Origin of the sequence: Rothia sp. P6271 (assembly GCF_048512995.1) — a bacterium.
Classification (GTDB): Bacteria; Actinomycetota; Actinomycetes; order Actinomycetales; family Micrococcaceae; genus Rothia.
Genome location: NZ_JBLXXV010000006.1, coordinates 57672 through 115342, shown reverse-complemented (window position 1 = coordinate 115342; position 57671 = coordinate 57672). Strand labels below are relative to the sequence as shown.

At 47.4% G+C, this 57671-nt stretch carries 44 protein-coding genes, 1 tRNA gene and 1 other RNA gene; 25 read left to right on the top strand and 21 right to left on the bottom strand.

The genetic code is table 11. The annotated features are described in order from the left end of the window. Nucleotides 1–140: 140 nt before the first annotated feature. Nucleotides 141–228, bottom strand: a tRNA-Ser gene (locus ACN08X_RS06085). A gap of 174 nt (nucleotides 229–402) precedes the next feature. Here ACN08X_RS06085 and ffs point away from each other — a divergent pair. The 3 genes from ffs (at nucleotide 403) to recR (ending at nucleotide 4110) form a co-directional block, all read left to right on the top strand. Next, nucleotides 403–499, top strand: an RNA gene (ffs, locus tag ACN08X_RS06080) — signal recognition particle sRNA small type. 121 nt (nucleotides 500–620) lie between these two features. After that, the gene (locus ACN08X_RS06075) at nucleotides 621–3089 is read left to right on the top strand and encodes a DNA polymerase III subunit gamma and tau (protein ID WP_419108219.1); all 2469 of its coding nucleotides are present in this window, start codon (nucleotides 621–623) and stop codon (nucleotides 3087–3089) included. A 49-nt stretch (nucleotides 3090–3138) separates the two neighbouring features. Next, on the top strand, nucleotides 3139–4110 hold the full coding sequence (gene recR / locus ACN08X_RS06070) for a recombination mediator RecR (RefSeq protein WP_419108218.1): 972 nt from the start codon (nucleotides 3139–3141) through the stop codon (nucleotides 4108–4110). 26 nt (nucleotides 4111–4136) lie between these two features. Here the strand turns inward: recR and ACN08X_RS06065 are convergent, their stop codons facing one another. Beyond that, the gene (locus ACN08X_RS06065) at nucleotides 4137–4643 is read right to left on the bottom strand and encodes a DUF2087 domain-containing protein (RefSeq protein WP_419108217.1); all 507 of its coding nucleotides are present in this window, start codon (nucleotides 4641–4643) and stop codon (nucleotides 4137–4139) included. Between the two features lie 412 nt (nucleotides 4644–5055). Here ACN08X_RS06065 and ACN08X_RS06060 point away from each other — a divergent pair, with 412 nt between their 5' ends. Together ACN08X_RS06060 and ACN08X_RS06055 are read left to right on the top strand one after the other, a co-directional pair. Next, the gene (locus ACN08X_RS06060; RefSeq protein ID WP_419106237.1) at nucleotides 5056–6351 is read left to right on the top strand and encodes an aspartate kinase; all 1296 of its coding nucleotides are present in this window, start codon (nucleotides 5056–5058) and stop codon (nucleotides 6349–6351) included. A gap of 45 nt (nucleotides 6352–6396) precedes the next feature. Then, nucleotides 6397–7383: a 3-methyladenine DNA glycosylase gene (locus ACN08X_RS06055; protein WP_419108216.1), complete on the top strand. Its 987-nt coding sequence runs from the start codon at nucleotides 6397–6399 to the stop codon at nucleotides 7381–7383. Nucleotides 7384–7539: 156 nt separating this feature from the next. Here ACN08X_RS06055 and ACN08X_RS06050 read toward each other — a convergent pair whose 3' ends face one another. Together ACN08X_RS06050 and ACN08X_RS06045 are read right to left on the bottom strand one after the other, a co-directional pair. Beyond that, complete coding sequence (locus ACN08X_RS06050; protein ID WP_419108215.1) at nucleotides 7540–10434, bottom strand: exo-alpha-sialidase; 2895 nt, start codon at nucleotides 10432–10434, stop codon at nucleotides 7540–7542. 117 nt (nucleotides 10435–10551) lie between these two features. Further along, nucleotides 10552–11346: a FadR/GntR family transcriptional regulator gene (locus ACN08X_RS06045; protein ID WP_419108214.1), complete on the bottom strand. Its 795-nt coding sequence runs from the start codon at nucleotides 11344–11346 to the stop codon at nucleotides 10552–10554. Between the two features lie 178 nt (nucleotides 11347–11524). Between ACN08X_RS06045 and ACN08X_RS06040 the strand changes: the two genes are divergently transcribed. From ACN08X_RS06040 to ACN08X_RS06010, 7 genes are all read left to right on the top strand, one after another. Beyond that, nucleotides 11525–13144 (top strand): ABC transporter substrate-binding protein, encoded by a 1620-nt coding sequence (locus tag ACN08X_RS06040; protein ID WP_419102343.1) that lies wholly within the window; start codon nucleotides 11525–11527, stop codon nucleotides 13142–13144. Between the two features lie 161 nt (nucleotides 13145–13305). Beyond that, nucleotides 13306–14259: an ABC transporter permease gene (locus ACN08X_RS06035; protein WP_419102342.1), complete on the top strand. Its 954-nt coding sequence runs from the start codon at nucleotides 13306–13308 to the stop codon at nucleotides 14257–14259. A gap of 2 nt (nucleotides 14260–14261) precedes the next feature. After that, complete coding sequence (locus ACN08X_RS06030) at nucleotides 14262–16283, top strand: dipeptide/oligopeptide/nickel ABC transporter permease/ATP-binding protein (protein ID WP_419108213.1); 2022 nt, start codon at nucleotides 14262–14264, stop codon at nucleotides 16281–16283. Next, the gene (locus ACN08X_RS06025) at nucleotides 16280–17152 is read left to right on the top strand and encodes an ABC transporter ATP-binding protein (RefSeq protein WP_419102340.1); all 873 of its coding nucleotides are present in this window, start codon (nucleotides 16280–16282) and stop codon (nucleotides 17150–17152) included. The genes ACN08X_RS06030 and ACN08X_RS06025 overlap by 4 nt, the downstream gene beginning before the upstream one ends. Before the next feature lie 46 nt (nucleotides 17153–17198). Then, nucleotides 17199–18110, top strand: a complete 912-nt coding sequence (locus tag ACN08X_RS06020; protein WP_419102339.1) for a dihydrodipicolinate synthase family protein — start codon at nucleotides 17199–17201, stop codon at nucleotides 18108–18110. A 59-nt stretch (nucleotides 18111–18169) separates the two neighbouring features. After that, entirely contained in the window at nucleotides 18170–19105 is a 936-nt protein-coding gene (locus ACN08X_RS06015) for an ROK family protein (RefSeq protein ID WP_419108212.1), read from the top strand. Nucleotides 19106–19134: 29 nt separating this feature from the next. Continuing rightward, a complete protein-coding gene (locus tag ACN08X_RS06010) occupies nucleotides 19135–19821 on the top strand; it encodes an N-acetylmannosamine-6-phosphate 2-epimerase (protein WP_419102337.1) in 687 nt (228 codons plus the stop codon). A 111-nt stretch (nucleotides 19822–19932) separates the two neighbouring features. Here the strand turns inward: ACN08X_RS06010 and ACN08X_RS06005 are convergent, their stop codons facing one another. Continuing rightward, nucleotides 19933–21156: a PTS transporter subunit EIIC gene (locus ACN08X_RS06005; RefSeq protein WP_419102336.1), complete on the bottom strand. Its 1224-nt coding sequence runs from the start codon at nucleotides 21154–21156 to the stop codon at nucleotides 19933–19935. Nucleotides 21157–21329: 173 nt separating this feature from the next. On the opposite strand from ACN08X_RS06005, the gene ACN08X_RS06000 reads away from it, so the two are divergent. The 7 genes from ACN08X_RS06000 to purL all read left to right on the top strand — a co-directional run bounded on the left by ACN08X_RS06000 (nucleotide 21330) and on the right by purL (nucleotide 27496). Continuing rightward, complete coding sequence (locus ACN08X_RS06000) at nucleotides 21330–21560, top strand: glucose PTS transporter subunit EIIB (protein WP_419102335.1); 231 nt, start codon at nucleotides 21330–21332, stop codon at nucleotides 21558–21560. Nucleotides 21561–21599: 39 nt separating this feature from the next. Further along, nucleotides 21600–22064: a PTS sugar transporter subunit IIA gene (locus ACN08X_RS05995; protein WP_419107081.1), complete on the top strand. Its 465-nt coding sequence runs from the start codon at nucleotides 21600–21602 to the stop codon at nucleotides 22062–22064. A gap of 23 nt (nucleotides 22065–22087) precedes the next feature. Beyond that, on the top strand, nucleotides 22088–22807 hold the full coding sequence (locus ACN08X_RS05990; protein ID WP_419108211.1) for a GntR family transcriptional regulator: 720 nt from the start codon (nucleotides 22088–22090) through the stop codon (nucleotides 22805–22807). A 187-nt stretch (nucleotides 22808–22994) separates the two neighbouring features. Further along, nucleotides 22995–23876, top strand: coding sequence for a hypothetical protein (locus tag ACN08X_RS05985; RefSeq protein ID WP_419102332.1), 882 nt, complete (start codon nucleotides 22995–22997; stop codon nucleotides 23874–23876). A gap of 184 nt (nucleotides 23877–24060) precedes the next feature. After that, nucleotides 24061–24312 (top strand): phosphoribosylformylglycinamidine synthase subunit PurS, encoded by a 252-nt coding sequence (purS, locus tag ACN08X_RS05980; RefSeq protein ID WP_419102331.1) that lies wholly within the window; start codon nucleotides 24061–24063, stop codon nucleotides 24310–24312. 6 nt (nucleotides 24313–24318) lie between these two features. Next, entirely contained in the window at nucleotides 24319–25116 is a 798-nt protein-coding gene (purQ, locus tag ACN08X_RS05975; RefSeq protein ID WP_419108210.1) for a phosphoribosylformylglycinamidine synthase subunit PurQ, read from the top strand. Nucleotides 25117–25180: 64 nt separating this feature from the next. Beyond that, the gene (purL, locus tag ACN08X_RS05970) at nucleotides 25181–27496 is read left to right on the top strand and encodes a phosphoribosylformylglycinamidine synthase subunit PurL (RefSeq protein ID WP_419108209.1); all 2316 of its coding nucleotides are present in this window, start codon (nucleotides 25181–25183) and stop codon (nucleotides 27494–27496) included. 91 nt (nucleotides 27497–27587) lie between these two features. Here the strand turns inward: purL and ACN08X_RS05965 are convergent, their stop codons facing one another. Next, on the bottom strand, nucleotides 27588–29531 hold the full coding sequence (locus ACN08X_RS05965; protein WP_419108208.1) for a glycosyltransferase family protein: 1944 nt from the start codon (nucleotides 29529–29531) through the stop codon (nucleotides 27588–27590). A 112-nt stretch (nucleotides 29532–29643) separates the two neighbouring features. Between ACN08X_RS05965 and ACN08X_RS05960 the strand changes: the two genes are divergently transcribed. Genes ACN08X_RS05960 through ACN08X_RS05945 form a run of 4 tightly spaced genes read left to right on the top strand, consistent with a single transcriptional unit; the run spans nucleotide 29644 to nucleotide 35013 of the window. Continuing rightward, the gene (locus ACN08X_RS05960; protein ID WP_419108207.1) at nucleotides 29644–30399 is read left to right on the top strand and encodes a DUF6270 domain-containing protein; all 756 of its coding nucleotides are present in this window, start codon (nucleotides 29644–29646) and stop codon (nucleotides 30397–30399) included. Next, nucleotides 30389–31042: a hypothetical protein gene (locus tag ACN08X_RS05955; RefSeq protein WP_419108206.1), complete on the top strand. Its 654-nt coding sequence runs from the start codon at nucleotides 30389–30391 to the stop codon at nucleotides 31040–31042. The genes ACN08X_RS05960 and ACN08X_RS05955 overlap by 11 nt, the downstream gene beginning before the upstream one ends. 1 nt (nucleotide 31043) lies before the next feature. Next, the gene (locus ACN08X_RS05950) at nucleotides 31044–32510 is read left to right on the top strand and encodes a hypothetical protein (RefSeq protein WP_419106250.1); all 1467 of its coding nucleotides are present in this window, start codon (nucleotides 31044–31046) and stop codon (nucleotides 32508–32510) included. After that, nucleotides 32503–35013, top strand: coding sequence for a bifunctional glycosyltransferase/CDP-glycerol:glycerophosphate glycerophosphotransferase (locus ACN08X_RS05945; protein WP_419108205.1), 2511 nt, complete (start codon nucleotides 32503–32505; stop codon nucleotides 35011–35013). The genes ACN08X_RS05950 and ACN08X_RS05945 overlap by 8 nt, the downstream gene beginning before the upstream one ends. Here ACN08X_RS05945 and ACN08X_RS05940 read toward each other — a convergent pair. Genes ACN08X_RS05940 through ACN08X_RS05925 form a run of 4 tightly spaced genes read right to left on the bottom strand, consistent with a single transcriptional unit; the run spans nucleotide 35006 to nucleotide 42689 of the window. Next, nucleotides 35006–36586, bottom strand: coding sequence for a DUF6270 domain-containing protein (locus tag ACN08X_RS05940; protein ID WP_419108204.1), 1581 nt, complete (start codon nucleotides 36584–36586; stop codon nucleotides 35006–35008). The genes ACN08X_RS05945 and ACN08X_RS05940 overlap by 8 nt on opposite strands. A gap of 42 nt (nucleotides 36587–36628) precedes the next feature. Further along, nucleotides 36629–39067, bottom strand: coding sequence for a DUF6270 domain-containing protein (locus ACN08X_RS05935; protein WP_419108203.1), 2439 nt, complete (start codon nucleotides 39065–39067; stop codon nucleotides 36629–36631). After that, nucleotides 39064–41829, bottom strand: coding sequence for a CDP-glycerol glycerophosphotransferase family protein (locus ACN08X_RS05930; protein ID WP_419108202.1), 2766 nt, complete (start codon nucleotides 41827–41829; stop codon nucleotides 39064–39066). Before ACN08X_RS05930 ends, ACN08X_RS05935 begins: the two co-directional genes overlap by 4 nt. A gap of 38 nt (nucleotides 41830–41867) precedes the next feature. Next, a complete protein-coding gene (locus tag ACN08X_RS05925; RefSeq protein WP_419106255.1) occupies nucleotides 41868–42689 on the bottom strand; it encodes a hypothetical protein in 822 nt (273 codons plus the stop codon). Nucleotides 42690–42880: 191 nt separating this feature from the next. Here ACN08X_RS05925 and wecC point away from each other — a divergent pair, with 191 nt between their 5' ends. After that, nucleotides 42881–44134 (top strand): UDP-N-acetyl-D-mannosamine dehydrogenase, encoded by a 1254-nt coding sequence (wecC, locus tag ACN08X_RS05920; RefSeq protein ID WP_419108201.1) that lies wholly within the window; start codon nucleotides 42881–42883, stop codon nucleotides 44132–44134. 16 nt (nucleotides 44135–44150) lie between these two features. Here the strand turns inward: wecC and wecB are convergent, their stop codons facing one another. The 9 genes from wecB to ACN08X_RS05875 all read right to left on the bottom strand — a co-directional run bounded on the left by wecB (nucleotide 44151) and on the right by ACN08X_RS05875 (nucleotide 54092). Next, nucleotides 44151–45314, bottom strand: a complete 1164-nt coding sequence (wecB, locus tag ACN08X_RS05915; protein WP_419108200.1) for a non-hydrolyzing UDP-N-acetylglucosamine 2-epimerase — start codon at nucleotides 45312–45314, stop codon at nucleotides 44151–44153. A gap of 35 nt (nucleotides 45315–45349) precedes the next feature. Then, nucleotides 45350–46186 carry an ABC transporter ATP-binding protein gene (locus tag ACN08X_RS05910; RefSeq protein ID WP_419107092.1) on the bottom strand — a complete coding sequence of 279 codons (837 nt, stop codon included), beginning with the start codon at nucleotides 46184–46186 and terminating at the stop codon, nucleotides 45350–45352. Next, nucleotides 46170–47084 (bottom strand): ABC transporter permease, encoded by a 915-nt coding sequence (locus tag ACN08X_RS05905; protein ID WP_419102318.1) that lies wholly within the window; start codon nucleotides 47082–47084, stop codon nucleotides 46170–46172. Before ACN08X_RS05905 ends, ACN08X_RS05910 begins: the two co-directional genes overlap by 17 nt. Beyond that, complete coding sequence (locus ACN08X_RS05900) at nucleotides 47077–48858, bottom strand: glycosyltransferase family 4 protein (RefSeq protein ID WP_419108199.1); 1782 nt, start codon at nucleotides 48856–48858, stop codon at nucleotides 47077–47079. The genes ACN08X_RS05905 and ACN08X_RS05900 overlap by 8 nt, the downstream gene beginning before the upstream one ends. A 33-nt stretch (nucleotides 48859–48891) precedes the next feature. Next, nucleotides 48892–50193 (bottom strand): glycosyltransferase family 4 protein, encoded by a 1302-nt coding sequence (locus ACN08X_RS05895; protein WP_419108198.1) that lies wholly within the window; start codon nucleotides 50191–50193, stop codon nucleotides 48892–48894. Nucleotides 50194–50315: 122 nt separating this feature from the next. Next, a complete protein-coding gene (locus ACN08X_RS05890) occupies nucleotides 50316–50945 on the bottom strand; it encodes a hypothetical protein (protein ID WP_419108197.1) in 630 nt (209 codons plus the stop codon). Nucleotides 50946–51039: 94 nt separating this feature from the next. Then, the gene (locus tag ACN08X_RS05885) at nucleotides 51040–51549 is read right to left on the bottom strand and encodes an asparaginase domain-containing protein (RefSeq protein ID WP_419108196.1); all 510 of its coding nucleotides are present in this window, start codon (nucleotides 51547–51549) and stop codon (nucleotides 51040–51042) included. Nucleotides 51550–51657: 108 nt separating this feature from the next. Then, a complete protein-coding gene (locus ACN08X_RS05880) occupies nucleotides 51658–52236 on the bottom strand; it encodes an NAD(P)H-dependent oxidoreductase (protein WP_419107095.1) in 579 nt (192 codons plus the stop codon). A 104-nt stretch (nucleotides 52237–52340) separates the two neighbouring features. Next, entirely contained in the window at nucleotides 52341–54092 is a 1752-nt protein-coding gene (locus tag ACN08X_RS05875; protein WP_419102312.1) for an ABC transporter ATP-binding protein, read from the bottom strand. Between the two features lie 97 nt (nucleotides 54093–54189). On the opposite strand from ACN08X_RS05875, the gene ACN08X_RS05870 reads away from it, so the two are divergent. Further along, a complete protein-coding gene (locus ACN08X_RS05870) occupies nucleotides 54190–54813 on the top strand; it encodes a hypothetical protein (protein ID WP_419102311.1) in 624 nt (207 codons plus the stop codon). Nucleotides 54814–54877: 64 nt separating this feature from the next. Here the strand turns inward: ACN08X_RS05870 and ACN08X_RS05865 are convergent, their stop codons facing one another. Then, nucleotides 54878–56038 (bottom strand): ABC transporter permease, encoded by a 1161-nt coding sequence (locus tag ACN08X_RS05865; RefSeq protein WP_419102310.1) that lies wholly within the window; start codon nucleotides 56036–56038, stop codon nucleotides 54878–54880. Further along, nucleotides 56035–57567, bottom strand: coding sequence for an ABC transporter permease (locus tag ACN08X_RS05860; protein WP_419102309.1), 1533 nt, complete (start codon nucleotides 57565–57567; stop codon nucleotides 56035–56037). Before ACN08X_RS05860 ends, ACN08X_RS05865 begins: the two co-directional genes overlap by 4 nt. Between the last annotated feature and the right edge of the window lie 104 nt (nucleotides 57568–57671).

Here is a 57671-nt window from a genome sequence, read left to right as displayed (position 1 = left end):
GAGCTTTACTTAGAACTATCGGCCACCTGAGATTAAGCCTCTATGAGCAACTCAATAGATTAGAGAGCAAACACTCCTCGGCAACTAAATATTAAAGCAATGGACTCATTACCGTTTATGGTAATGAGTCCATTGCTTTATGGCGGAGGATGGGGGATTTGAACCCCCGAGGGCGTTAACCCAACACGCGTTCCAGGCGTGCGCCATAGGCCGCTAGGCGAATCCTCCAAACGCTATGTAGCTTTCTCAAGCTTCACGTAAGCGAACAGATAAAAGCCTACCGCACTTTTTAAACGTTCGCAATTCCTAGCCCCTAACTTTTTCGTTAGCTACACCACTGACTGTTTTTCGCTTCACCACCTTGTCAGCTTTCTTTCAATGACTTTATGAGGTAAGCTTTATATCAGCCTCTTACGTGGCGTTATCTTGGAGAACTCCCCCAGGGTCGGAAGACAGCAAGGGTATCTGGGCTCTGACGGGTGCGTAAGGGGTCCTTTTTTATGCCCAAGCTTTACAAAGCATCTTCTGCTCTGCGTGGATAAATTACCCTTAACACTGACCTATTCATTAGACTAGGGTGCAAGATTCTTTTTTATTGCACGAACGTATAGGGTTGAGCTGTGAGCACTGCACTTTATCGCCGTTACCGCCCAGAATCCTTTAACGAGGTTATCGGTCAGGAACACGTCACCGAACCACTCATTACAGCACTAACCAATAACCGTGTCAATCATGCCTACCTGTTCTCGGGCCCACGCGGTTGCGGCAAAACAACGTCTGCTCGTATCCTCGCGCGCTGCCTCAACTGTGCAGAAGGCCCAACACCCACGCCTTGTGGAGTCTGCGATTCGTGTAAAGAGCTTTCTCGCCACGGCGGAGGATCCCTAGACGTCATTGAAATGGACGCCGCCTCACATGGTGGCGTCGACCATGCTCGAGATTTACGCGAACGAGCAACTTTCGCACCGGTTCGTGACCGCTATAAAATCTTCATCATTGACGAAGCGCACATGGTCACTCGCGAAGGGTTTAACGCTCTTCTTAAAATCGTTGAAGAACCACCAGAGCACATTAAATTTATTTTTGCGACGACCGAACCGAACAAAGTTCTCGGAACAATTCGTTCTCGCACCCATCACTACCCTTTCAGGCTTGTTCCCCCAAGCACTCTTTCTTCCTACCTATTGCAACTGTGCCAAGAAGAAAACGTGCAAGTTGAAGACGGCGTTATCCCACTGGTAGTTCGTGCCGGTGGTGGGTCTGTTCGCGATAGTCTATCTATCCTTGATCAGTTAATGGCTGGTTCTCAGCAACAGCATATTTCCTATGATGTCGCTACATCTTTATTAGGCTTTACCCATAGCGGACTTTTAGACGACGTTATTTTCGCTTTTGCTCAGGCAAATGCGTCCGAAGTATTCCGTTCAGTAGACCGTGTTATTCAAACGGGACAAGACCCTCGTCGTTTTGTTGAAGATTTGCTAGAGCGTTTACGTGATTTGATTATCATTCAGGCGGTTCACGGGTCTGTTGAAAGCATACTTCAGAATATGAGCGCAGATCAGGTTGAACGTCTACGCCAGCAGGCCTCGGCTTTTGGCGCCGCAGAGCTTTCACGGGCCGCCGATGTTACTAGCCATGCGCTCAACGAGATGAGCGGTGCGACATCACCTCAGCTTCATTTGGAGTTGTTATGTGCTCGTATTCTTTTGCCGGCTTCTGAGAAGTCTATTGGCGCTGTCGGCGCACGTTTAGATCGCCTTGAGCGTCGTGTGCGTTCTCTTGTTGAAGAGAACGAGGACGATGCTAGTCGTTCTACAGCTCGCGCAGAGCATTCATTATCTGCGAGTGAGCAGTGCGCTCAATCGATGAGTCGTCCGCCGTTATCTGCTCCACCGTTGGCTTCGGCTCAGCCCGCTCAGCCCGCTCAGCCCGCTCAGCCCGCTCAGCCCGCTCAGCCCGCTCAGCCCGCTCAGCCCGCTCAGCCCGCTCAGCCCGCTCAGCCCGCTGCCGAGGATACCTCATCTTCCCACACAGCAAACACCCCCTACGCGCCACTCACAGGAGCAGCACTTCTCAACGCCATCACCACACGATGGAAAGAAGTTCTCGAAGCCATACCCGAAAGCCAAGCGCAAGAAAGATTTAGCCACTGCAACCCCTGCGATTTCACCAACAACGCACTCTATATCGAAGCTGATATCCAAACATTACGAGGCGTTAAAGAGTTTCTCCCCCTCCTCAAAAATGCCCTCTTTAAAGTCTTCGGTGCCCGTTGCGAAATTCATGCAAAAGTCCTCAAAACTGCACCACAAAACGCGCCGTCACCCCAGCCCTCCCACACCGTTACAACGGAACAGCCACAAGAACCTACCACTGAACAACAAGCACAAGCACAGCAACAGTGGAACGAACACCTACAACCTCATACAGGAAAAGCCCCAGAATTTAGCCCCGAAAATTGGAATACGCCCGTTACCGATTGGGAAGTAGCTCCTGTACCGTCGCACCCCGACGAAGAACAAACAACAGAATCTTCAACACCAGAACACCCGAAAACAACAGTTCTTAGCCCCGTACCAGACCCAGATGAAGAACCAGAACTAGCAGAGATAACGCACAACGACAGTGCCGAGAACGAGCACGAACTAACTGATGAGGCAGACGAATACGATGCAGAAGAACCTGCAGAAGAACACCCACACTTACGTGTGATTGATGGACAAGCACCATCTCTGCACAATTCCTCACGAGAAAATCATCCCACCTCACAGCACTGGAAACGCCCAGATATCTCGGTTGCACCAGAACAACCAGAAGAAGCTGAGGACGAAACTCAAAACGTAGAAAACGACGGCGAAAAACACGAAGATACAGCACCAAGCTTCCGCGAAAAATACGCTAAAGAAGTAGCCGAAGGAAACCGCTCCGTACACGAAAAAGCTGAAGAGAATTCGGATAAGAATCTCGTAGAAGAAGATTTTGTCCCCTCGGATGAAGATGAACCGTTAGAGAAAATCATGCTCATTGGGCAACGAGCCATTGAAAAAATTCTTGGTGGAGTTGTCATCGACAACATCAAACACTAAACACGTACTTTTCTATTCGTGTTCTACCCATATATAAGGAGCTATCTCTATGTACGATGCTGCGGTGCAGAACCTCATCGATGAGCTTGGCAGATTGCCAGGTGTGGGGCCAAAGTCTGCCCAGCGTATCGCCTTTCATATTCTGAATGCTGATTCTTCAGAAATGCAAAAACTCACTAACGCAATCAACACCGTCAAAAATACCGTTAGTTTCTGCCAAATATGCGGAAATATCTCCGAAACAGACCAATGCGCTATCTGTCGCGATGAACGTCGTACCCCAACGACGCTATGCGTTGTTGAAGAGTCAAAAGACGTGATTTCTATTGAACGTACTCGTTCTTTTCATGGACGTTACCATGTCTTAGGTGGGGCCATTAACCCTTTAGCGGGGCTTACGCCTGAGCAGCTTCGTATTCGTGAGCTCATTGCACGTCTTGCTGACGAACGTATCGAAGAAATTATTCTGGCGATGGATCCCAACCTTGAGGGTGAAGCTACAGCAACGTATCTTTCTCGGTTACTTGTTCCTTTAGGTGTGCGAGTCTCTCGCTTAGCTTCTGGATTGCCTGTTGGCGGAGACCTTGAATACGCAGATGAGATTACTCTTGGACGTGCGTTAGAAGGTCGCCGTATTATCGCTGAAGGTAACCGCCACCAGACAGAAAACCATGCGGAAGCATTTACTCAAGCTGTTGCTGAAGACCAAGAACGACAAGTTCAGAACGCACCGACGCCGCAACCTCGTCCAAGATGGAGTGGTTCAATGTTCGAAGATTTATCTGAAGAACATGAAGATTCGCCGCAGCAGAGCACTCTCAATGAACCACTTTTAGAAAAGCTCAGCCCCGAAACAACGGAATCTGAGGGTAGCTCTCGCCCAGAAGAACAAGATGATTCTTCATCTCAGCGGCAGAGCTATCAAGAACGCTTAGAGGAGTTAAAGAAGACTCCGTTACGTACCCCGACCCCTCAGATTCCGCCTATCCCGGGGCGAACCTATGTAAACCCTTGGCAGTGAGTTGCACTGCGTATTGCCTGAGGAGTTTATATCGTGTCGAAGAAATCTACCTGTTTTTCTTGCCCATTTAAATACTCTGGTAGCCAGTAGAATTCCCACGCTGGAGCTTCATCGTGTAGAACAGTTCCCCACCGTTCTGGACTAAAGGATGTTAGCCAATATTCAGCGCGAGTGTTGCGTTCTAAATACCCATAGTCGACGAGTTCTCTGCGCAAGTACGCAAAATCTGGCCATAACTCATGAAGGATGTAGTTTACTTCTTGTTCGGTGTAGGTGCGTCCAGCCTGAAAATAGTTGACTAGGTACAGCAGAATATGTGCTCGTGTTCGACGTTTTGATGGCATAACGGTCATCGCGCCGTCTTTAAAGAATCGAGAAACGATAGTTTGGTGTTCTTGATAGGCTTCTCTACGTGCGTTCTGCTGGCGTTCTTCATACTCTTTGAGTAATTCCATGCGAGCGGTGGTGTAGTTTACCCCTGTTTGTTGCATGCGAGCGCGGACTTGAGATTTGAAGTTGCGTTGAGCTGTCATGGATAACCCTTACGTGTGTATCCCTAGCCTACTTATTAGTGTTATCTGATGATGTGAACTCGATGTGTACCACGTTGTGCACCGTCTTTTACTGAGGAAGTAGAGGTGCTGAGGTGTTGTGGTGTATCCCAGGAGGAGTCTTTCCCCTTTACGGTGCATTGTTTAAGCTAGGGTTCAACGATGCCGTTAGGCGTTAGGGTTCGCCTAAAGTGAGGATACATCATGGGGTACGAAAAACACAATTAATATAGTGTTTCAGGTTACACAACATGGGTTAATATGAAGTAATCTGTGTAGCAATGTCTACGTTTGAGACGCGTTTACCACTTGAACACTGAACTACTCTAGTATGGATGCAGAATCGTCAGCCCTCTGACGGTTATTTCAGAAGAAAATCTAGTGGAGTAAGTTTATGAGCCTGATTGTTCAAAAATTTGGTGGTTCATCGGTCGCAGATGCAGACGGTATCAAACGCGTAGCCAAACGTATTGTGGATACCCGAAAAGCAGGGAATGATGTGGTAGTGGTCGTCTCCGCGATGGGAGATACCACCGACGAACTATTAGATCTTGCCGCAGAGATTACTTCCGATTCTTCTCCTTCACGAGAACTAGATATGCTTCTGACCGCTGGGGAACGTATCTCTATGGCAGCGTTATCTATGGCTATTAATAGTCTAGGCGTCAAGGCGAAATCTTTTACCGGTTCTCAAGCTGGGATGATTACGGATGGGGTACACGGCGCTGCTCGTCTTGTAGAGGTTACTCCGCAACGTATTCATGCCGCATTAGCAGAGGGCGATATTGCTATCGTTGCCGGTTTTCAGGGAATGAACCGTCAGACCGGTGATATTACAACGTTAGGGCGTGGCGGGTCAGACACTACCGCAGTCGCATTAGCTGCTGCTTTAAATGCTGATGTCTGTGAGATTTATTCTGATGTGGATGGTGTTTTCTCAGCTGATCCGCGTGTTGTTCCGACCGCCCATAAGTTGGAGACCATTACTAGCGAAGAGATGCTTGAGATGGCAGCGAACGGTTCAAAAATTTTGCATCTGCGCTGTGTAGAGTATGCGCGCCGTTTTAACTTGAAATTACATGTTCGTTCATCCTTTTCTGAGTTGGAGGGGACACTTGTTATTCCCGAGAATTCTAAAGAACTAACCCCTAATCGTCTAAAGGAGATTCCCTTGGAACAGCCTCTTATCTCTGGTGTTGCACATGACCGCAGCCAAGCAAAAGTTACTCTTATTGGGGTTGTTGACACTCCGGGTTCTGCTGCGAAAGTCTTTGGTTTGCTCAACGAAGTTAACGTGAATCTGGACATGATTGTTCAGAACGTTTCTACAGACCGCCCTGACGTTACCGACATTACTTTTACTCTTCCTCAAGATCAGGGAGCAAAAGCTGTGAAACGTCTAGAGCAAGCACAAGAAGAGGTCGGTTTTACGGAGCTACGCTACACCGAAGAGATTGGTAAGCTCTCTCTCGTGGGTGCTGGTATGAAAGCACATTCGGGTGTTTCTTTCACCTTTTTTGAAGCCTTAAGTCAAGCCGGAATCAACGTTCAGATGATTTCAACCTCAGAGATTCGTATTTCTGTTATCACCGATTTAGATAAGCTCGACGAAGCGGTACGCGCCGTGCATACGGCTTTTAATCTTGACGCTGAAGGCGAAGCGACTGTTTACGGTGGTACAGGTCGCTAAAGACTCACACAGATTCTGTGATGCCTCAACGGTAAAATACTTCCTATGAGTTTTTCCGTTGAGGCATTTTCATGGGTCGTTTATGAGCCTGAGCAGTGGCAGAAGTACGCGCGTGAACATCACGAACGTGCCGCTGTTTTTGCGGACCCATATTTAGCAAGACGCCATCGCGGAGAAAAACATCCGGTTGAGGATTTCCTTTTCACTTACTACACCCTCAAGCCTGCACAGTTTAAGCGTTGGCATCCCGGTGCTGGTGTTATTTTGCTTGATGCACCTGAGTATGCTCAGCAGAAATTTTATATGCGTCTAAGCGCTGAAGATATTGCTCGATTACCGTTTAGTGCAGCACATAAAGAACGTATTTTTTCTAGCGATTGTGCTGTTACGGTTGATGTTGCACAGTTTTTGCAACGACGTTCTGAAGCCGTGAGTTATACCTATGAAATCCTTTCGAATACTTCCCAGAAAAATGGTTTTTTCGGGTGTTTTGGGATGCACGAATGGGCGATGGCGTATCGTTCCGTAGAGAATAATATTCGCCATGATTATTTACCTTTACGGTTAGGTGCTGAAGGCACTAATGAGGTGGTAGATTCTCATCGTATCCGTTGCTCACATTTTGATGCATTCCGGTTCTTCATGCCACAGGCTGCCCCAAAGAATGAGCTACAACCAACCCGTCAGCAACAGCGTGTTCTTGAACAGCCAGCATGTTTACACGCGAACATGGACGTTTATAAGTGGGCGTATAAGCTTCTTCCTTTGGTTGATTCTCAACTTCTTCTGGATTGTTTTGAGCTGGCGTGGGAAGTACGTGAGCTTGATATGCGGGCAGCACCTTATGATCTCCACGATTGGGGTTATACCCCTGTTGAGGTGGAGACTCCTTCCGGTAAAGCAGAATATGTGCGTTATCAACGTGGTTTTGCAGCCCGTGCTCAGCAATTACGTACCCGTCTTTTAGAGTGTGTCTCTTCGGTGTATTCTCCTGAACTGTCGCCGTCGCCTGCTCACGCCCAGAGTGTTTAGCCTCCTAAAGCTCCTCATCTTTTAAGACTCAGATAGGAAGATTTTAAAGAGCGTCGAGGTGGGTTTAGAGCAGTGTTGGCACACTGTTCTAAACCCACCTCGTATTAGGCTCAGGGGTGAAGTGATACGCCCAAGCTATGCCAAGGCTAGCGGTTATTAATCTTGGTGTTTATCGTTCATATAACGGTAGATAAACGCTGCCATAGCATCGCGCTGTGTTGGCTGGTAGGGGCGGTAAGTACCGTCATCCCAGCCTCTAGTGATGCCTTGTTCAGCGAACCACGCAATCTCACGGGCAAAAATTACCGAAGAATCAACGTCTTTGAACATCGATGGCACTGGCGCCGTATATTCAGGAGAGCCAGCAAAACGGTAGAAGAACACTGCAATAGCGTCACGCTGTGCCGGCGCATGGGGACGGAATGTTCCGTCTTCCCATCCGGTAGTGATGCCTTGTTCTGCTAACCATGAGATTTCTTTATAGAAAACATGGTCGGTCGGTACGTCTTTGAACGGCGAGACCGCTGGTGCCGTATATTCTGGTGAACCTGCCATACGGTAGAAGAATGCAGCTACCGCGGCACGGTCGAGTTGCGTTAACGGCCGATAGGTTTTATCAGGCCAACCGCGAGAGATACCTGTTTCTCCCATCCAGTTGATTTCGGTATAGAACAGGTCTCCAGGGCGCACATCGTGAAAGTATGGTGTGCTCATTTCTGGTTCGTTGCTCGGTTCTGGGGTGGCAGGTTCTTCAGTTGTTGTTTTATGAACCGTGACTTTCTCTCCCCTAAATTCAACCTGAGCGGTTTTTTGTGTTTCTGTGGAGGTGACTTCAAAAGTGGCTTCTGGTTGGAAGTAGCCTCGTTCTAGGTCTTCCTCGGTGATGCGGTGAGATGCAGTATGGCACTGGTAGGTTGCGTCAGCTTTCAGGTTGAGCCACCGGCAGTTTGGTGCATTGGGTGGGAGGAATCCGTTCTCAAAGTTTCCGGCAATGGGGACGGAGTGAACAGTGCCTTCTGAGGTGTTATGCATGGTGAAGTGGTAGTTGATAACATCGCCGACTTCATAGCTGTCTTTGGTATCACCAGCAACACTTCCAGAGATGTCTAGAGCTGGTTCTAGATTGATTGCACGAACGTAGACGGGTTCGCCACGGTACGTGCTTTCACCTGTTTTAGAGCGATCTGCGGTTGAGACGGCATTGAACGTAATTTCGGGGATAAAGTATCCGCGATCAAGGTCTTCTTGAGTGACCGTGTGCCCCGCTGTTTTACAAACATAGGTTGCGTCAGCACCGAGGTTACGCCACCGGCAGTTTGGTGCATTGGGTGGGAGGAATCCTCTATCGAGGTTTCCTCCGGTGGGTACAGCGTCAACGGTTTCTCCGCTAGTGTTCGTAACACGAAAGGTATAAGGTACGACGTCTCCTACGTGATATGGGTTTGTTGAGACGTCACGTTCAGTCGTTTGCCCTTCGCTCAAGGTCACGTGGAAAGGTGCTTCACTGGTGCGGTTTACTTGTGCAGAGAAGGTATAACGTGATTGTTTTCCTTGCGCCTCAGTAAAGACGACATCGAGTGAACCGCTGCGTGCTTGAGCGGTTGCAGTGAGCGGAATATTGACGACGGTACTAGCCCCAGCGTCAAGGGTAGGAACGTTTACGTCTGTTGCTGTGAATCCGCGGTTGTCATGGACGGTAACACTACCGCTTACGGGGTGTTCTTCTTGGTTGGTGATTGTCACAGGAATAGTGGTGACGCTATTTTCGTCGACGGTGATGTCTTCTGTATTCAACGGTGCGCAGACGACGTTGAGCCAGTCTTCATCGAAAACACCAAAACGCATGTCGTTTTTATAGCTTGCTTCGTAGAGCACGCCAAATCCACCGCTTGATAGTGCAGTTCCAGTGGAGTATGCTCCGAAGCCGTCTTTAAATTGTCGGATACCTGGCCATGTTTGCCCGTCATCGCAGGAGACTCGTGCGGTGAGGTTTTCGCGGGAGTTTCCGTTGTTGTTATTGGAGTTGGTGAAGATGAGTTTTTGTGCCTCTTTGCTGCCTTGTGGCGCTTCAGGGAACATCCTAAAGATTGAGGCGTTATTTTTGGGGTCGGGGAGGTGTTTATCGAGGGTGACCTCGGAGTAGCTGTGCCCGCCGTCTTCAGAGATGGCTACTTTTCGGTATCCGGAGAAGACGAAATCACGGGAGTTGAGCATGACTCTACCGTCAGAGAGTTCGACGACTTTGTTTTCGTCCATTTCGATACCGACGTATTCGCCACGTTTCCATGTCTTTCCGTGGTCGTCAGAATAGACGGAGTACGCTTGGGTTTTTTCTCCGCCAGCTGCTTGTTTGACGGTTCCTGTGAATTGTTGGATGAGTCTGCCTTTGTAGGCTCCGTAGCGTAGTTGGATACCTTCACCGCTAGCGGCGAAGATAGCTCGGGCGTCTCCTGGTTGGGGATTATTTTTATCTGCACCTTGTTTGACGATGGGTGTAATGTCTCGAGGTTCACTCCAGGTGAGTCCTCCGTCAGTAGATTCAGTGACAACTGCACCCATGACGTCTGGATCGCTTGTATCGTTTCCGTAGACGCTACCCCAGAATCCTTGGTTATGTGATTTAACGAAGAACGCAAAAACTTTTCCTGCTTCATGGTCGACAACAAAGGACGGATCTGAGTAACCGTATTTTTGGGTTCCATCATTGCCAAGATGTCCTCTGGCAATATAGCTGGTATCGCTCCATGTTTTTCCACCATCTATTGAACGGCGCATCACAATAGAGTTGGGGTTTGGTGCGTCTGCTGCGTTGTAGGGACGCCCGTCCCATGCAGCAAGAATGATATTGTTTCCGAGGTCAGCTAGTGCTGGAATGCGGTAGGTTGCTGAGTCTCCGATGAGTTTTTCACCGAGGTTTTGTTCTTGGTAGGTGCCCGGTCCAGAGGTTGCTGATAGGACAGGCTGTGGTGTCGCGTAAGCAGGAATGGTTCCGGTGCTTGCGGTTGCTGCAATGAGTGAGAGTGCGAAGATGCTCTTAGTGTGTTTTTTCATCGTTGAAAAGCTCCATCTACATAGATGTTTAAAATATGTGCTACAGCGCACATCTAAGATAAACACCACCCTAACACCAAAAGCTCAATATCTGGAGCTCACGTGCAAAAAGTTTATTTAGACATCTTCTCGAGTGGCTCTTTGCCACGCTGTTAGACGCCCTCGAATACCTGCAAAGTGAGCAGCCATAAGCTCTGTTCCAGCAATAGCATCACCTTTTTTCACGGCGTTAAGAATGTCTCGGTGAGCGGCAACTAAAGACTCACCTTGCTTTTGACTAGCAGGAACAATAGCGTCTAGCTCCACGGAGATCACGTTATAGACAATCCAGAACACTTCCAAAAGTTCTGAAAGTAAATCGTTCTTCAACGGCTCATAAAGCGATGCGTGAAATTCTCTGTCCCAGTATGACCAATCTTTACCTTCTTTAACGGCCTGTTCCATTTGAGTTACGGCATACTCAATTTTTGCTATTTGTTCATCACTCATTAGCGGTATTGCAAGAGCGATTAGCCCTGTCTCTAGGGCTTGACGGACATCCGTAAGTTCTCGTGCTTCTTTACCGCCACGATGCAAGGAGGTTAATCCGCGGAATGTTAGCCCTCGAGTCATGGCTTCTAGAACACGCCCTCCAACGAACGTCCCAAACCCGTGACGGACTTCAATAATCCCTAATCCTTCTAAGACTTTGAGCGCCTCTCGGAGGGAGTTGCGCCCTACGTCAAGTTCTTCGATGAGTTGTTGTTCGGTAGGAAGAGGGTCTCCCGGCACGAGTTTTTCACGCAAGATAATTTCGATAATCTCATTTTGAAGTTGATATTGACGGTTTTTTGCGCGCGATGCATGGGGGACACTATTAACTTCATAAATTTTTTTAACCGCTCTCACGTGCGGTTTTGTTTTTTTTACCACGGCTCCTCTTCTCAAATCCAGAATCTCTTTTGAGACGAAACTAGTATTTTTTATAGAAAGTAACACCTCTATTGATGTTGCACATCTGGGAGATGGCTACTATTCTATAGTACAGGTAGGACATCCTACGTTAGGATGTTCCTCTCACATAAACAACCGTCCACAAAGGAGTGCGACTATGCCTCACCTTAAAGACATCACCGAGCACAGCTCGACTCGCCGTAGCTTCTTCAAGCTAGCAGGTTCCGTTTCAGCCGCTACCGCTTTCGCTGCATCTATCTCAGCATGTGGCTCAGGCTCTAAAGGCTCTTCTGCCACTAAAGCAGATGGAGCAAAAGCTGGCGAAATCAACAAAGATGGCACCATTACCGCTGGTATCGCATACGATATCTCCACTACCTTCGCCCCATCACAGGCATCCGGTGCTGGCCCCCTCGCAGCGAACCTACACATCTTTGAAGGTCTTTATGGTCTAGACCCTGCAAGCCGTAAGCGTTACAACGCTCTAGCAACTGCAGACCCTGAAAAGATTGATGACACCACCTACCGTGTCACCTTGCGTGAAGGTGCAAAATTCCACAACGGCGACCCTGTCAAGGCATCCGACGTTGTTTACACCTACGGTAAATTCACCGACAAGAGCTCTCTCTTTGCACAGTTCCTCTACTTCATTGACTCCGTCAACGCTGTTGATGATTCCACCGTAGAATTCAAGTTCAACCAGCCATTCTCGCTCTTCGCTGACCGCATCTCCTTGATGCAAATCATGCCTGAAAGCGCAGAGAAAGACTTTGAAGCTTTCGGTGCACACCCCATCGGTTCCGGTCCTTACAAGTTTGTTTCCGCAACCAAGGGCGACCACATCGAATTTGCACGCTTCGACGAGTACAACGGTCCTCGCCCAGCACTCGCAAAGGCTATGAACTGGTCCATCCTCTCAGACGCAGCAGCACGTGTTACCGCTATCCAGTCCAAGCGTGTTCAGGCTGTAGAGTCCGTACCTTACGACAATATCTCAGTCTTGGAGAACACTTCCGGCCTTAGCGTCGAATCCGTCCAGTCATTCGGCTTGCTCTTCATGATGTTCAACTGCGAGAAAGAGCCTTTCAATAAGGTTGAAGTACGTCAGGCATTGTTCTACGCACTCGACATGGACAAGGTCATCAAGACTGCATTGCTCGGCAACGCAGAGCCTGCAACCTCCTTCTTGCAGAAGAGCCACCCAGACTACGTTGAAGCTTCCACCGTCTACACCCACGACGCGGACAAGGCAAAGAAGCTCCTCAAAGACGCTGGCGTTGAAGACCTCACCCTCACCGTGCGTTCGACCGACCACGACTGGGTTGTTTCCTGTGTTCAGCTCATCCAAGAATCGCTCAAGGAAGCTGGCATCAAGGTCACTATCGAACCTACACCATCGTCCTCGTTGTACTCCGACTACGTAGACACCGGAAACTTCGATGTCCTCATCGCACCCGGCGACCCCTCCGTCTTCGGTAACGACGTAGACTTGCTCCTCTCCTGGTGGTACCGTGGCGACACTTGGCCCACCAACCGTTTCCGCTGGTCCGGAACTGAACAGTACAAGCAGCTTCAGGAATACATGAACGCTGCAACTACCTCATCAGATCCAAAAACAGAGTGGAAGAAAGCAATCGATTTGCTCTCTGACAACGTTCCGTTGTACCCACTATTCCACCGCAAACTACCTACTGCGTGGGATTCGGAAACACTCGTTGATTTCAAGCCGCTTCCAACAACCGGCATCTCAATGCTTGGTGTAGGAACGACTAAGTAATCTCCGCTATTCCACACAGCGGTTTGTGAAGGTTTTTCCCTTTTTCCTTCACATCATAATCGGCGGTGGCTTCCGGACATTGGTACGGATTGCTTCATTTCCGTACCACGGGAGCCACCGTCGAACCTTTTTCACACGCATTCTCTATGCGGGAGTTTCTCTTGGCTAATTTTCTTCGACTACTTGGAAGAAGACTACTTGCACTACCCATCATGCTCTTGGGTGTGACAATCCTCGTCTTCGTTATCTTGCAATTCACCCCCGGTGACCCAGCAACTATCGCACTCGGTGAAGGCGCTTCACAAGAAGCAAAAGAAGCATATCGTGTTGAACACGGCTTAGATAAGCCTCTCATCGTGCAATACTTCGCCTTCCTCTGGCGTCTGCTCCACTTTGACCTCGGCATGACCACCGCACCGGCTCAGCCCGTCATCGACCAAATCACAGCAGCATTTCCTGTCACCATTCAGCTCACATTCTTCGGTGTTCTCATCGCAGCAGTCGTCTCCCTCGTGCTCGGCGTCATCGCCGCACTCTACCGCGACCGCTGGCCAGACCAGATCATCCGCGTACTCTCCATGGCATCTATCGCAACGCCTTCCTTCTGGCTCGGTATCTTGCTCATCCAATACTTCGCACTTGACCTAGGAATTTTCCCATCCGGAGGCACCCCACCAGAAGGCGGAGGATTTGGAACATGGCTATCCTATATGACACTGCCAGCAGTAGCTCTCGCAGTACCCGTATGCGCATCCTTAATCCGTACCGTACGCACCTCCATGGTTGAAGAACTCGATAAAGACTACGTTCGTACCGCTATCGGCAACGGTGTTCCTTACCGCGAAGTCGTCACAAAGAACGTTCTCAAAAACGCCCTCATCACTCCCGTAACCGTTCTTGGTTTGCGTATTGGCTACCTCCTCGGTGGTGCTGTCGTGATCGAAATGATTTTCTCCCTCAACGGCATGGGCAACCTCATCTTTACCGGTATCACAGGTAACGACGTCAACCTCGTACAAGGCGTAGTACTCACCATCGCGGTGACCTTCGTCCTCGTCAACATTGTGGTTGACCTCCTTTACCTACTCATCAACCCACGAATTAGGACGGTGTAACTGTGCGCAGAGGACTCGCCGAACGACTCTCCGCCCCTGGCGTTCGCTTCAAAGCATTGCCACTTGGTTCTAAAATCGCCCTGGGGTTCTTAGTATTTATCATCTTCATCTCCTTCGCGGCTCCCTGGCTTGCCCCACATAATCCGCTAGCCTCAACGGGAATGCCAATTGACCCACCAAGTTCTGAATACTGGTTTGGCACAGACCGTCAAGGCCGCGACATCTTCTCACGCCTGATGTACGGTGGACAATCTTCTTTGATGGTTGGTCTTGGTTCCGTTGCCGTCGCACTTGTTGCCGGTGGCATCCTCGGAGCTATCGCAGCAACCAGTGGCAAATGGGCTTCTGAAACCATTATGCGCATCATGGACATCTTCATGGCATTCCCCGGTATCGCACTTGCCGCAGTGCTCTTGGCATCACTAGGGAACTCCATCCCCACCATCATCATTGCTATCGCAGTGGTATACACTCCACAGCTAGCTCGTGTGGTCCGCGCACAGGTACTCGCTGCTTGGGACGAAGACTACGTCCGCGCAGAACGCGTGATGGGTGCAGCTCGCCCCTACATTCTGACAAAACATATCGTCCGCAACACCATCGCACCAGTTCTCGTATTCGCAACGGTCATGGTTGCAGACGCTATCATCCTCGAAGCATCCTTGTCCTTCCTCTCCGCAGGTGTGCGACCACCTAACCCTTCATGGGGTAACGTCATCTCTGACGGTCGTGCGCTCATCCTCTCTGGTGGTTGGTGGGCTACAACCTTTGCAGGTATCGTCATCCTCTTAACCGTTCTTGCGTTGAACGTCCTTTCCGAAGGCATGACAGACGCAATGGTCAACCCCAAGCTACGCCGCAAAGTCGTTATCGAAGATACCGACCCAGTAGCTGGCGCTAACGGCATCACTGCTGAAGAGGAACTTGCAGAAGCAAAACTTGCAGAAATCCGCAAGCACCGCGACCTTCAAGCACAACGCGAACTAGATAATGTTCTTGTCAAACTTCGTGAGGCAGAAAACCGTCGTACCGACCGTTTCGTCGTAGATAAGAACGCTCCTGCAATCCTTGAAGTCAAAGACCTCAGCATCTACTTCCCAGAACGTTTCGGTGACACCCCAGTCGTTGATAAAGTGTCCTTCACCGTGTACGAAGGACAGACCATGGGACTCGTTGGTGAATCTGGTTCTGGTAAGTCCATTACCTCTTTGGCAATTATCGGTCTGCTCGATAAGAAAGCAAAGATTACTGGTTCTGCTGTCTTTGAAGGACAAGAACTTGTTGGAGCACCTGAATCTGTCTTTGAAAAACTACGCGGTTCTATCATCTCCATGGTGTATCAAGACGCTCTTAGCTCGTTGAACCCCTCCATGCTCATCAAAGATCAGATGGAACAGCTCACTAGCCGTGGTGGACGTAAGTCCCCTGAGGAGCTTCTACGCTTAGTGAAGCTTGATCCTATCCGCACCCTTAACTCGTACCCACACGAGCTTTCTGGTGGTCAGCGTCAGCGTGTACTTATCGCCATGGCACTATCTCGTTCACCCAAACTCGTTATTGCAGATGAGCCAACGACTGCTCTGGACGTTACTGTTCAAGCTGAGGTCATTGATTTGCTCAATGAGCTCCGTGAACAGTTAGGATTCGCGATGATTTTCGTGAGCCACGACCTCGCACTTGTTGCACAGGTAGCGCACCGTATCTCTGTCCTCTATGCAGGTCAAATTGTGGAAGCTGGTGCAACCGTACAGCTTCTGAAGAACCCTATGCACGAATACACTCGTGGACTTCTAGGATCGGTCCTCTCTATCGAATCCGGTTCTGAACGTCTCTACCAGATTCCTGGTACAGTCCCCTCCCCCGGCGACTTCGCTGTTGGTGACCGTTTTGCACCTCGTTCATTACGTGAAGATGCAGATCCTCATCAGAAGCTTGTCTTCGTTCCAGTCCCTGGAGAAGACGACCACTTCTGGGCTTCTCACCTACCAGAAGACGCACAAGCACAACAAGGAGCACAGTCATGAGCAACGAAAACAGCAACAACGCTGACGCTCACCCAGAACTGCTCAACACTGTTGGGCGTAAGGCAGTAGCCCGTCTAGGTGAGACCATCATCGAGCTCAAAGATGTCAAAGTTCACCACCGTTCCCGTACTGGTGGTATCTTCAAACCAAATATCGTCAAAGCTGTCGATGGTGTTTCTCTGAAAGTTCGCCGCGGCGAAACAATCGGTCTCGTCGGCGAGTCTGGATGCGGTAAGTCCACTTTGGCGTCAGTTATCGTGGGTCTTCAAAAACCAACAGACGGAGATGTTCTCTTCAAGGGGAAGAGTGCTCTCAAACGAAACGCTGCACTACGACATGATTTCGGTTCGGATATCTCGATTGTCTTCCAAGATCCAGCTACCGCGTTGAACCCTCGTATGACAATCCAAGATATTCTCCGAGATCCGCTGGATGTGCACGGCATCGGTGATAAAAGTGGACGAGACCGTCGAGTACGTGAACTTCTACATTTAGTCGGTCTACCGGTGTCAGCTTCTGAAGCTTTGCCCTCTCAAATTTCTGGTGGTCAGCGCCAGCGTGTAGCTATCGCTCGTGCGTTAGCTCTTGAACCCAAAGTGATTGTGGCAGATGAACCTACCAGTGCGTTGGACGTTTCTGTTCGCGCGCAGGTACTTAACCTTTTGAGCGACCTCAAGCGTGAACTTTATCTGGGAATGGTTTTCATCTCCCACGATATTCAGACCGTTCGATACGTCTCTGACCGTATCTGCGTTATGAATAAGGGACGCATCGTTGAAGAAGGTAGCGCGGAACAAGTCTTTGACCGTCCTTCGCAGGACTACACACGCACTCTTTTGGGTGCGGCACCGACCTTGCTTCACGTCTAAAAAGAACACGTTATTTAGTCAATAATTTTTCTAAGGATTATTTATCATGACCTTTTCAGGAGTCATTCCTCCTTTGCTCACCGCTCGCACTGCAGAAGGTGACATCGACACCGATTCCATCTCACGTCTTGTTGAGCACCTTATCTCCGGTGGTGTCAGCGGTATCTTCGCTCTCGGTTCTTCTTCTGAAGTTCCTTATATGACGAACGCTGAGCGTGAACTTGTCTTACGTACTTGCGTTGAAGCTATCGATGGACGAGTCCCCCTCATCATTGGTACCAATGAGCAGACCACTGCTCGCGTTATCGACGAAGCTCAGCGTCTTTTGGCTATCGGTGGCGACGCTATCGTTGTCACAAGCCAGTATTACGCTATTGATAATCTTCATGAAGAAGAGCGTCATTTCCGTGCGATTGCAGCAGCAGTAGACGTTCCTGTTTTCGCCTACGATGTTCCTGTACGTACTAAGCAGAAGCTACCTGTTGGTTTGCTTGCGAAGCTTGCTCGTGAAGGTGTGATTACTGGTGTGAAGGATTCTTCTAACGATGACATTTCCTTCCGCCTACTAGCTCTCGAGACTGCAGATCTTGAAGATTTCAGCCTCTTCACTGGACACGAAGTGGTCTGTGACGGTGCTATGCTCTCTGGTGCTGCAGGTATGGTACCTGGTTTGGGCAACGTTGATCCTGCTGGATATGTTCGCCTCTACGAAGCAGCTCGAGCAGGTGACTGGGCACAAGCTAAAGCTGAGCAGGACCGTCTAGCTCAGCTCTTCACCATCGTCAATGTCACGACCCCTAGCGTTTCTGGTGGTGCAGCTGGCCTTGGAGCGTTCAAAACTGCTCTAGAGTTAATGGGCGTTATCTCTTCACGTCGTATGAGCACTCCAATGGAGTCTCTCAACGATACTGAAGCTGAACGTATCCGTGGCATTCTCGGTGAAGCTGGTTTGCTTTAGGCTCTAGCTTGTAGATACAGAATATAATCCAACACACATTGCAAGGTAAAGGAATCATCGTGGAAAACAGCACCGTCGTCGCAATTTCGGTTGATTTAGGTGGCACAAAAACCGCCCTCGGAATTGTCGATCAGCACGGTGCTGTTTTGCATCGTGCGGAGATTCCTACCCTTGCTCAGCTTGGCGGTGTGCCTCTTGCTAAGCACACCGCTGAGGCTGTGTTGGAACACATTTCTTATGCTCATTCTCATGGTTGGGATGTTGCCGGTGTCGGCATCGGCTCAGCTGGTGTTATTGATGAGAACGGTACTGTTGTTACCGCTGCCAATGTCATTAAAGATTGGACGGGCGTTCAGTTTGCGTCCATCGTTGAGTCAATGACCTCTTTACCGACTCGCGCCGTCAATGATGTTCATGCCCATGCCTTAGGTGAAGCATGGCTTGGTGCTGCAGCTCAAGCACCCTCATCGCTCATGATGGCGTTCGGTACTGGTGTAGGTGGAAGCTATATTGAAGACGGCAAGCTCATGCGCGGCGCTCATTCTCTTGCTGGTCATACCGGACATTTTTCTTCTCCTCTAGCCGTTGGGTTAGATTGCCCGTGTGGTGGTCGTGGGCATGTTGAAGCTGTCGCAGCTGGTCCTGCGGTTCTCCGTAAATATCTTGCGCTAGGTGGCGCACCAGCGCCAGATACGAAAGAAGTTTCTGTACGCGCTCAAAATGGCGATAAACTAGCTCAAGAAGCCATTGTTTTTGCTGGTCAGGCTGCTGGAATTGCCTTGGGTGACCTTGCTACTATTTTTGATCCTCATCTAATTGTTGTCTCTGGCGGTGTTGTTAATTTGGGCGACCGCTGGTGGACAGCTCTTCTTGATTCTTATGCTCAAGCTGCTTTAGGTCAGGCAAAGAGTACTCCTATCGTTTTGGCAGAGCTTGGTTCTGATGCTCCTCTCATTGGCGCAGCTTCACTTATTCATCGTTCTTCATTAGCGTAGTTATCGCCATTTTTCACTAAGGAGTTTTTATGTTTACTGCTTCTGAACTGGTTAAGTCTCTTAAAGGTCAGCTCATTGTTTCTTGTCAGGCATATCCTGGTGAGCCCATGCGTCAGCCTCAAACGACAGCTCAAGTTGCCGCTTCTGCTGTTCTTGGAGGGGCTGCAGCTGTACGTGTTCAGGGTATCGCTGATATTCAGTTCACTCGTAATTCTGTTGAAGTTCCGGTAATTGGTCTGTGGAAAGACGGACATGAAGGTATTTTTATTACACCGACGCTTAACCATGCGTTGAGTGTGGCTCATGCTGGGGCTCATATTGTTGCTCTCGATGGAACAACTCGTGAGCGTCCTGATGGGTTATCTTTAGCAGAGACTATTCGTGGTGTTCATGAGCGTTCTCATGCCTTAGTTATGGCTGATTGCGATAGCTTTGAAGCAGCTCAGGCAGCTGTTGAGGCTGGTGCTGATTTTATTGGTACTACTCTTGCTGGTTATACCGATGCGCGTGCAAAAACTGATGGCCCTGATCTTGAGCTATTGCGTTCGATTGCAGAAGCAGGTTTTGACGTCCCGCTAATTGCTGAGGGCCGTATTCATACTCCGGCGCAGGCGCGTGAAGCGCTTGATGCAGGTGCTCATGCGGTGGTGGTAGGTACAGCGATTACTCACCCAATTTCTATCACGGGGTGGTTTAAAAACGCTTTGAGCCATTAGTCTCTCGTTGGTTCTTGGAATGAACCGTTGTGGAGATTGTTAAAGGGGGTGTGCCCAGAACTTTTGTTCTGGGCACACCCCCTTTTTTTGGAGCGTTAGTTGTTTTGACGTTTATGCGTTAGGAGTGTTTACGTCTGCTTCTTCTTCACGACCGGGGGTTCGTAGATTCCATTTACGGATAACGAAACGGAAGGTGAAGTAGTAGATAACGGCGTAGCACAAACCGATAGGGATAATCCAGATGGAGTTTTGCGAAATACCGAAGTTGAGGAGGTAGTCGATGGCTCCTGCAGAGAATCCGAATCCGGCGTGGATACCTAATGCGTTGGTCAGCATCATGGCCGTTCCGGTAAAGACTGCGTGGATAACGTAGAGTGGCCAAGCAACGAACATGAAGGAGAATTCAAGAGGTTCGGTAATACCGGTGAGTAGTGCGGTGATACCGGTGGAGAGCATAACGCCTCCGATGAGTTTCTTCTGTGATGGTTTTGCTTCTTGCCAGATGGCTAGTGCTGCTGCTGGTAGTGCGAACATCATGATGGGGAAGAATCCTGTCATGAAGACGCCAGCAGTGGGGTCACCAGCGAAGAATCGGTTAAGGTCGCCTTGTACACCGTTGTAATCGCCGATGAGGAACCAGACGATGGAGTTAAGGATGTGGTGGAGACCAACGGGGATGAGCATACGGTTGAGGAATCCGTAAATACCAGAGCCGATAATCGCGTTTGCGTAAACGGCTTCACCGATGCTCTTGAGAACTGCGTCGAAAGCAGGGTATAGGAGGCTCATAAGTACACCAAGGACGATGGCGGCGAAAGAGGTGAGGATTGGGACAAGTCGACGTCCGCCAAAGAATCCGAGCCAGTCGGGGAGTTTGGTGCGGTGGAATTTTTGCCAGAGTAGCGCTGCGGTGATACCAATAACGATACCGCCAAGAACACCGTAGTTAATTTTTTCTTGTTCGGCGCCTTCAGCTGCTGCTCCAAGCATGATAGGAGACATTGCGGTGAAGACGTTGTTAAGGACGACGTATCCGACAGCTGCTGCTAGGGCGGTAGATCCGTCACCTTTTTTCGCAAACCCGAAGCTAATGCCAATAGCAAAGAGGAGAGGCAAATTTTCGAAGAGTGCTCCACCTGCAGCGCCGATGACGCTTGCTACATCTTGCATACCAGGAAGTGCGCCGAGAAGGTCTTTTTGTCCGAGGCGTAGAAGAAGGGCAGCTGCTGGAAGCGCTGCGATGGGAAGCATCAGAGAACGCCCAAAACGCTGTAAGACTTTCATGGATTTTCCGTCTTTCAGACTTTTTCGTTCCGTTGTCGCCGGGGTCGACATGGGTCCTCCTTGATAGGGGGTAGGGAGTTATTGATGTGTGTATGACCTCTGGTACTGTTTATAACCAGTGATATAAGATACTATAGTTCATGATGAAGAACCTGCCAAGAGAATATCGAGGATAAAGTTCTTAGATCACCCATAACCACTCCAACCTCAGTTAGGAAAACATCATGTTTGATGCAGAGAAAATTCTAGAAGCACTCGGCGGAGCAGATAACGTCGAAGAAATTGAAGGTTGCATCACCCGCCTTCGCGTAGAAGTTGACGACGCCGAAGCCGTAAACCAAGACGCCCTCAAAGCAATGGGAGTTCACGGAGTCGTCGTTCTTGGATCAGCAGTTCAGGTTGTTGTAGGACCAGTAGCCGACACCTTGGCAGAAGACATTCAAGACCTTCTCTAAACCCCATATACATAAACCTCCAGAAGAAGGAGACTTACCATGACACAGCTCCTCGACGTCTATGCGCCATGCGCTGGCGAACTCAAAAGCCTCTCAGACGTACCAGATGAGGTATTTTCCCAAAAAATTGTTGGTGAAGGCATCGCCATCGAACCGACAATTGAAGACGACGAAACCTTCGAGGTTAAGGCCCCGTTTGACGGAACGATTCTCAAACTCATGCCTCACGCATTTGTCATCGCAGCTTCCACGGGGGAAGCATTACTCGTTCACGTCGGTATTGACACCGTAGAGTTTGCAGGTGAAGGCTTTGAACACTTTGTTCAAGAAAAAGACAGCGTTACACGCGGGCAAAAACTTATGAAGGTTGATGCCAGCGCCCTCAAAGAAGCAAAATCTTTGATGTGCCCAGTTGTCGCGCTTAAACCTACACAATGCACGCTGGTTCCAGTGGAAAACTCTACGCTCTCTACAGAAACCGTCGTTTTACAGTTGTCTTCCTAGAACTATTCTTCGAGAATACTCTTATGTTGAAACATGAGCGCGTCCGTGCGCAGTTAGAAGAGCTTATACACTCCAACTATCGTTCTGGAGATTGCCTCCCCGGAGAGCGTTTTCTCGAGCAAAAATTTGGGGTCTCTCGAATTACTGTTCGACGTGCTATCTCTGAACTTGTCCACGCTGGGCTATTAGTAAGAGTTCACGGTAAAGGCACTTTTGTCTCGCACGGACGCGTTCAATCACATCTACACCTCGCATCTTTCCACGAGGACATACGCAACGCAGGGATGACACCTGGCACCAAAGTCATTGACGCCTATTGGGAAGAACCACCAGAGAATCTTCAAAAATTCTTCCCGCAAACACAACGCTTGCTCCACCTTAAACGTCTTCGCTTAGGAAATGGGCTTCCTGTCTCTGTTGATCAAAGTTGGATTCCAGAAGATATTGCCCAACCATTTGTTCACAGCGACCTTACGTCTTCTCTCTATGAGCTCTTCTCGAGTTCTGGAACCCCAGTAGTTGGAGCGCAACAAACAGTCGAAGCAGGCAAACCGTCAGAAGATTTAGCTCACCTTTTAGAAATATCACCCCGAGAACCGGTACTCATCTTTCACCGGTATTCATATACGCTCATTGATGGCATAAAGTTTCCGATAGAACATACTGTATCTACATACCGTGCAGACCGATACCGTCTATCCATGCATGTAGAGAGCTCTTCCTCGACATGCTCTGCGCGCTAAAGTTATCACCGATATATATTTTCTCAGAACTTATCCAAACGACGGGGAAATCACAGCTACGACAGTCCCAAGAGTCCTCAAGCGCCAGTATGATGTAGAAAGACTGAATATTAAGAAGTGCAACGCGTCTTTTCGTAGTCACATTTCTACTGTTAACTTCATGTACCACTTCTACCGATTGAGAACTATGTCCAAAAAACTTATTACCTGTGCAGCTCTCACAGGACTTCTTGCACTAAGCGCTTGTGGCGCTCAAAATAGCACGGCTTCCCCTGCGTCCTCTAGCTCAACTCCTAGCAGCACGCCCAGCGCGACCCCATCAGCTACGGCAACCCCAACACCATCAGCAACACCTTCGGCGACCCCCACACCTAGTGAAAAGCCAACACCAACCCCTACCGTAGTTGAAGAAAAACCAGCCGAGCCTGAGACAACAGAACCTGCTCAAGAAGAAACACCTGAAGGGCCAACCCCTGAAGAACTAGCTTACGAACAGGCTAAAAAAGATGCAGAAGCTGCCGGTTTCCAAGCGATTAACGCCATCATCGAAGACATGTATTCACAAGGTCTTGCCGGCTCTGCAGCAGCTAAGAAAAATCTTTCCGACAAAGTCTCCACAGCGTTATCTAATGACATCAAGTCTCGCGCTAACGCCAAAACACCTTACCGTGAGCTACTAGAACACACTCCGGAAGAGAAACTTATCCCCATCCTTGAGGATGTTAAGAACACTGCCCCCTACGCATCTCGTGTAGACACCACCGGAATGAATACTGCTGACCAGCTTGCACTATTTATGCTTCTTGCCGACGTAAGCAACGGCGTCAACGACAGCAACTACCGCTACTACGACTTCCAAGCTGCAGATAACACCGAAGTAGACTTCAACGGCGATAACAAAGTCACGCTCAGCAACATCACCAGCAAAGCAAACGATGTTAACGCCCGTTTTGTCGATATGTCTAACCCTGAAGAAAACTATAATTTCTCGCTGATTAGAACAGATCAGGGCTGGCAGCTCGAAGGACCAGTCATGCTGGACTATTTCACCGAGCAAATTCACCGCTAAAATATATTTTTATATTACGAAAGCACTCATACCCCAGATTTTTCTGTTTCACTAGGAAAAATACTGTTTGGGTATGGGTGCTTTAGCATTTCTAACACGGTAAGGGTCAATTGTCCTATCAATAGGCTAAAATGATACTCGGCTCACATATTTATTTACGTACACTCAAGGAGTGCTCACCCCAATGGCCCGTATTGTCGTCGATGTTATGCTCAAACCAGAAATCCTTGACCCTCAAGGTAAAGCCATCGCCAACGAACTACCCCGTATCGGACTCACCCAATTCACAGATGTCCGACAAGGGAAACGCTTTGAACTATCCGTCTCCGGCGAAGTTACTGAAGAACTCCTCCAACAGGCTCAACAAGCTGCTCAGGAGCTACTTTCAAACCCCGTCATCGAAGATGTTGTCAACGTTTCGGTAGTGGAGGACTAAACAAACATGGTTGAGTCTCTTAGCGCACACGAAACACCCCTCATCGGAGATTTCACAACACCTGCACCAGAAGAACAACTCAAAGACGTTCGCGTAGGCGTTATCACATTCCCTGGAACACTTGACGACAGAGACGCTATGCGAGCAGTAACACTCGCCGGTGGAACACCCGTACCGCTGTGGCACGATGAAGCCAACCTACATCAGGTTGACGCAGTCATCGTTCCCGGCGGTTTTTCATATGGAGACTACCTGCGCGCTGGCGCCATCGCAGCGAAAGCCGCCGTCATGGAAAAAGTTATCGACGCCGCACAATCCACACAGGCACTACCCGTACTAGGTATCTGCAACGGCTTCCAGATTCTCACCGAATCACACCTATTACCAGGGTCCATGATTAAAAATGATCATCGAAAGTTTATCTGCCGAGACCAAACACTACGAATCGAAAATAACACCACCCCATGGACACGGCATTATGAGGCCGGTCAAGAAATAGTGGTCCCACTCAAAAACCAAGATGGTCAATACGTTGCAGACCCTAAAACTCTTGAAGAACTAGAAGACCAAGGACGTATCGTCTTCCGCTATGTTGACGTAAACCCCAACGGTTCACGTAACAACATCGCTGGTATCTGCAACGAACGAGGTAACGTCGTTGGACTCATGCCACACCCCGAACACGCTGTAGAACCAGGTTTTGGGCCCTCCTCTTCCGGTGATGGAAGCCGCACCCTACGTGGTGGCGCTGACGGGCTAGGGGTCTTCTCCTCCGTTTTGAGCACACTCGTTACACACCCTTAGTTCAGTTTCTTACCCATCGCGGAGAAGTCTTCTTCGATGGTTTACCACAAGGATCTACCTACTCATGAGCGATAAGCAATTCAACCTAGACACCGTAGAAAATGCTGCGGCAACCCCCAATACACAACTGCCGTGGGCTGAACTTGGTCTCAAAGAAAACGAGTTCAACGACATCGTCGCACTCCTTGGACGACGCCCCACCGCAGCAGAATTAGCCATGTATTCTGTTATGTGGTCTGAACACTGTTCCTACAAATCCTCAAAGATTCACCTTAAACAATTCGGACAAAAAGTCACCGAAGAAATGACCCAAGACCTTATGGTTGGTATGGGAGAAAACGCCGGTGTGACAAACATCGGCAATGGTTGGGCAGTCACCTTCAAAATTGAGTCACATAACCATCCTTCCTACGTCGAACCATATCAAGGCGCAGCAACCGGTATTGGCGGTATCGTCCGTGACATTATTTCAATGGGTGCCCGACCTGTAGCTGTCATGGATCCACTACGTTTCGGCGCTATTGACCACCCCGACACTCAACGAGTTCTACCAGGTGTTGTCTCAGGTATCGGCGGATACGGTAACTCTTTGGGGCTACCTAATATCGGTGGAGAAGTAGAATTCGACTCCTGTTACCAAGCAAACCCCCTAGTCAACGCTCTTGCTGTTGGCATTATGCGCCATGAAGATATCCGCCTCGCTAACGCTTCTGGTGTAGGCAATAAAGTGATTCTCTTCGGCGCACGCACCGGTGGAGACGGTATTGGTGGGGCATCGGTACTCGCCTCAGAATCTTTTGACGATACTAAACCCTCAAAACGACCAGCAGTTCAGGTAGGAGACCCTTTCGCCGAGAAAGTACTCATCGAATGTTGCCTAGAACTTTTCAAAGGCTCTGTCGTTGAAGGTATTCAAGACCTTGGCGCAGCCGGTATTTCTTGTGCAACAAGCGAACTCGCATCCAATGGTGAAGGCGGCATGCACGTAGACCTCACAAAAGTTCTATTACGTGATCCGACCCTCACCCCAGGAGAGATTCTCATGTCAGAATCTCAAGAACGCATGATGGCCGTCGTCACCCCAGAAAATCTAGAACGTTTTGAGCAGATTATGCACAAATGGGACGTTGAGTACTCAATTCTAGGTGAGGTAACCGATACTGGTCGCCTCATCATTGAATGGGACGGCGAAATCATTGTCGATGTAGACCCTAAAACTGTTGCCCATGATGGGCCTACCTATGAACGCCCCTATGCCCGCCCTGATTGGCAAGACGAAGTACAGTCCCAACACTTTACAGGCTCTGCGGAGGACGCTCAACGCCCCACCCAAGAGAACCTTGCCAAAGCCATTATTGATTTCATGGCAAGCCCTAACATGTGCTCAAAGAGTTGGATTACAAACCAATACGACCGATATGTTCAGGGTAATACAGCACTATCACAACCTGATGATTCTGGTGTCATTCGTGTTGATGAGCAGACCGGTGCAGGTGTTGCCCTAGCAACAGATTCTTCTCCACGATTTAGCTATCTTGACCCTTATACAGGCGCACAAATCGCTCTAGCAGAAGCATATCGTAACGTATGCACTGTAGGCGCTCACCCTGTCGCCGTTTCAGATTGCCTCAACTTCGGATCCCCAGAAGACCCCGATATTATGTGGCAGTTCGTAGAATCAGTCCGCGGACTGGCCGATGGTTGTCAAGAACTAGGCGTCCCCGTGACCGGAGGAAACGTCTCCCTCTACAACCAGACTTCTGGGCAAGCTATCAAACCAACCCCCGTCGTTGCCATGATGGGCGTCATGGACGATGTAACCCGTCGTGTGCCTTCTGGGTGGCAACAAGAACATGATGGGCAAGCAATCTACCTTCTTGGCACCACCCGTGATGAATTAGATGGTTCTGAGTGGGCGCGGTATTGCGGACACCTTGGTGGCATGCCTCCTCAAGTTAATCTAGCTCAAGAAAAACTTTTAGGTGACATGCTGGTGAACATGTCTCGTGACGGCATGATTGACGCTGCCCACGATGTCTCTGCCGGTGGTATTGCTGCTGCTGTAGCTGAAGCCTGCCTACGTTTTAATGTTGGCGCTCGTATTGGTCTTAGTGAAGTTGCTGAACGAGACGGTGTCGATTTGTTTACGATGCTGTTCTCGGAATCTACCGGACGTGTTATCGTGTCTGTTCCGCGCTCCGAAGAAGTACGTTTCAAAGATATGTGCACGGCACGAAATTATCCTTTTGCACGTATCGGCGTCGTTGATGCGGCTTCTGAAAATCTTGATTTTCAGCAGGTTGTTGTTCCGCTCAATAAGCTACGTGAACGTTGGGAAAATACCATGCCACAGTATTTTGGCGAGGTAGCTCAAGGCTAGATACTAGCTACCTAAAAAATATAGGATGAGGGGTGCTCACGTCTTCTGATGTGAGCACCCCTCATCCTAGGTCGGGCTCTTCGCTAAAACATTAGAACATCAGGTGTTCTAATCCTTTCCCATAAAAACGTAGCGGAGATTGTGCCAATAACTCGCGGTCTTCAACATTCCACGCATGAGAGCTGGAATCGCCACTGCGCATTTGCAAGAAGTTAAACCTATCCGAAGAGTAAATCACTCCCCCATCTTGATGCACAGACGATAAGAAGCCTGTATCTTCACCTCGATTTCCGGCAGGAAATGGGTGTTCAAGAAATACTTCGCGAGCGCCTGTAATGGTTGGCCCCATCACGAAGTTCGTGTATTTATGCTCGCGTTCTGGGTTGCGTAGCAACGTCGCGTTATGCGCCTGAAGATGCATATAGTGTGCCTGTTTACCGACGATGTCTGCACCAGAATAAGCAAGAGCAAAAAGCATATCTTGAAGATAGTGTTCACCGTAGAGGTCGTCATCATCGACTTTTGTGATAATTTTTCCATCTGCGCTGCGCACTAGTTGGTTTAAACATTCTCCCAGAGAGAGCGTTGAGTCTGCTCGTAGTATTTGCAGTTCTATTCCGTAGTCGCGTGCTTTAGCTTGAAGCTGTGGTGTTGGTACGTCAAACCCGTGAGTGAGTAGGTTAAGTTGTACTGGAACTGATGAAAAGCTAGCAACAGTTTTAAATACGTGGTCGATATGTCCGGGTCTGTTCGTTGAAACAATAACGGTTGTTTCAGGTAGTTGGTGTGGGTGTTGTTGAGGTGTTTTCCCAGCAGCTTGCAATACTTGCATAGCACGGTGGGTGTAGGTGTGTGCAGACCAGATTTTTCGTTGTGCAAGGTGCACCGTACGGTCATTGAGCTCTGGAGAGTTTACCAGTGCTTTGAGCATATATTCTGCTTGTTTTTGGGTAGTCGCGATAGGTACTTCTTCATCGGTAAAGAAGCGCGGTATAGCCTCTGAATGAGTCGTTAGTACGGGCGTTCCAGAAGCTGTAATTTCAAAAACTCGTCGGGCGCACATGCTCGGTGAGTCAGTAACAGAGTTGACGTTTAGAAAGACTTTATACGCCTTATACGCGGTTAACATTTTTGCATACGAGAGTGATCCAACTATTTTTTGGCTAAAAGGTTCAGGAAACTGGTAGTTTGGGTCGTCGTTGAGGAACCGCGAAAAAATTTCTAGCCCATGATCCATTGTAGGGCTAACCGCATATGCGGCGCCAAGGAGCATGTCCATTTGTTCACGACGTTCTGGATATTTATGAGCAAAATACATTCCAGCGAAGGCAATATCCCGTTCGTGGAACCCGTGTGGCGGTCGGGCAGGGTTATGGATCGCTTTTTGAGCAGCAAAAGCTAAGGCAGAAATATTCTGGTGACCTAGCCTTTCTTGATACTCAGGAATTTTCCGTTCATCTGAGGTGAATACATAATCAAATAATCGTGCGGTAGGAAGAAAATCTTCAAAGTGTGGGGGGTCTTCTTTATTCCAAAAGATGGTGGGAATATGATGCGCCTTGCAATAGTTGATGATGTCTTTTAACGCTGTTGAGGGAGCATTTTTTCCGGTCAGTTGGTATTGCCAGGCGCCGTTATTACCTGCCCATGCCGATTCGACAAAAAGTAAATCTATTCCCGTGTTAAGTTGTTCTTCCCATGTGCTGGGGTCTAGCGCAACGGTGTTAAATTCATAGCCCCATGCTGCAGCTGAAAAATCATCGAGGATGACGGCTACACGATATTCGTTGAATGTGGGAGTGCGTTCTATAGGACTGGAAAACTCTGGAAAGTCGAGTCTTAGGTGTTGATTCTTCCCTGAAAAGAGTGTTTTCAGCGGGGAGGAGCGAGTAATATGGGGTCGAGCGTCAGCACCTTTAACAACGTGTTGTCTGGTGGTGAAAGCTCGAAGCTGTTTGCGCCCGCCAGTGCGTAAATGCCAGGCAGCTCGTCTAACGTAATTAATCGCTTCAATAAGGTGGGAAGAGGACGACATTGGTTTTCTCTTAGTGACGGTTCTACACTTTATAACAATCTGCTACTAATGTAGCTATTATCGGACAGATATCAAGAAGGGGTTTAGAACACTGAGAAATCAACCATGGCGGGTGTTAATCTACGGCTCATGTGTATCAAGAGATATGTTTGAGCTTCTTTCCCCAGATTCCTATACTATCGTCCGTTATATCGCACGGCAGTCTCTTATATCAATGAGCCGCTCTGCTATTTCTCATAGACCACAAAATTTTCGTCTTAAATCACCTTTCCAAGACATGATGTCTCATGAAGATTGGTTAGGAACAGCATGGTGGCGCATCGATCAGGCAAGAAGACTCGGTATCGATACTATTTTATGGGATTTATTTGATGAGCGTTTTGGTGTGTATCGTTTTCCTGAAGAAGAGGTAGTGACGAGAAGTATCGATATGATGGGAACGCCGTTAGAAGATGCTGTTCAAGACGCAAAATTTATTAGATTTGGTTCTGACGAACACTTTTCGTTGTGGAGTTGGTCTGCTCAAGTTTTCAAAAACCGTCTTGTCGGTAGCCATCTTTTCTCGTCAGTAGTAGTTCTTCGGGTACCTTGGGCAAGCTACACTGATGGCGGGCAGAAGATTCCCTCTGGTATGGGGCTTGACGCAGATAAAGCTAATGTTCTATATGATCGATACTATGATTTTCTAGAATCTTTAGGGTTCTCGATAATAGATTTAAGTGATTTTCCAGTGCGGGCAGAACCTTTACATCAATGGGGCCTTGCGCCGTTTCATTATACGTTGGACGTTTACCAAGAAATTGTCCGTCAGCTGCATCTCCACGGATTCTTACCAAATACACCGTTAGAAGGAAGGTATGGGATCTAATAAGGCACGTTTTAATCTGTCGCGTTTCTTTGGTTTCTCGGTAGATTCTGAACATGATGATCTTCCTGAGGAACAAGGAATTCCCTATGTAGCTTTGGGACGATTAGTCCACCGGCATACCGAGCAAACTGTGCAAGAGGATTCTCGAGCGCTATCCGAAATGCTTTTTGGTAAAAATTTTTCTTTAGCGCCGCAATGGTGGCATCAGGCTCCAGCAGCGGGAATAGTCTCTGATGAGTTTAAGGAATATTCTGCTCATCAAGAGATGCTGATTCCTATTGCTCCGGGATGGGGTTATCACGTTGTGGAAGAAATTAAACCAGAATTTTTAGTTATTGAGACAAAAGCCTTTGAGTCTGGTGCATGGGCTCATGCGCTCTCCCCTGGGGGAGAACACCTTTTTGATGAGATTTCTCTTCTAAGTAACCTTGCACGCGCTCATTTCGTCACGGTTATTTTGATAGATAATGGGATGTTAGATATCCGTCCGCCACGTTCGTTCACTTTGGCCAGTTCTCTTTCTCGTTTAAGGAGAGCAGTCCCTAACTCTTTAAAATCTCCTGCCTCTGTAGACCCCTATAGCCCGACTCTTTCTCCGGTGTTATCGCATCTGTGCGAATATTTACAGCAAGAAAGGCGATAGTATGGATGTCCTTATTGTTGTTGGAAAAAGTTCAGCAAAAAATGCTGTCCGTTCCATGTCAGAAAGTATTACACGTCAGTTAGAGCAGAAGAAATTAACCTATAGAGTCTCTTACGTCGAAGATTATTCTTCTACTATCCCTTCAGTACATAGACAGGTACTTCAGTTCTCTCCACAGGCAATAGTTTGTGTGGGATATACGCTTTGTTTTCAAGTAACACAAGAGGCTCACCTCAATATCCCTCTTATTTCGGCAATACCAGATATTCCGGGAACGGCTGATTCCGTCTATAATAATGCGATTCAAAAATTAGAACAGGTTGCGGCAGCCTCTGATGCTCTCATTGTTGCTGATGAGATATCTCGTTCTTTAGTGGAATATATGGTTCCTGGTCTATCAGGAAGAGTTCGGCTAGCGAATGATGTTCATTCTATTCGCTCGTTGATTAGAGAAACTCGCACATCGCAAAGCATTCATCGGATTCTTGTCAGTAGCCATGATTTTCGTTTCATCTCAGATACAATTTTCATGCTTAAACGTATTCCGGGGGTTGAGGTACGACAACAGCATTGGAAGCTCAGCGAAAAGAATCCTCCACATAGTCACATCGACCAAGAGAATATGCGTTGGGCAGATACGATTGTCTGTGAATGGGCTGGGCGCAACGCTGTATGGTATTCACAACATAAGCTCCCTACACAACGTCTTTTAGTACGCCTACATGGTTTTGAAAGCCGGTCTGAGTGGATTGGCGAACTCGATATTTCCCAGGTGGAGAAAGTCCTTACCGTATCCGAGTTCTATCGTGAGTCCATCATCCAAGATTTAGGATGGGATCCTTCAAAAGTTGATGTTATCGCTAATAGTATTAACTATCATTCTTTCCGGCGAGAGAAAACTTCTGACGCGAAGTTCCATCTAGGGTTACTCGGTTATGTGCCTATTCTCAAACGACCTCATCTTGCGGTAGAGATTCTTCACCAACTGTTAGAAAACGACCCGCGTTTTATTCTGCATCTGCGTGGCGAATACCCGTGGAAGAAAAATTGGGTTTGGCAGAATACGCCCTATGAAGCAGACGCGTATCGTCAACTATTCAAACGTGTCGGGGAAGATCCTCTTCTCCGAGAACGAGTTATTTTTGAATCTTCAGGGGCAAATATTGAATCATGGTTTACAAAGATCGGGTGGGTTCTCTCCCTGAGCGAACGAGAAACTTTTCATTTAGCTGCTGCAGAAGGTATGGCATCTGGCGCGATTCCGCTCTTTTTAAAGAGGACAGGAGTCACTGAAATTTTTGGAAATCGTTGGGTCTTCGATACTCCTGAAGATATCGTTGCGTACATTTCTCATATTGTTTTGTCAGACCACTGGCAAGAGCACAGCGATTTAGCATCATCTTACGCTACACGTTTTGATTGCGTACATTCCCATCATCTTTGGCGTAAGGTGCTACTCGGTGAATAAACAACAATTTTCTTGTGATGTTATCATCCCTGCGGCAGAAGCTCATCGAACTCTGCGCAGAGCAGTTTTTTCTGTTTTAGAATCGTCCTTCGTTAAAAATGTCTTTATCGTAATTGATGCAGGCCTAGAAACTGCTCGCGTAGCAGAAGAAATAGCATCCGTAGACAACCGTATTCGCGTCTTATATACGGGCGACGGTAATACCCCAGCAGAACGTGGGGTTAGCGTTGCACGGAATCTAGGGTTAGCAGCTGTTCAGTCCCCGTGGACAGCATTCCTCGACGCTGATGATCAATACGATACACACTATTTTGAAGCTATTAGCACCTTTCTAGAAAACCTTTCTTATACACCTCGGATGATTCATACCCGACCTTTCCGTGTACAAGACCATGAAATCTTTGACAACCATCCTTTACGTTTTCGTTTTGAGCATGGTTCACGAATCGTTGATATTGAACAAGAACCTCATATGGTGGGCTTATCCGTTGCTGCCGCTATCTTTTCTACCTCTGCACTCCGTGCCTCTAAAACTTATTTTTTAGAAGGGGCCCAGTGGTCTGAAGACGCCGATTTTATGGTTCGTTTTCTTTTAGCAACACAAGGGCCTATCGGCTTCGTTGCTGAGGCTCATTACTTGTACCACGTAGGAATAAGCTCTTCCGCCTCAGCTGATGCCTGGCGGCAACCGCAAAAATATGTCGAACCTTTTGAACGTTTGTATCTCCAATGGATTCGTTTATCAGCACCAAACATACCAGTTTGGTTACAAAATATTCTTATCTATGAATTAAGTTGGTATATCAACGCAGACCGACAGATCTTTCATCCATCCCTCTATCTAGCACCTGAGATTCGTCAAAAATGCGCCTCTCTCATAAAGACTGTGGCAGGTTCTCTTAGCCCACAAGTGATAGAAAATTATGCCTTAACACCGTTGAGTCTCGACCGACGGATGATGATTCTCTCCTGTGCAACTCAACGTCATCATAGTATGCCGGTGCTCAACCAATATCTTATTTCCTATACTTCGCGACGGTATCAAAAAGGGTATAAATACATCTACTTCTTCCAGGATGAAGACCTCTACGAAGAGTTTTATACCGCCCATAAAAAACGTATTTTCCCTTTCTCTGAAACGTGGGTGAGCCATACTCTCTACGATGTAGAATTCGTCAAGGAACGAGTTGTATGGTTTGACGTACCAGTAACGACGGCTCACATTAACCATCGTTATATACCTGTTAGCCCTTATCATGGATTCCCAAAGTTACCTGTCCCTCACCTCTTAAATATCTCTCATCCTCAAGGGACACAGATAAATACAAATAACGGGCTCAGCATTAAGACAGTTTTTGCCCGTCTACGTCGAAAGCTATGGCATCTACGCCATAGCCGTAAAAAGGCCAAGGTTTCTTCTACTCGAGAGAAAAAGAACCCGTTGAGCCTAGGAGATGCTACTCAAACTTCTTCCACAACGCCTACAACATGGGTTTATATGGATCGACACCATCGTGCAGGAGATAATGCTGAGGACTTCTACCGTTATGCTCGTCAGCACCGCCCAGATATACGACACCTTTTTATTCTCAGCACCCATAGTCCTGATTGGGAAAGACTTCAGGCTGAAGGATTCTCTCTCGTTAAAAGCGAAGACAACCTCGCTTTTAAAGATGCTATAGAACACGCAGAATGTTTATTATCTAGTGATATCAGTGACTCCTCGTTGATTCCACATCTACCTTCGCTACCTCTAGAAGCTCCCTTGGTGTTTTTACAACATGGGATTACGCAAAAACAGATGTGGCGCTGGTTCAACTCCCGAAGAATTGATCTCCTCGTAACAAGCCATCCAGCAGAGACTGAAGCAATTATTTGCCCAGGTTCGTCATATCGCCTTTCTGCCCCAGAAATTCTCGAAGTAGGAATGCCTCGACACGATAAGCTACGTTCTCTTACTTCCGTAGTATCACATCGAAATATTCTCTTAATAGCTCCTACGTGGATTCCCCATGTGCGAAATACTCACGATGCTAGAAGCTTCTATCAATGGTTACTTCGTTGGGGATATGAGTGGGTACCACAAGAACTCTTTCACCCGACGAGCCAACTTAAACCAGTATTTTTCGTTCATCCAAATATGGAACCATTACTGGAAAAGATTGAAGAGTCTCTTCCATTCCCCATAATTTTTGGTCAAGAGTTACCCCAATATCTAGCACGTGCTCAAGTCGTTATTAGCGATAGTTCTTCTATCCTCGATGAAGGACACGTCATTGGAGTCCACGGAATTATTGTGAGACAAAAGTCTCTGCCTGATCCTCTTGGATTTATCAAAACACATCAAAAAGAAGGGTTCACCTTTGTTGAGAACCTATACCAGATACCAAATCTTTTGGAAGGTCTCATAAAAACTCATCAACGCTCTCCTCATACACATCAGGTGCACGAGAAGAACCATTGTAGAAAGCTTCTAGAGTCTCTAGAAAATCGCCTTAAGTAGATGATACCTCTCCGCTGATAATCTTCACCTGACGAGGTAATTCAAAAATTTTACGCAATTTGGCATCTAAAGCATCATAAAAATCTTGTTCATAATGAACAACATAGCTCGACCAAGGATGGTCTTTATTACCCCACTTGGTATATCCACGTAAATCTAGTACTTCTATATCAGGAATTACCTCAAGTAAAACTTTCTCAAGTTTTGCAAAGGTCTCGTTCAGCCCATCTGCAATAGAAATTTTTTCTTCGACTTGCCCCAACCTATCACGAGTGTACGAAGCTGCATCGACTTTTACATAAGCAAAATTAACTGGGTTCTTTTTGCTCGAAAGTATCTTTTTGAGCGTTGTTAACGATTCTCTAAAAAGTTCTATGTACTTGTCAGGATTGTTCTTCATACTAATAACACTCTTTTGGCCGAGCTTTTGGTACGAAGCACTCTGCCCTATTTTCCAAGTGTTATCAGTAATATATTCCCCAGGAGCTGTCTCAATAACACCAAAACGTGCGTCAGAAAAAAGATCGATAAGTACCCAATCGGGGTTAGTATTTTGTAAATCTTGAAGATATGTCTTTTCTAAATCTGCACGAGTATACCGGATTGCTAGACCATCAAGATCCGATAAATCGAGTTTCTCCCCCGAATACGGTGTGCTAGTAATACTCACGATACTCTGTTGAAAAGACTCCGAACTAACTTCAGAACGGCTCTTCCAATCTGGCACAAAACGAGAGTTGAAGATATCACGAATGATGCACGAACCAAGGATAGATACTTTAGGAGGCCTATTATCGGAGATTGTTGAGACGCAAAGAGACCCGAAAATACCGGAGGAAAGAGCAACATCTTGGTTGATGATAACAATTGATGCAGTATAGAAACCTTCTGGTATACCGCTTAAATCAATACCTTTTCGATGAATATCTGAAAAATATGATTTACATAAGGATAGTGGTAAGAGGTTTTCATCCGGACGGTGGTCAAGGCCCAAACCGAAGCAAATAGTGCGTTGATCGTTTTCAAGAACCAGCAAGTAGGATGCCTGCCCCCAATGTTTAATGATTGTTCCCAGGGGAGCAAAACGTCCTCGGATATATAGACGCTGTTCTTCAACAGCAAATATATCTACAGAAAAGATAGAGTGCGGAGAACTCTGTAAATCAGCTACAAGGTATGACTGTATCAAAACAGGAATAAGATTTTCTGAGCGGTCATTGGGTGGAGAAGTAGCCGTAACCTGAACAAGAGTTTTTCCTTGGCGAAGACGAAGAATAGTACCAGCCTCAGCGCAGACGCTATGTTCTTGTTCCCCCCATATAACACTCATCCAATAGCGGTTAGACATATCAGGTACACAAAAACCTGCTTTTTGGACAGTGATGTAACCCTGTTCAGCTTCATCAAATACTAATGGAACATGCTGGTTAAAGTCTCCATCTAAGGCACGTAATACAAGAGATAATTCGCGTGGAATCTCTTCGTTAGGCGAATTGTGAACAGCAATAAAACACTGCAACCTATTCTCTTTAGACTCCATCTTTTGAAGTTTTAAGGTAAAAGGTTTTGTCATTTCATAATCCCCCCCTATTTTCATGATACTAACGCTGATATCTTAATGATTAAGAACCCGTACTCGTCGAACAGATCTCATAAGCTCACGTAACTTATAGTCAAGAGCATCACAGAAGTGTTGCTCATAATGCACAACATAGCTAGACCACCGGTGATCAAGATCTGCCCAAGCTGTATGCTCTGTCATATCAATAACTTCAGCGTTGGGAATTGTTTCAAAAAATACTTTCTCTAATTTCTCAAAAGCGTTATTCAAATCCGTTGCAATAGAAGATAAATGTTTGACTTCACCAAATTTATTTCGCATTTTATCCGTTGCTCGAACCTTTACAAGGACGAAAACAACAGAACCTTGTCCGCCAGGATTATATTTCTTCCATAAAGTTTTTAGCGATTCTTTAAATAGGGCAAGATACTCTTCTTCTTGTTTGAGAATCTTTATGGAAGGATAGTTGCCAAACGTCTCCCGCCCTTCTTGGCTCGTGTTAATTTTCCAATCATTATCAGTAATATATGTTCCACCAAGATCTTTTACGCCAAAACGTGCGTCAGAGAAAAGATCCATAATGACATATTCAGGTGTCTCTTTACCAAGATCACGAATGACCTTTTTTGAGAGATCCTCTACTACACATTTTTTAGAGTGTTCGTCTAAGTCCGCAAGAGTTAACTCTTTACCTTGATAAGGCTCACTCGCTAGACTCGTCAAAGCACTTTGATGAGCAGCACCAAGAAGAGAATTCCTATTTCTCCAATCTTGAATAAATACTGAGTTGAAAACGTCACGCACAATACAAGAGCCCAGTACTACAACTTTAGGTTTATCTTTAGACGCATCAACGTCGACAACCACAGAAGCGATAACAGTACTACGTACGGAAACATCTTTATTGACACACACCACGGAAACTTGATAGTCACCAGCTACTAAGCCAGAAAGGTCTATACCTTCAGCCCGGATATCGCAGAGATAAGCTTTACTCATAGACTGAGGAATTCCCAAATCTTCGCAAAGAGCGCCCTTATCAAGAATGCCTAGAGGGAAAGAATAATGACCATTAGCTCCCTCCAAATGCACATAATAATGTGCATCCCCCCACTGTGAAATTGTGGTTCCAAGAGGTGCAAACCAACCACGTAAGTGGAGTTTCTTCTGAGCAGAAATAGAACAATGATCCATTTTCAGAAAACTGTACTGATCATGCACCATCTTGCTGATATAAATCTTTGACACAGTTGTTTGTGTACTGTCAGAGGACCATAACAAGAGTTGGTCCCCATCCACCACATGAGAGAAAAATGGGTTACGCGTTGTTACAGGTGCTTCAACCGGTGAAGAGGCGCTCTTTCCCATCATTGAGACGTGAAGGGTGCTCCTACCTAAAGGAAATGCGGAGAGCGAGATACCTGCACCTTGGACAGTTGATGAACTCGCCGCACTATAATCAACAAACGTATCCTGAACATATCTTCGTGAGATAGAAGGGTCAAGTCGTTTTCCCAAAGGCATAGTGAAATCACCTGTGGATGAACGAACAATAAGTTTTCTATTCATCGACGTATAGTCAGGTTGAGCTACACCACGAATCAACGTCACAAGTGATAGCTCAAGGCGTTTATCCGCAGTCGTGGTCACCTTTTCTGCAATAGCAACGCCCTCTCGGCGTTGGCGTTGGCGAGCAGCCAAAGTTGCAGAGGCAGAGGTACGAGTATGGCAGTTACCAATCGTTGGGAATATTGCATCAGCAACTAGCTGGAATAAGGCCAGAAGAACTGGAACGTTATAGGCAGTAACTTCATTATGCTGTGTAATCAGAGGAGATTCTGAGACAAGAAGATTAAAATTCTCAAACTGTTCTAGGCTACTTAAATACGGTTTGATTTCTTCTTCATACTGGTAGTCATTAGGAGAAGTCATGACATATAGATGAGTCTTTACCTCTACCGCTTTTTTCAGAAGGTCTGACATCACCGCATCTATAGTCTTTTGAGCCGTTTGAGGCTTCGCAGAAGGCTTTTTCATATACTCGAATACCGCAGGCCAGTTTTTACGAACGTAGCGGCCAATGAAAAATTGTGGAACAGTAGATATTACAGCACCTACTTGATGACGTAACCCAAAGTAAAGGGCAGCAGTACCACCTTTAGAGAACCCTGTATAAGCAATGTTTTCCCACGACAGGTCAAGTTCTTCCCTAACAGAGTTAAGAAATTCGTCTACCGTATCACGAATAGAAAAAGTACCATGTTCCATCAGGTAATAAGAATTCTGATGGTCTTCACCAAATTCATCATAAATCCATAAAACGTTATGACGTATCGAGGATAGAGCAGCACCCGAAAAATCCAATGTTCCTTTAGCTCGGAACCCAGAAAAAATTACAAGAAGATGCTTTCGGTCTGAAGATCCTTGACGAAACATATACTTTAGAGAATGTTTTTGCCCTTGAAAAAGGTGCTCGCCTGAGGTGAGTTTCATAGCTTAATCTCCGCTCGTATCTGTTCGTCAGCTACATTATTGAACACTGTCCCAGAAACTAATTTTTCGATAGCTTGGACAACTCGCTCAGAATTGTTACCGTCAAGGTACTTAAATGTTTGTAAACGACGCTGAGCGTATTCATCGTCCATAACACAACCGCCTTCAACCGATTGCATAACCCATTGTGCGGCATCTTCTTCTTCCAATAGTACGGGGCCAAGACCTTGCTCAAAATAATCAAAATACCCTTTTCGATAGGTATGAGCACCAGAAAGAACACGGTCACGATCAAATTGGAAGTAGGCAACAGGCGTACCCATGAACGCACAGTCAAAAGCCAAAGAAGAATAATCTGTTACAAAGAGGTCGGCCTCATTCATCAGCGGTTGGAAAGCAACTTTTGAAGGAGACAAGAATTCTATTCCATGGGGCTGCGGAAGATGTTCAAGAATATTCCCAAAACTCGGGTGAGTCATCATCTGAACCCGTATTTTCCCGTCAGCAATACCTTGTTGAATCGTAGCGTTATTAAGTACTGCCCACCAATTCTTATAAAATGAAGAATCTTGAATAACAGCCACTTCTTCAGCAGTACTAGTACATTCTGAAAGCTCAGTTTTAAGATCTTGGCGCCAAGTAGGCATAATCAGAATATTCTTAACCGACTCATTCTTAATAGTACGAGAACATACCAAGTGGTAAAGATTATCGTAGCGAGGAAAACCAGCTAAACATACCTGAGAAGATTTGTATTCATACGGTGATTCAATCCATGTAAAAGCCCGGTATTCTGCTTCTGTAGCTGCAACAACAAGATCAATCTTCTTACCGTTAAGCCAGCGTGAAATATCATCCTTAGTGATGCCATGCTGCAAGAAGACAAATTTATAGTCAGGATTTCCAAAAATACGACGAGGAGCAGGGTAAATACATTCTTCAACAGCATCAGACGAAGCCACAATCTCCGCGTTCTGAGCCGCAGCCATCGCTTCAATAGAGCCATATTCAAGAAGCTTAAAGCCCTCTGCCTCTAAACGTTCCCAGTCTTTTGAGTCTCGTTCTAACAAGAAATAAGCGTTGATATCGCTTCGGTGCTGAAGAATATAACGATACAGATGTTCGCCGTTATCGTCTGCACGGTCAGCGTGGTCAAGAATAAGCCATGCTTGTTCATATTTTTGGCTCTTACCACTACTAGTAAACGTGCTAACCTGCTGACGTATACTCTCGTCAGAAGAAATATCGTTACGGCTCCATAGACGTTGCAGATATTCCCACCCTTTGATCCCCGCTATTGCCAAAACAGAACGGTTTTGAATACCTGCTATTACTCGTAAACGTTCAAGAATCTTAGCAAGTTTTCCATCTACATGTTGTCCTGCACGGATAATAGTAGTGATATTATCGGCGTATTCTTGAGAACCTTTTTTCTCTCGTGCAGGAAGGCTCTTCGCAGGTCCACAGGGAATACCATCAACGAAAAAGGCTGTTGGCACATCAGGAAGATTCAAAGTGTATTCTACAGCAAGAACCTCATCAAAATAGAGGCGGTTAGTAACACCCTCCGGAATAACTTCTATAGGTTCACCACCAGAATAAATGACGATATCATGCTTACCAGGTGCCACCAGCATGGAGAAATTACGAGTTCCATCTTCACGAGTACTCCATTTGAAAATACGAGCCGGAGCCTTATCCAAGTTAAAACCACGAATAATAGATTCACGTAAACGCCAAGAAGGCTTATTGAGCGGCATACGAAGGACTTGCTCAACACTGATATAGGTGAAAATCTCATGGGCTTGTTCCATAAATTCTTTTTTGAGTTCGCTACTAATCGCGGCGACCACACTACCCATTTTTTCATCTTCTTTGAAATACCACATCAGATCATAAAGAATGATGTTAGCTAACCAGTCAGGGGTATATCCCAAACGTTCTTGAGCATAACGTAAAGCTGGTAAATATCCCAAGCGCGGAACAACCGTATAACGTTCGGGTTTTAGCCAACTAGATTGAACAAGAGAAGAAGAGTCTGAACGTTTACGGTAATAATAATGTGAAGTTGAGAGTAGCCCAACCAGTGGATTCTCAAAATGAGCGAGATAACGACATACAAGATTTCCATCTTCAAAAGTAGGACAAATCCTAGAGTCAAAGGTTAACTTGTGTTTACGAAGAACATCAACCTGCATAAACACTGTTGCACCCATCTGAATTGCACTAGGCTCTTCAAGCATAGAAACAACACGATTACCTCGTCTAAATTTTGCCCCTAAGGGGTGAGAATCTTTAAAACGCCCGGTCGTTCCATCGGTAATAAGTACACGAGAACTTAGAATTGCAATTTTCTTATCTGTATCAGCGTCAAGAAAACGTTGTGCCTCAGAAAAATAGTTTGATTTGAGCAGGTCATCAGGATCGACTGCAGTAACCCATTCACCACGTGCAAGATGCAATCCAAGCTGTCGGGTCTGCCCAACACCACCATTAGGTTTCTGCACAACCAGTACATTACGGTGCTTACGAGCAAACTTCACTGCAGCTTGTGCAGCGTTATCAGGGGAACCATCATCAACAATGATGTATTCAACCTTAGACTCATCGATATCTTGTCGTGCGAAGCTTTTGAGAGTACTTGTAATATATTTTTCTACAGCATAAACCGCAACAATAACGGAGAAGAGCGGACGCTCTGACAGGATTCGAGAATCTTCAAGGACGGAATAGGGCGAGGGCGCCGAGTTCAACTCATTCATCTTTCTGTTAACATTTTTTCGAGACAAGAACACAAGATTTATCGATAAGATATATGTTCTTTGCCTAAGCGGGCTGTGTTTAAGTTCTCTCTAATATGCTGCGCTAATGGTTCATTCCAAGGCATAATTTTTTCGGCTCGATCAAGAGCATACTCCAGTACTCGAGTAGCCCACTCATATTCACCACTATGAACCAAGCAATGCCCTTGCAAAGAACGCAACCAGATAGCCACAAAACGTTTCACTCCAGGCTCGCGAATAATATTATCTGCAACCTGTCCTATCTCCGTCAGGATGTTATTTTTATCGTGCTTTTCAAAGTGAACAGAAGCTAAAAGTCTAGCAATATGCGAACGGTACCAAGAACCGCTACTGTACTCCTGCATTTGAGGTTCCCACTTCTTCACCTTATCACTTACTAAATTCACCATAGAATACAGCAAATATAAATCAGGAATATCAGTACCTTGGTTATCGTCAGGCAAAAGCTTATTCAGAGCAAGCGCAGCACGATCCGCCTGTCCTTCGACAACGTCACTAAGAACCTGCAATACATCTACAATTGTTGTATCTGCATCATGAGATTCAAGATAAAGGCGCAATTTATCGCGCTCAACACGTGCATATCCCCAACGACGCCCCCCAATAAGACGCAAACACTGGCGAATCATTACCTCATCAGGAGTAATATCAATAGAATTTGCTTGGTCAATTGCCGTATGTAAAGAATACGGAGTAGGACGTTGTCCGCCACCCATCTTCTCTACTTCCCAAGAACTCTCAAGACGTTCTAAAGTTTCCCCCAGAATTGCCTGAAGCTTCTGTTCTCCCAACGCTGACTCATCCTCCAGATCTAGCATTTTGCATCCTCATTACGGTAACCGTATAAGGCTATATATTTAAAGTAGCGCTATATACGTTTTCTAGCACTTGGTTCATCTGTCATTTCGATAGTATTTTAAGAAAATTAGGTAGTTCAGAGAGAACACCACATTATCCTCACCCAATGGTACCCTCTTCTCTGTTCATAAACAGACAATAAGGAGCTCTCATGTCTAACCGTTCAGTCACCTTTGTCGGCTTGGGGTATATTGGTCTGCCTACCGCGGTGATTATGGCAAACCATGGGTTAGACGTACATGGTTTCGATATTAATACACGAGCAGTTAATGCTATTAATCGTGGAGAGCTCACCATCGTTGAACCAGGGTTGAAGGAACAACTTCGCCAAGCACTAGATTCTGGTTGTTTCCGTGCCAGTACAGAGCCTCGGCATAGCGATACTTTTGTGCTTGCGGTACCAACGCCTTGTACTGAGACGAAGGAAGGCGATCTTTCGTATATTTTTAGTGCTGGTGAAAAGATTGCCCCGTTATTGCGCGGTGGAGAACTCATCATTTTAGAGTCTACGTCTCCACCTCAAACAACTCAGAAGTTGGCGCAATATATTCTGTCGTTACGCCCAGATTTGTGCGCAGATGGGGCTCCTAATCCTCAGGGGTTGCCTGTTATATATTTTGCTCACTGTCCTGAAAGAATTTTGCCGGGGCGTGCTTTAGAAGAGCTGGTGACGAACGACCGTATTATCGGAGGACAGTCTCCGCGTGCTGTTGAGAGAGCCTGTGAACTGTATCGGACTTTTTGTACGGGAGAGCTTTTAGAGACTGACGATGTTACTGCGGAGTTAGCTAAGCTCACCGAGAATTCTTTTCGTGATGTCAATATTGCTTTTGCTAATGAGCTATCGCTGATTGCAGAGACCTTAGGTGTTGATGTGTGGAAGCTTATTGAATTAGCAAACCATCATCCTCGCGTTAATATTTTGCAGCCTGGCCCTGGTGTCGGTGGTCATTGTATTGCGGTAGACCCATGGTTTATTGTCTCTTCTGACCCCAAAAATTCACCTCTGATTCGTACTGCCCGTGAGGTTAATGATAGAAAACCGCAATGGGTGATAGAACAGGTACACGCGGCCGTAGCATGCGTAGATTCTGCTCGTATTGCAGTGTTGGGTTTATCTTTTAAAGCTGACATTGATGACTTACGCGAGTCTGCTGCGTTAAAGATTGCTCAGCAGCTAGCGCACGAGCTTCCTGGTGTTTCCTTAGCCGTGGTGGAACCGCATATTTCGGAGCTTCCATCTGTGTTAAGAGACTATCCTCAAGTACATTTGGCTTCTTTAGAGGATGCTTTAGAAGAAGCGAATATTGTACTTTTATTAGTAGATCATCAGGCTTTTTCTTCAGTACCTGCGTGTGCTCTTGCTGGCAAAGAAGTTATTGACACTAAAGGCTTTTGGAGATAGCTGCTAGCTGTGAGGCTCAGTTGATGGTGAATTCTTCGCAATCTGTACGTAGCCCAAAAAATTTCTCTAAAGCGTGAATGATACGTTCACTTGCGTAACCGTCACCATAGGGGTTTACTGCTACTGACATCTTTTGGTAGGCGTCGTTATCGTCAAGTAGTCGTATTGTTTCAGAAATAATGTTGTCGGTGCGTGTACCTACAAGTTTTACGGTGCCAGCGGTAATGGCCTCAGGACGTTCCGTATTCTCACGAAGGACGAGTACAGGAATGCCGATGCTAGGAGCTTCTTCTTGTAGACCGCCGGAGTCTGTAAGTACGAGTGTTGAGGCGCGCAGTAAAGCCGTAAACTCTTGGTATGGTAAAGCGTCTAAGACAATAATATTCTTGATACCGGCAAATATCGGTAGCAGGCTCCCCCGAATTTTAGGGTTCATATGTGCGGGGAAAACAAAACGGTGCTCGGGATATTTCTGAGCTAAGTAGGCGATGGCTTGCCCGATTCGTTCCATCGGTTCGCCAAGGTTTTCTCGACGGTGAGCAGTAATGAGAATAATGGGTGAGGTGTCTTTGAGAAGGTGTTGCACCTCGTGGGAGAAACCTTCAATTGACGGTTCCTTTTGAGAAAGCAAAGCATCTATAACCGAGTTGCCTGTTACAAGAATATCGTTAGGTTTAAAGTTTTCGGCAAGAAGGTTATTTTTAGAGCCCTCAGTTGGTGCTAAGTGCAAGCTAGATATTTGGCTGATAAGTTTACGGTTTCCTTCTTCAGGAAAAGGTGATGTGATATTTCCTGAGCGAAGGCCAGCTTCTAGGTGGATGACTGGTATCTGGTGGTTGAATGCAGCTAAAGCAGAGTATAAGGCGGTGCCGGTGTCTCCTTGTACAAGTACGGCGTTGGGTTGTTCTTCTTCGCAGAGTTGACCCATCTGGTCTAGGATTTTGACAGCGGTGTCGTTAAGGCCTTGGTTCTCTTGCATGATGTCTAAGCTATAGTCTGGTTCAAGCCCTAGGACAGTGTTAACTTGTTCTAGCATTTGGCGATGTTGCCCAGTAGAAACTACGAGAACATTAAAATGTTCTGAGGTTTTGAGCTGGTGAATGACCGGAGCAACTTTGATTGCTTCGGGGCGGGTACCGTAGACGACCATCACGGTATATTTGCCAGATACTTTTTTCATGGTTTTCTTCTCTTAGTCACTCAAGAATGTTCTTCTTATTCTGAGTTCTTGACGTATCCTTCTCGTCCTAGTTCTTTTGCATCGTATAGTAGTCGGGCTGCTTTACGTTCGTCGCCTTGGGCGATGTTGTGGGCGAACCAACGATACTTTCTGGCTACTTCTCGGGCGTCACCGTCCATGACGAGTTCGCCAAAATCGAGCCAGATTGCGCGAGTACACATATTTTCGATGGTTTGAGCGGCGTGACTTACAAGAAATACTGTTCCGGCTTGGTCTAGGAGTTCTTTCATCGCTTGAGCTGAACGATCTGCAAAAGATGCGTCACCGGTTGAGAGGGCCTCGTCGATGAGAGTGATGCGCGGACGATTCGCTAACATGATGGCGAAGCGGAGACGGGCTGCCATACCTGAAGAGTAGGTTCGCATCGGACGGTTAATAGCTTCTCCGATACCTGCTAATTCCATGATTTGGGTTTTTGCATCAGGTAGTTCGGCGGGGGTAAGCCCCATCGCAAGACAGCCTAGCTCAATATTTTCTTCGCCAGAGAGGTCGTTGTTGAGCACACCGTGAACACCGATGAGGGAGGGCGGAGAAGATGCGTATACTTCGCCGCTGGTGGGTGTTTCTAGTCCGGCGATGAGGCGTAGGAGGGAGCTTTTTCCAGAGCCGTTACGCCCTACGATACCGATGAACTCTCCTTCATGGGCGACGAAGGAAAGTGGTTGCAGTGCGTGCACAATCTTTTTAGGGGCAGGTTGAGTGATACGGCTTCTACCTGATGAGACAACGTAGTCTAGAGAAACGTTGTTTACAAGTACGTTCGGTGTTTTTGTGCCGAAGACGAGTTCGCTTAGATCAGTTGTTGAGTTCACGACCGTACACCTCCTCTGCATGCCAGAATGTGAAGAAACCGATGAGCAGTAATCCGATGCTCCATGCGCCAAGAGATCCCCAGTGATATAGGGTTCCGAGAGAATGATCCATGAGGATATGGCGGTATAAGTCTAAGAAAATATAGATGGGGTTTGATTGGATAATGTGGGTTATGACGGGGTGGTGAATGAACCGTTCGATGGGGAAGATTACTGCTGAACCATACAATAAGAAACGTGTCAGGACGTTAATTACTTGAGATATATCGGGGATGACGTAAGCGATACGAGCAATGATGAGCCCCAAACCAAGGTTGAAGAGAACGTTGAGTAAGAATGCGGGGATAAAGAGTAACCATGTCCATGAGGGGATGACGTGTGGTGGGATGAGCACGATACCGATAATCATGACGATGATAACGGGTATGCTTGAGAGCGCTTCACGAAGCGCTAAGGAGATAGGCACAGTCAGTCTAGGGAAAGAGAATGCCCTCATCATTGAGCGGTTTTGTGACATAACGGTGGAGCTAGTCACGAGTGCTCGTGAGAAGTATTGGAACATCAGTACCCCAATGATGATGTATGCGTTGTAGTTGTGCATACCGCGTGAGGTGTTGAGGATAAGACCAAAAAGAACCCAGAAGAAGATGACGTCAAAGACGGGTTTAATCACTAGCCACCAAGAGCCGAGACGGTGTTGGCGGTTCTGCATTCGGACTTTAGCGCGGGAGTCTTTCCACATGTAGGCGCGGCGTTCCCAGGTTTGTCGTAGGTAGACGATGGGGCTTTTGCGGACACCTACTCGGTAGAGTTTTCCAGACTCGATATAACGTCGGTATTCTTCTACGGATGGATTTAACGGTGAACTCGGCGTGTATTGGGGTTTTTGTTTACTCATGTTGAGAACCCCCTACTAACGTGTGGTATACCTCTGTCATTCGTTCAGCGTTACTCTTCCATGTTCGTGTCCGTGCGAATTCTCTGCCTTGACGTGCTAATTCTGCTCTTAGGGGCGGATTATTCTTGAGGTCAATAATGGCTTCTGCCAAAGATTGGCAATTTTCTACTAAAAATAGTTTACCTGTCGGCGCTGTTACTGTGTTGTTGATAAGCTCTGCTAACGGTGGAATATCGCTACATAGTACTGGGCGTTTGAGCGCCATCGCCTCAATGGGTTTGAGTGGTGTGACAGAACGGCATACTCTTGTGTTTTTTCGAGGAACAACGAAGAGGTCTAACCCTTGATGCGCAATCATCGCTTTATCGGGTGTTATTTTACCGAGAAATACGGTGTGTTCTTGAAGATTGAGTTCTTGGACGAGAGAACGCAGAGAGGGCTGCGCTGCTCCGCTTCCAGCAAGAAGCACTCGGATATCTTCTCCTTGAGATCGTGCAATAGCTACTGCTCGAAGAAGAACGTCGAAGCCTTCATAGTCGACGAGGGAGCTTACCGAACCGACCCAGAAGCCTTCGGAGGGAAGACCTAAGAGGTTGCGTGCTTGTGTTGAACTGAGATTTTGTTCAAAGAGTTCTTCTCGGACGGCGTTAGGGATAACGGTAATTTTTTCAGCGGGAATACCGCGTTCGATGATGAGGTTTTTCATCACGTTGCTGAGTGTCACGATATGGTGGGCTTCATGCATGAGTTGTGTTTCTCGTGCTTGGATGCTTGTGAAGCGTTGACTCTGCTCGGCGTCTTTTTGCTGTTGTGGGGTTTTCTTTTGGGAGACCCACGTTTGTTCCATCATTCCTCGTACCTCATAGACCCACGGAATGTTTAGTTCTTGGGAGAGGGCTTTGGCAACGATAGCGTTGGGGTAGTTTGTGGTGGTGTGAATGAGGTTAATTTTTTCTTGTTGAACAATCTGACGGGCATAGTTTGCCCATTGGGTTAGTCGCTGGGCGTGGGTTTTTGCCAGTTTGAGGGGCAACGTACGCTGGTAGGTCACTTCCTCTACATGCACTGTTGGTGTTGCGTTCCATGTTCCAACCATGACGGGGTATCCGGTGCGGGTGAGCGCATGAATAGTCACTCCAGCATGGATGAGGGCGTTGAGTAGGCGTTGAGTGCGTAGAGTGTACCCAGATTGTGTTGCTGGCAGGGAGTTGGTGATGAGGTGTAGTGCGTTAATTTTTTGCCCGTTGGCTGAGGGTATTGTTCGTTGTGGCGCGTGTTGTGTGCTGCCATTTAGTGGAAGCTGATAGTTGGGGTCTAGCAGGTTTTTTTCTGATTCTAGGCGGTGAGCGTATGAGTGTGCTCCTGCAGTGTGTGCGAGGTTAATAGCTTCATCGATTGCTCCGTTATCCCATGCGCTGCGGGCACGGGTTTTTGCTGGTATTTTTGGGTCTTTCCAGTGGATGAGTCCGTAGTGGATGGCAGTTTCTGCGGCGATTCTTTGCTGATTTTTTTGCCATCGTGAGGTGGTGTGTGTGGTGAGTAGTTCTTGTGCTTCGGCAGGAAAATCTTTTCCGAGGAGGTATGCTCCTAGGGCGTGTGTTCCGGCTCCGGGTAGTTGTGTTAAGAGTTTGCCGATGCGTTCAGAAAGTTGTGCTGGCGCTAAACGAGCAATGTTAATCCCTAGTAGTAGGGGGTCGTCGTTGAGGTGTCTACCGATAACTTGGCATGTGATAACGCTATTACGCGCGACGTCTCGTAGGGGTGGTAAGGTCATTTTCTTGTGCAAATTCTGGTTCATGGTGGTGTTTTAGCCGGTACGGTGTTGTTGGCAAAAGTCTAAAGCTTTTTGGTAGAGCTCTGCCATGGTGTTGTAGCTGTACCGTTCTTTGAGGAGTTTTACTCCAGATTCGCCGACGATAAGGTCTTCTGGATATGCGTTGAGGTCGGCGAGAGCGTCTGCTAAAGCTGAGGAGTTTTGTGGTGGTATCACGGTGGCAACACCGCTTTGTTCGAGGAGTTTTGCGGCACTACCGTCAACAAGGGCGATAATTCGTCGTCGAGTGGCTAGTAGCTCAAAGATTTTTGAGGGCACTGTCCATGCAAACGGTTTTGTTTTGCGAAGTGATACGAGGTGCACGTCTGCCCACGCATATGCTTCTCCTAGGTCTTTTCTAGGTACAGGGGGGAGAAAATGAACCTCAAGGTTTTCTTTTTGGGCAAGTTGTTTGAGGACTGGGATTTCGGCGCCTTCTCCGATGATACGTAAGATAAAACGTTGCCCTGGTCTTTTGTGTTCGAGTATTTTGAGGGCTTCAAGGACGACTCTCAGACCTTGACTACGCCCCACGGTACCGAGGTATTGAAGACGGAGTTCATGACGGTGCCGTTCTGTTAGTTGGAGAGGTTGAGCCTGCTCAAATTCTTGAGGTTCTGCCCCGTTCGGAACAACAAATACTGGGTGTATTCCACGTTCTTTAAGCACGTCACTAAAATGTTCAGTAGTGACGACAACAGCCCCTGCTTGACGTTGGCAGTATGTGATGGTGGCGTGAATACTGCGTTTAATGAAGTGACGGTACCATGGAAGTTTTCTGGTCTGAGATGTGATGTCTCCGGTAATGATGTCTGGCCAAGCATCACGCATCTCTGCAATATGTTCAATACCCCATAGTTTGGACACGACAACCCCAGCAAAAAGACTCGGGATACCAGGAACGGTCGAAATAACAACGTCAAAGGAGTGCTCTCTACTGTTTTCTGAGTTTCGCCACCTACGCAGTACGTGTTGCACTCGTTGCACGGCACAATAACCTACCGTTCCTGCGGCGGTAATCATTTGATCTAGGGTTCGTGGTATTGAGTGGTATCCGTGTAGAAGATACGGCATGCGAATCAGGGTTTCACCGTATCTTCCGCTGGTACGGCGAAATATCTGGCTACTGTTTTTGCGTAGGTTTTGAGTACTTGTTTTATCGGGATAATGCGGAGGTGGGCAACACACAGTGACGCTGTGACCGTCTTGCATCCAGCGTTGGATAAGGGCAGACCAGCGACGCTGAGGTGCGCCAAGTTCTGGCTCATAGTGGTGCGTGATAAGGAGTATGTTCATGTGTGTTGCGCTGTCTGTAGGCATAAGTTGGGGAGCCCACATTTTTAGCTACTCTTTAGGTTACCCTATAAGACAAAAGAGAGGACAGACATGTCTGACCCATGTCTGTCCTATCGTAGAAGCTATCTAGCAAACATTTGCTGCCGTTTATAGATGGCTGTTTCTGTAAAGAAAGCATGAGATTTAGGCATCCATAATGCAACGATAATGACGATAGAAGTAATAAATACTAAGACCTGAATGACGGTGTCGAAAGGTCCGGCGCTTGTTGTGTCGGGAAATTCTGATAGGAACGGTTGCAATATGCTTAAGAAGAATAGTCCAACCAGAGACGTAAAAATGCTAAGACCAGAGATCACCGTCATGACGATTCGTGCCCAACTAGTGCCTTTAGCGATGAGAATAGCAAGAAGAATATAGAAACCTAGAATTGCGAGGCTAAAGACGACTCCGACAAGTTTGGCAGCAAACTCTAGCGTTTCATCACCAATTTCGGTATCTGCTGAGGTGAAGAAGAGAGTGTAGATATTGGAGATGAGATAGAACCCCACCAGAACGTAAATAGCGGATGCCGCAATTTTAATGGTTTGTGGAGTTACGGGTTTTGTTCGTTCTTGCCCACCGGTATACCCCATGTATTGAGAGTATGGGATGGGTTGTTGCCCAGCATAGGGTTGGGAGGCTTGTGGTGTGTACTGAGGTGTTTGGTAATTCCCCTCAGTGCGAGGGGTATAACCGTTATTTTCTGTCATCGTTGTCTTACCCTTCACAGAGTTTTATGGTGCCTATCTCATACTATCTCAGCTAGTATCAGTGTGCACTCATGAGTTTTCAGGTACCGGATTTCTACTGGTCAGAGACGAAGATTCCGCGTGAGCGGTCTTTGTGTACTTCTTCTGCGGAGAAGACTTTTCCGCTCATGCAGATGTAGACTCCGGGGCTCAGTAGATTCATTGCACCCACTGCCATACCGAAGTTAAAGCCTGCATCAGAACTGCGCATAGAAGCTGGTTGCATGGCACCGCATAGGACAATGACTTTGTTCTCTCTTTGCGCATATTGGTGGATGTATCGTGCGGTCTCTGGCATGGTGTCGGTGCCATGAGTAATGATGATGTGGTTATCAGCAACTTTTTCAAGAGCATTCACGAGTACCGCACGATGTGAGTCTTCCATGTCGAGTGAGTCAAGACGGAGTACGGATTCAAGAGTGAATTCGATGTCGGTCAGTACCGGCGCTAATAGTTGTGGGACGGAAGGGTCCCCGATCTCTAGTTCGCCTTGGAGGGAATACACCTTGTCAATGGTTCCTCCGGTGGCAAGAACAGTAATCCTGTCGATTTTATTGATGGTCATAAGGTTTGTTCATCTCCTTGAGATATGTCTTTGTTGGTGGCCTCTGCACAGAGTGTAGCGAAGGCAGTGACTATGATTCTATAGCTAAAACTTAGTGCTATTTGTGTTCTATGAGGTGGCGGTTGAGTTCAATAACCGTAGTTTTTCAGAGAGTTCTGCGGTGGCTCGTTCAATACGGCTATTTGTGCGGTGCGAGTCTTCCGCTGAGGGGTTGAGCGAAGTGTTCGTTGTGTAGATTCCGGTAGGTACAAGGTCAGCTTGAAGGTATCTGAATAGCGGTATGAGGCTGTACTCAACCATGAGTGAGTGTTTCCAGCTTCCTCCCACCGCAGCAACGATGGTTGGGGTTCGAGCAATGTCACCGAGTTCGGTCATATCCCAGAACATTTTGAAAAGACCAGAATAGCTGGCGTTAAAGACTGGTGTAATAGCGATAATAGCCGAGGCTGAGCGGACTCTTTCAAGCGCTTCTGCTAGGTCATCTGAGGGGAATCCATCTGAGATGAAGTCTGCCATGTCCATGGCATATTGGCCTAGGTATAGTTCATGAAACTCTCGTGAACGAGCATGATGCTCGTGTTCTGTGGTGAGGCCTTGACGTATTTTTTCTGCGAGCATCGCTGAAGCAGAATGACGTGACCCGGAGCCGATAACGATAAGGATTTTTTCTGTACTACGCACAACCATAGACACTATCCTAAGTCTCTATTGTGTGTAATGGCTCAAAGAATACGCAATCGGGGGTGCGCACCGTATCAAAGATGCACACCCCCGTTTGTGTCACTGCAATGTTAGATAGTATCGCCAGTTTCTTCTAAGAGACGCTGACGAAGCTCTCGACGTTGAGCTTGAGCGTCAGGGTCTGGTAGAGGAACAGCAGCCAGCAGACGCTGAGTGTATGCTTCACGTGGGTGACGAAGAATCTGCTCACGAGAACCTTGCTCTACGATTTCGCCACGACGCATAACGCAAATACGGTCTGCAAGAGCGTCAATGACAGCAAGGTCGTGAGTGACGAATAGGCAGGCGAAGCCCATTTCTGCTTGAAGTTCTTGGAAGAGCTCCAGTACGCGTGCCTGAACTGAAACGTCAAGAGCAGAAGTCGGCTCATCTGCAATGAGCAGTTTGGGTTTTAAGGAGAGTGCACGCGCGATACCAACACGCTGTTTCTGACCTCCAGAAAGTTCGTGTGGGTAACGGTTACGGTATGAACGAGGCAACTCAACACGGTCGAGGAGCGCTTCAATACGTTTTTGTAATTCAGCGCCTTTAGCAACACCTGCCAGTTGCATGGGTTCACCGATGGATTCGCCAATGGGCAAACGTGGGTTCAAAGAAGATGAAGGGTCTTGGAAGACCATACCAACTTCGCGACGGACCTTAGCAAGCTGAGCACGGGTTGGTTTGGTGATATCTTCACCGTTGACGGTAAGTTTTCCTTCTGCAACGTCCAAGAATCCGACGGTTGCACGACCAATCGTAGATTTGCCGGAGCCTGATTCACCAACAAGACCGACGACTTCTCCAGCATGAACGGTAAGATTTGCGTTAGAAACCGCACGGAACGGTCCAACGCGTCCTTGCTTTGGGTATTCCAAAGAGACATTCTCAAGGCTGAGGATGACTTCACCGGTAGGTTGAGGAGCAACTTTTTCGAGCACCTCTGTTGCTGGGCGAATCTGTTCGGCGGCGTCGTCGATAGCTTCATTGACGTCAATTTCGTTACCGCCAAGGTGTAGCACAGCATCCAAAAGTGCCTGAGTGTATTCATGTTGAGGGTTATTGAACACCTCATGGATTTCGCCTGACTCAACGATGACACCACGACGCATCACAGCAACACGGTCAGCGAGGTCTGCAACAACACCCATATCGTGAGTAATCAAGATAATTGCTGAGTGAAGTTTTTTCTGCAGGTTGCGCATGAGCTGAAGAATTTCTGCTTGGACTGTTACGTCAAGAGCAGTTGTCGGCTCATCTGCAATCAGAAGTTTAGGGTCGGTCGAGAGCGATTGCGCAATCATGGCACGTTGACGCTGACCACCAGACATCTGGTGAGGATAGGAGTTAAATGCTTTGACGGGGTCTGGCATTTCTACCATTTCAAGCATTTTGAGTGCTTCAGCTTTTGCTTCAGCAGGAGAGATGTCCTTGTGAAGACGTAGAGTTTCGACGATTTGGTCGCCGACGGTCATGACGGGGTTCATCGCTGTCATCGGTTCTTGGAAGATGACGGCGATGTCGTTACCGCGAACGCTTAGTAGTTCACCGTTGCTCAGCCCAATGAGTTCACGACCATTGAGTTTAACGGAACCGGTGACTTTGGCATTTTTTGGGAGCAGCCCAATCATGCCCATTGAGGAAACAGATTTACCGGAGCCGGATTCACCAACGATGGCGAGGACTTCTCCGGGGTGAACCTCATAGTTGAGGTTCATGGCAGCAGGAACCCATTGTTTATCGACACCGAAGTCTACGGAGAGGTCTCGGACGACGAGGACAGGCTCACTGCCTTGACGTGTTGTAGCTGGCTGTGTAGTCATTGGTACTATCCCAACTGTAAAAAAATTTATGGTGTTCTAAAGCGGCAGATCAAAAAGATCAGAACGAAAGCTGAATAAGAATGAGAAGATAGCCTGTATGGCTTCACAATATTTGCACCAACCACCGGTAGTTATTCGTTCTAAGATGTCGTACGTTTATCTAGCTATTGCTATTTTTGGTGCGTTGAGCATCTTAGCTGCTTGGACAATGACTGGACGAACAGACCTTTTAGTTCGTTCTATCCTGCCTCTGTTCTTTGCTGTCTATGCTACCTGGTATGTGATGTACTACCCCAAAGTGGTTATCGATGTGGAAGATGTTGTGGTAGTTAATCCCTTTGTGACTCACCGCGTTAACTACTCTTGCCTTATCGATGTTTCTACACGCTATGCGCTGACTCTCGTCACCGCTGAAAAAAGTTACTCTTCCTTTGCCGTAAGTGGTTCTGGAATGGCTCATTCTTTCAAAGCTCATCGTTCGGAGTCACAAGGATTGCCCGCCATTACTCCCCAACAAGACGGGGCGATTCGTCCTAGTGACTTACCTTCGACTCTCTCTGGCGCTACTGCACGTATGATTCGTGGGTATTGGCAAGAGCTTGTCGAAGATGGTGCGCTCGAACAGGTAGAACCTGTAGCTTCTAGCGTTCGTGATACCCGCGGAATCATCATCATATGTATTCTTGGGGGTCTCACGCTTATTCAGCTGTTCACTCTGTAATTATCAATTCTCACGCCGTTGGTGGTTAGCTCAGGTGTTTTTATCTGAGCTAACCACGAGGCGTCTAGTTATCTCGTGTTTCTTTACGGATAACTTCTTGGTCGTGTTCACGGGTCTCGTCGTCTGAGAGAGGACCAGAACCTTGGAATCCGCCTGATTGCATTTGCAAGGATTCTCCAGCAATACCCAAACCGTTTTCGGCTGAGTGCGCTACACGCTCTTTAGCTTTGCGTGGATTGAATTTCTTTTGACGCGGGTCAAAGGCATCGCGTAGGCCGTCGCCAATGAAGTTGATGCACAAAGAAATTGCGAGAATAAACAAGCCGGGGAACCAGAAGAGCCATGGGCGGGTTGCAAAAGCAGTTTGGTTCTCGGAGATAAGGCTACCTAGGGACCAGTCAGGTGCTTTAACGCCGAAGCCCAAGAAGCTCAAAGCGGTTTCGGTCAGAATTGCTGAGGACATCAGCAAGGAGATGTTTACGGTAATAACGCCGACAGTGTTAGGCAGGATGTGTTTGAAGATAATACGAGTATCAGAAGCACCTGCTAGACGTGCAGCATCCACGAACTCACGTTCTCGCAAGGACAGAAACTCTGCACGGACAAGACGGGCAAGAGAGCTCCAGAAGAAGAAGCCGACAACCACGCCTAAGGCGATGATTGCGGTTCGTCCATTGAAGTGGGTTCCTGCAATTTTACCGAGCACTGCGCTGATGAGCAGAAGCGGAATGATAATGATGACGTCGGTAAAGCGCATGATAATGGCTTCAACCCAACCACGATAGTAACCGGCGAGTCCGCCAAGCACTACACCGATAACACCAGCAAGGATGCTAATAATCATCACAACAAGGAAGGTGTTTTGGATGCCACGCATCGTCATTGCGAAAAGGTCGCGGCCGGTGGCGTCCTGACCGAACCAATGTTCGGAGCTAGGAGCTGCACCATTGACGATAGGGTGCATGTCGGTGTATCCGGTATTCCACCATCCGGGGATTGGCCCGATTCCAAGTGAAGACCAAGAAAGGAGCAAGATGCCGATAATGATGATGAGTGAAACGACAGCGCCGGTGTTACCAAAGAAGCGTTTACGAACAATTTGTCCCTGAGTTTTTCCCAAGGTTTCGCGCTGGGTGATGTCGATGCTTGCCTCAACTTCGCGTAGTGCTGCAGTTTCGGTTGTCGGTTCTTTACCAGCATTAAAATCAACGTTTTTAGTTGTCATGCTTTCACCCTTACTCGCGGGTCGAGGATTGAGTAGACGAGGTCTGCAATGAGGTTGAAGACAAGCGCCATAATTGCGGTCACGATGAATACGCCCATGACGGGGTTAGGGTCGACTTGAGCAAGACCGTCAAGGAATAGTGTTCCCATACCTTTGAACGCGAAGATACGTTCGGTAATTGCTGCGCCACCGATGATAGAGCCGAAGTCCAAGGCAACGATGGTTGCTAGAGGAATGAGCGCATTCCGGAAAGCGTGCTTCATGACAACGCCACGTTCGGAAACACCTTTAGCACGTGCTGTGCGGATATAGTCTTGGTTCATGATTTCGAGCATGGATGCACGAGAGTAGCGAGAGTAGCTTGCTAACGAGATGAGCGTTAATGCAACGGTCGGAAGCAAGATGTGCGTCATGGTATCGAGGTTAAGAATCCAGAAGTCACCGGTAAGGTTTGCGGTTGACGCATTTGCGGTGGGAATGGGGCGTCCACGGATACGGGAGTTACTGATGTAGTCCGGCCATGCTTGCATGAAGCGGTCTGTGAAGATTAACAGTGCCATGAGGAAGGCGGTTAGTCCGCCGACTCGCATATTTTGTCCGCGGTCGTATCCGCCAGCGACAAAGCCGAATCCGACACCGAGCAAGGTAAAGCACACGGCGATGATGAAGACCATCAAGAATGTTGCTTGGTTGAGAAGTGTCTGAAGCGGGAAGTAAACGATAAGTCCTAGTGCTACTGCTGCAATACCGCTATAGAGGGCACGGCGGTTTCTAATGCCGGAGACAAGAATTGTCATAACGTATGCGCAGAGTAGTCCAAGTACTGCTAGGAATGGAATGCCTAGTCCGGGGTGTAAGAACCAGTCGGTTACGGAGACGAAGAAAATAATGCCAAAAGTCAGTACGGCGCCGAAAAGACCGAGGCTGATTCGTGTTTTGGGTTTTCCGTAGGAAGCTGAGTACCAGAAGAGTCCGGCAACGAGAGAGATGAGCAGGTTACTCATCAAAGATACTTGCGGATTGGCGAGGAAGTCGTTGAAGCCAATCGCGAGGATTTCTTTGAGCAATACTGCAATCCAGAAAGATGGCAAGGAGAAGAACAGGAAGCTTGCAAAAGTGATGGTGTAGTCAAGCCCTGAGTACTGACGTAATGCTGAAACGATACCTAGGCTAATACCGATGAGAATTGCTAGAACGGTGGCAGCAAGAACCAAAATCAGTGTTTGGTAGATAGCGTTTGAGAGTAACTGTGTAACAGGCGTACCTGAGAGGTTTGTTCCAAAGTCGCATTGTCCGATAAGGCACTTGGATACGCCAGTAATCCATAGGACGTAACGAACGGGGATTGGTTTATCTAAGTTCAGCGCTTCAGTGCGCTGAGCGATAAGAAGGTCTTTATTAGGGCTATTGCTGGTACGTAGCTCTGCCAGAGGATCGCCAGACAGAGCAGTGAGTGTAAAGACTAGGAAGGAAGCGGCAAGTAGGATAAAGACCGCTGTTATTAGTCTCCTCACGGTATAGGTCAACATGATGATTTCCTGAAGGGGTGAGTCAATGTGGGGAGAGTTTTAAAAAAATAAATAAACGTACGGCGTGGATGCCCAAGAAGATGAGCATCCACGCCGCCGTTGGC

What these genes read in the sequence shown, in the direction of transcription:
- ACN08X_RS05870 (WP_419102311.1), top strand. Translation starts at nt 54,190, where the DNA reads ATGGCTTCACAATATTTGCACCAACCACCGGTAGTTATTCGTTCTAAG.
- wecB (WP_419108200.1), bottom strand. Translation starts at nt 45,314, where the DNA reads ATGAAAAAAGTATCTGGCAAATATACCGTGATGGTCGTCTACGGTACC.
- ACN08X_RS05900 (WP_419108199.1), bottom strand. Translation starts at nt 48,858, where the DNA reads ATGACCTTACCACCCCTACGAGACGTCGCGCGTAATAGCGTTATCACA.
- recR (WP_419108218.1), top strand. Translation starts at nt 3,139, where the DNA reads ATGTACGATGCTGCGGTGCAGAACCTCATCGATGAGCTTGGCAGATTG.
- purS (WP_419102331.1), top strand. Translation starts at nt 24,061, where the DNA reads ATGGCCCGTATTGTCGTCGATGTTATGCTCAAACCAGAAATCCTTGAC.
- ACN08X_RS05935 (WP_419108203.1), bottom strand. Translation starts at nt 39,067, where the DNA reads ATGAAACTCACCTCAGGCGAGCACCTTTTTCAAGGGCAAAAACATTCT.
- ACN08X_RS05995 (WP_419107081.1), top strand. Translation starts at nt 21,600, where the DNA reads ATGACACAGCTCCTCGACGTCTATGCGCCATGCGCTGGCGAACTCAAA.
- ACN08X_RS05925 (WP_419106255.1), bottom strand. Translation starts at nt 42,689, where the DNA reads ATGCTAGATCTGGAGGATGAGTCAGCGTTGGGAGAACAGAAGCTTCAG.
- ACN08X_RS05880 (WP_419107095.1), bottom strand. Translation starts at nt 52,236, where the DNA reads ATGGTTGTGCGTAGTACAGAAAAAATCCTTATCGTTATCGGCTCCGGG.
- ACN08X_RS05895 (WP_419108198.1), bottom strand. Translation starts at nt 50,193, where the DNA reads ATGAACATACTCCTTATCACGCACCACTATGAGCCAGAACTTGGCGCA.
- ACN08X_RS05955 (WP_419108206.1), top strand. Translation starts at nt 30,389, where the DNA reads ATGGGATCTAATAAGGCACGTTTTAATCTGTCGCGTTTCTTTGGTTTC.
- wecC (WP_419108201.1), top strand. Translation starts at nt 42,881, where the DNA reads ATGTCTAACCGTTCAGTCACCTTTGTCGGCTTGGGGTATATTGGTCTG.
- ACN08X_RS05865 (WP_419102310.1), bottom strand. Translation starts at nt 56,038, where the DNA reads ATGACAACTAAAAACGTTGATTTTAATGCTGGTAAAGAACCGACAACC.
- ACN08X_RS06055 (WP_419108216.1), top strand. Translation starts at nt 6,397, where the DNA reads ATGAGTTTTTCCGTTGAGGCATTTTCATGGGTCGTTTATGAGCCTGAG.
- ACN08X_RS06025 (WP_419102340.1), top strand. Translation starts at nt 16,280, where the DNA reads ATGAGCAACGAAAACAGCAACAACGCTGACGCTCACCCAGAACTGCTC.
- ACN08X_RS05990 (WP_419108211.1), top strand. Translation starts at nt 22,088, where the DNA reads ATGTTGAAACATGAGCGCGTCCGTGCGCAGTTAGAAGAGCTTATACAC.
- ACN08X_RS05860 (WP_419102309.1), bottom strand. Translation starts at nt 57,567, where the DNA reads ATGTTGACCTATACCGTGAGGAGACTAATAACAGCGGTCTTTATCCTA.
- ACN08X_RS05965 (WP_419108208.1), bottom strand. Translation starts at nt 29,531, where the DNA reads ATGTCGTCCTCTTCCCACCTTATTGAAGCGATTAATTACGTTAGACGA.
- purQ (WP_419108210.1), top strand. Translation starts at nt 24,319, where the DNA reads ATGGTTGAGTCTCTTAGCGCACACGAAACACCCCTCATCGGAGATTTC.
- purL (WP_419108209.1), top strand. Translation starts at nt 25,181, where the DNA reads ATGAGCGATAAGCAATTCAACCTAGACACCGTAGAAAATGCTGCGGCA.
- ACN08X_RS06065 (WP_419108217.1), bottom strand. Translation starts at nt 4,643, where the DNA reads ATGACAGCTCAACGCAACTTCAAATCTCAAGTCCGCGCTCGCATGCAA.
- ACN08X_RS05950 (WP_419106250.1), top strand. Translation starts at nt 31,044, where the DNA reads ATGGATGTCCTTATTGTTGTTGGAAAAAGTTCAGCAAAAAATGCTGTC.
- ACN08X_RS06020 (WP_419102339.1), top strand. Translation starts at nt 17,199, where the DNA reads ATGACCTTTTCAGGAGTCATTCCTCCTTTGCTCACCGCTCGCACTGCA.
- ACN08X_RS05890 (WP_419108197.1), bottom strand. Translation starts at nt 50,945, where the DNA reads ATGACAGAAAATAACGGTTATACCCCTCGCACTGAGGGGAATTACCAA.
- ACN08X_RS05985 (WP_419102332.1), top strand. Translation starts at nt 22,995, where the DNA reads ATGTCCAAAAAACTTATTACCTGTGCAGCTCTCACAGGACTTCTTGCA.
- ACN08X_RS06010 (WP_419102337.1), top strand. Translation starts at nt 19,135, where the DNA reads ATGTTTACTGCTTCTGAACTGGTTAAGTCTCTTAAAGGTCAGCTCATT.
- ACN08X_RS06000 (WP_419102335.1), top strand. Translation starts at nt 21,330, where the DNA reads ATGTTTGATGCAGAGAAAATTCTAGAAGCACTCGGCGGAGCAGATAAC.
- ACN08X_RS06040 (WP_419102343.1), top strand. Translation starts at nt 11,525, where the DNA reads ATGCCTCACCTTAAAGACATCACCGAGCACAGCTCGACTCGCCGTAGC.
- ACN08X_RS06060 (WP_419106237.1), top strand. Translation starts at nt 5,056, where the DNA reads ATGAGCCTGATTGTTCAAAAATTTGGTGGTTCATCGGTCGCAGATGCA.
- ACN08X_RS05885 (WP_419108196.1), bottom strand. Translation starts at nt 51,549, where the DNA reads ATGACCATCAATAAAATCGACAGGATTACTGTTCTTGCCACCGGAGGA.
- ACN08X_RS06050 (WP_419108215.1), bottom strand. Translation starts at nt 10,434, where the DNA reads ATGAAAAAACACACTAAGAGCATCTTCGCACTCTCACTCATTGCAGCA.
- ACN08X_RS05905 (WP_419102318.1), bottom strand. Translation starts at nt 47,084, where the DNA reads ATGAGTAAACAAAAACCCCAATACACGCCGAGTTCACCGTTAAATCCA.
- ACN08X_RS05930 (WP_419108202.1), bottom strand. Translation starts at nt 41,829, where the DNA reads ATGAATGAGTTGAACTCGGCGCCCTCGCCCTATTCCGTCCTTGAAGAT.
- ACN08X_RS05875 (WP_419102312.1), bottom strand. Translation starts at nt 54,092, where the DNA reads ATGACTACACAGCCAGCTACAACACGTCAAGGCAGTGAGCCTGTCCTC.
- ACN08X_RS05940 (WP_419108204.1), bottom strand. Translation starts at nt 36,586, where the DNA reads ATGACAAAACCTTTTACCTTAAAACTTCAAAAGATGGAGTCTAAAGAG.
- ACN08X_RS06005 (WP_419102336.1), bottom strand. Translation starts at nt 21,156, where the DNA reads ATGTCGACCCCGGCGACAACGGAACGAAAAAGTCTGAAAGACGGAAAA.